This is a genomic window from Mangrovibacter sp. MFB070 (assembly GCF_000705335.1).
Classification (GTDB): domain Bacteria; phylum Pseudomonadota; class Gammaproteobacteria; order Enterobacterales; family Enterobacteriaceae; genus Mangrovibacter; species Mangrovibacter plantisponsor.
Window position 1 is genome coordinate 1 of record NZ_JJMI01000034.1, and the last position, 56,758, is coordinate 56,758.

Below are 56,758 nucleotides of genomic sequence, written 5' to 3' on the forward strand. Positions count from 1 at the left end.
AACTTACAAGTTATCTTGGGAAATACAAGCAAGCCCATGTTCTTTTGGATGACATGAATGTTCAGCAGATAAATTATCTCAGACGCGACCGTGGTGAATATGCATTGCTTCGTAATCAATTTAATAGTTCAGTCCGACCTAATTTTCTAAAGTCACTGTCCGAACATCCTGATGCATTGTCAACGTTTGATGCTGGTAGTCTGGAAAGGCTTGCAGGTGGTAAGACTCCCGCTGGGTGGCAGGTTCATCACAAGATCCCTCTTGATGATGGTGGAACCAACGATTTTGATAACCTCGTTCTCATCCAAAATTCACCCTATCATTCAGCACTAACAAAAACACAGGCGATCATAACTAAAGATCTTCCGTATAATTCAGGTACAGATGTTTTGTGGCCCTCGCCGAATGGCGTCATTTACCCAGTAGGGAAATAGGTGATCAATGTGAACGATACCAAACAGTGTATAAACCAATTTAAGAAGCTTATGGTTGCCGACAAGTATCACGTAACTAATCCTGTACCTGCTAAAGTTATGTCAGACTTGATGCAAAGCCTCCCCCCTGCCGATTGGGATGAGACCAAACAAAAAGTCTTCTACGATATTCAGAAACTTCTGTCAATTAGACCAGAATATGCGCAGCTATTTAATGAAATGGATGGACTGGAATACAATGGTCTAACGATTTATAGTCTTGCTCAGGCAGAAAATGGAATACCCTCATGGGACAACATATACATTCAAAATTTAGACAATCGAGATAATGATATTTATGCCTCACCACATCTTACTGATAAGATAATTATCGGCGAAGATGGCATGTCTGTGTTTTGCTACAACTTTACTGATAATGTTTTCGAAATCCGTGACAGAGTTGCGCCAGACTACGTGATAGAATCACATAAAGATTTTGCGGATTTTTTAACTGCTTTATATTCAACTGTATGTTGATTATCAAATCAATGCAGATACTTATTTTATATGCAGTAAGTATCTGTTTTTATTGTCTATTATAAACGCAATAAAATTATAGCAGGGGTGGTACAATGAAGTCTATTTTAGTACCAACCAGCCAAGAATCTATGTCCCGGCTCGATTTTGATAATGCGTAGCATGACATCAGCGCTCTTATATCTCAGCAAGCCGTAACACATGAGGCTTTAGCTGATTCACTATAGAAAATATCTGAAACTTATCAGTGAATCATCTTTTTTAAACACTAACATACAGTTTTCTTACCAGTAATGAAAAATAGAAATTAATACTTATGAATAATAAAAATACAATGAAAGTTGTTATCGTAAGTGACATCGGTTACGAAAAACTCATTGCTGAAATTTACTATGATGATGCATTTATTGGGCTCATACAGCAAGAAGAAGGAAAAAATAATTTAAAAGTGGAATTTTCAAACAGTAACACCCCAATCAGTCTTGAATCGTTACAAGAAGCATTACAGGTGGCTAAGGGAAAATTGCTTCAACAGCACCGAGATTCTTAAGTTAATTATAACAATGAATATTAAAAACTGAAAACCATATCATTCTCCCCAAGGCTGACTGTTGGGTCCGCTATGAGCGATCTGCGGATTGCTAACAGCCTTCTGTGTGAATTCTCAGGGAGCAGGTCAGAGGCTGTTACCCACTTGTTCACACCAACCCTAACTCCACAGGCTGATTCATAAATTAGTAATCTGCGTGTTTCACACTTTTCAAAAATGCTTTCATATTTTCATTAGGTTGCTCAATTTCGAAGTTACTTCCATATAACTCTTGTAATTTTGGCCATAACTTACTTAATAACCTTCCCCTGCGATAAAATGGATGTATCCAAACGGTAGATAGGTACGGGGAATTTGCATTTGAATTGTTTATTGTGACTAGCCCAACTAAACATTGTCGATAACCACTATTATCCATTGATTGTATTTCTTCGACGAATGGATACGCGATTACATCAGTCCAACCATGATCGGTTGTATCCCATTGCATTCCGTCATGACATTCCTTCGACTGATAGCGGCGTAAAGCTACACACGCGAGCTTTTGCCAATCTGGAGAATTAATTGTGATCTCTTCATCGTATGACGCGCCTATTGGAGCGGGTATTGGTCTGATTAATCCAGCATGGCATTCATCATAGAACTTCATGTCTCCGTCAGAAACGTTGTATACGTTGGTTTGCTCCATGTGTGCGCCATTCAAAAATAGCTCTGATAGTAGTGTATCTACGCTGTAATCTTTATTGATTATTGTCGGCTTAGAGTTTTTCTTATTAAGGCCGCGAGTAACGATTTTTTGATCAATGTTAACAACATGGAATAATCCGTCGGGGAGGCTAGCGAACCACGATAAGGCATCTGACCAGAATAGTATGCCTTTTGTACTTCTTAAGCGTTTAATTAAGTTAATACAGGCTTCTTCACTAGTCCCGCCGTTAATGTGAAGTATGCTAGGATTAAAGTAGTCTTTCTCTATGTCGGGGAATGCTGCTTCGCAAAATTCCTGTACATAATCTAGTACCTGGCACCGACAGAAATCATCATAGCTGGTAACAACTAAGGGGATATTCTCATTATTATTAAGATTATCAATCATGCAATCTATAGCGAGACTTACTGCTTTGCGTATCGCTTCAGTTGAATCTAACGACTCTAAGAAATTTGTCTTTCGTGTGCGAATATCCATGTATGACCTGCGCTATTAAAATTCATGAATGAGCGGTTTGTCATCTGGTTGTAACATAGATAACTTCACCCCCTTAAACTAGCGTACCATGTGTCAGCAATGTCCGCTATTGGCACTGAATGGCTTCACGCCGATGCAGCATATTCAGCATTTATCCGATTCTACTTATCTGCCCGATTAAAAATCGGGGGATTACCCCACGATGACCGGTGATTACAGTGTGGTTTTTAACCGGTTTTTCAGGAAATTGACAACGATCGTACCTTGCTTACCTTTAACAATAAAGTCACCAGCTCGAAAAAATGCATATAGCGCAGTAGTATCAAACAGCAATATAGATAACATACTGATTTAACTATATTAAATCCATTCTTTTACCTTATTTTTCACATCAAAACGACGAAGTATAGTTCATGATTTTTATGGGGAAAAATTGGTTTGCAGAAGTTTTTCACAAGATTTTGCAATGTAGTTCTTATAATTAACCTCGATTTATTCATACAAATGAAAGGTATTAATACGATTATCTAAAAACAATAGTTAACAAAATTTAAGATCACAATACTTTTAAAAAAACCATACCAATAAAAATAAAGAATAATGAATACAGATGCTATTATTTAATTATTAACTGATAAGACAGAAAGGCCATCAGCGAGAAGAAGACTGAGAGAGTAATTTTATATAAATCATTTGACAGAAGTATAACTTTACAACCCTTGAGTAATATATATCACAATAAAATTATTATATACTTGAATTTTGGCATTTATTAAAATTATTAACCTAGTTATTAACTTATACTATTCTTTCTGTATTTTTATAAAATCACAAAACTTCTCCTGTAATCTAGCACGCCGTAGCATATTAGTAGCTTTCTTACCAAGTGATGAAGAACATTGATTATGCTCGATCTGACATATGTCAGCATGGGATGGTACATCTGCTAAAGAGCTATCATAAACAGCAAAGATTCTTTTTTCTTTATCAGAATCCTCAAATTTATCTATAATACGTCTTATTTCATTGACATTTGATTTTGCAAACCCCAAATAAACGCGCTCAGAATTTCCTTTTCTCACATTGTCATTCTCAGCCTTAGTTATACCTAGCTGATGTATTCCAGCCTCATCCAAACAGGAAAGTCTATTAACTGAGAGCCCTTTATTAGTAACGTCATCAAATGCAGCTGATTTTATCTCACCAGTATCTGAATCATAATGTATTGGTGAGAAAACCTGCCGGCATACATACTCTTCATTACTTATTATTCCGGGGGAGTATTCACTAACTGTTTCCTTTTCCAAACTAAGGGATGAATCATACTCTTTTGATAGTTCTTTGCACTTATTATGGCATAATTCACTCTCTGGTGAAAACAACGCTCTTAGCTCACTGAGCTTCTCATCACTAACATCCATTAAGCTGCCACCATATCCATGTCTTCAATATACTTTGAGAAATTGCTATAACTTGAGTCGCAATCGTTTCCTAATGGAACCACTGTTTCACTTGTATCTACTGAAGTTAATAGTCCATAACTATCATTTTCCTTACTGAAGAAGGAACGTATATATTGAAGTAAAGAGTCATCAAATTTTTTCATGCGATAAGATAAATCCTCTCGCCCAATATAATTTTCGCCATCACAAATCAAAAATGAATACTCATCAACTTCGTCAAATTGAATCTCTATATACCTATTTTTTTTCTTATTTTTCCAGTAAAAGCTAATGGAACCAGAACCACTTAACATTATTTTTGGCAATGGAATAGATAAACTCAATAAATCACATAAACACAGACAAGCAAAATTAACAAGATCGAGTTCAGGACATACTCCACCAAATCCATCCCAATCAGGATGCAAATTAGAAAAATTATTTAACTCTTTATACAGTGATTCGAAATTGCCAAGAACTGGGCTACATTTTTTAAAAAAATACTCTTCAGAAAATTCAGGTGTTATAAATGGAGCATTTTCATCAATAACACTTAGAATCAAACTTGGTACTTCAAGATGAGTTTCTTCTAATTTATTAACACCATCTCCTTTTCTATCGAGTGAATGTTCAAGATACGAAACTAAGGAGTAGCTTTTAATTATAGAGTCACTTGCAAATAAGCCGTCAACAAAATCACTTTCCCACTCCGTTACATCAGAAACAGAAAAAGCTCCTTCACTGTATGAATTATCAAAATAGTTCATAATTATGCCATTCCTATATTTTTTTTCATCTCACTAGAAAGGATTTCTTTCATTATATCTTTTGTAATGCCATGTTTTTTATCAAAATACGTAGGTATTTGTGATGAAAAATCCAACTCCCCCATAAAAATAGGGGATTCAAAATCATATCGGTGATTAGAACGAATCACCAGTTGATTTCCTGAATTGGTATTTTTTAAATCAATATTTATGTTATTCAGACAATTACCAGGAAGATCTTGAATCGTTGAAAAGAAACCATGATGCACGTGCCATAAATAATCACACTCAAATACATGCCTAGGTAAGAAAGAACTCTCTCTATTGAATAGCTCAACTTTCCATTCTGCATCTTTTACATCAGAAACATTAAAGATATCAATATATTCAAGACCAGTTCTGGCAACCTTAACATTCGAAAGAGTAGTCTGTATTTGCTTAAAAATTTGGTAAGCTCTTACAGATATTTTATCCCAATTAGTATAGTTACTGCAGTGGTAAATAATTGCATCTTGTCTTACTATTAGGCGATGCTCCAGTTTTCCGTCAGGGAATACCCTATCAAAAGTTGCACCGCCCAAGGTGGCAACTTGGTTAGGTCCACCTTGTTGACCTATTTGTACAGAAACAACTGGAGTCGGTTTAACCCTAGGGAAGTCATTTTTAAGCTCTGGATTTTCCCTAAAAAGCTTAATAAGCGCTTCAATTTGGTGTGTACTTGCTGAATCCAGTACCTCTAATGCAAAAGCTACACTAGAAATAGAGTTATTTTCCTTTAGTGGGCTAACTATCTTCATACAAATCCTTTGAACATATATTGTTTTATTTTCATAATCATCAAACTGCCCGCCAGCAATCTAACATCCAAGAATCTATCCTTCTACTCTAGCACAATGTCAAGGTAAAAATAAAAAAATTGCTCATTTTTTATGTTCCATCTAATGTCACTCGAAATTTTTTGTACAGCGTTTGATACCCCTACATCAAAAATTAAGGCTACTTTCTTCCTGGATTCACCAGTAGCAATCAATCTACCGGCTTGAGTTCCTAGAACCACATTATTAAACAATAACATAGATTGTCATTACTGCGCTCACACTCCCCATAATGGCTAAGTTATAGAAAGGCATGTAAACCCGTAAAAATGCCTGCGTGTCCCAAATCTGTTCCACGTACACAAAGCCATGATGACCATGTCCTTGTGCTTTTACCTATCACACGCAACTACCAACAGGGGATTTATCCAGTATTATTGATATTGGCATTTTTCAAGACTGAAAATGTCAGTCAGGAGCAGTGTGCTGAAAACTAAGAAAAGATTTTTTAGGGGAGTTCTGGCCATTCAGGATTGGTGCAGTCTACGCGGTTCAGGAGTACGGTGTAGCGTTCCCATGCCTCCAGCTGTGATACCTCTTCTGCTGTGGCCATACCAAATTTTACGGCGCGGCTCAGCGGTGCGATTTGCCCTTCTGCCGCAAGCATCAGCCGCTGCTTTGTTGCTTCTGCCTGGGCAGTAAGTTTCTCCGCTGTTATCACTGGGGGAATGTACTCGGCAACATCTCCCCACGTTCCTGCAAGCAGCTCGTGATACAACTCCCGCCCGTGTGACTCGCAATCATCCTCTACAGCCGTGAAAGGAAGCCACCCCATTGAGGTCAGGACCTCGCAGTCGATGCCCCCGGCTGCTGTGAATTGTGGATTTTTTACGTTTAAAATTTCCATTTCTGCTTCCTTAGCATTAGAAGATTCGGATCCAAAGTGTTACCGGGTAGCTTTCCCCTTCTATCGGGGAGGCTGCATTCTCGGAAAGAGAACCATATCCTAGCTGCCGCCATGACCCTGGAACACCGGAGGCAGCCGCGTTAGTCTGAAGTTGCACGACGGCGGGGCTTTCACCAGCTGACTGATAAGGCGCGAGTATAGCGGCGGGCCGAAGATACAGACCAGGGTAAACCGCTGAATAGTTGGCTGGCCCACGGCCATTAACCCTGGCCGCCAGCATTGTGGAACCGACGCCGAACCCCGTATTATAGACAGTGGGGTTAATGTAACCCGCCTGCATATATGTAACGTTATCGGGATCAATCCCTAACGCCTCCCATATAACATCCGCATCGGGCAATCCTGCCTCCGCTTTGTTTGCCGCCTCTTCTGCCCTGTCTGCTTCGGTACTGGCGCGGGCGGCGGCTTCTGTGCCAGCGGCGGCGGCTATCTCGGCTTTAGCCGCGTGTTCTTGCGTGCTCAGAAGTGCTTTACTCGCACTGCTGGCGGCGTCTGTCGCGGTCGTGGCCTGCTTCCTTGCCTCGGTGGCGCTTTCACTGGCGGCGGCGGAGGCTACTTCTGCGGCGGCTGTGTCTGCCCTCACTTGCGCTACATCGTCGTGTATCTGCTGCACCAGGGGTTCCAGCGTTTCCAGATCTACGGCCTCCACAATCTCGACTATCTTCGGCCATGTCGGGCCGTAGAACTCCCCGCCGTTCTGCATGGTAATGGTAATGTACCCACTTTCCGTTAGCAGCCGCTGGTAGTTTGCATCGTTGGCGTTCGCACGGCGCAGTGCTTCGGTATTTTGCGCCACCAGTTCTGCGGTTATCTGGTTCTGCAACCGGCGAGGCACGGCATACCATGCCAGACCTGTTTCGTCTGGCCCTTCATGGGCTTTAACCAGGGTAACGTCTGTATCGCTGTCCACGCTCAGTATTGCCAGCGTATATAAAATTCCACCGGCTCGGGCACAGATAAAATCACCAGAAGTCAGATCATGAGAAAAAGCAGTGCCCTCACCGGACACAACGTTTTCACCGTTGTTCAGTGTTATTAATCCAGAAGACATATTTATTTATCCTGTAAATTTACCTGCTGGTGAGGCAATAATTGAAAAACTTAAAATACGTAACGTACCACTACCAGTGCTTTGACCTGATCCCGGTGCCCACTCGATAGTTATTGGCACATTGCTTGCGCCTGCGGCTACATCAACATAACCAGAGTTGTAAACCCAACCATGGAAATATGAATTTAATAGTGATGTATCTGGAAAATCAGAATTAATTGCGCCGTTAATCCATCCACTCGAATCAGATATAGGCGACACCAACGGCGAACCATTAATAGTAATCCGCCAACGTAACGCCCCCGCCGCGCTATACAGACGCACCGCTGCCATTGGAATGGAAATTCGCATAGCCATTTCTTGACCGCCAGTGTAGTAAACCGTCCGTCTTCCTGTGTGGGCGCTACTGGTCACACTGGTATAAAAACCAGGCACAGCATAGGTTGCTGAAATATCGCCTTCGACTTTTGAAGCTTTAACCGTGCCATAAAAATAGCCGTCAGTTGCCTGAACAGTGCCTTTAAATGTTCCTGAATCAGCATATACAGCACCTCTAAAAGTACCGCTCTGGAATTCTGCTGAACCATCTTTGGCGATGTTCCAGCCATTTTTCCCTGCCACATAATTATCCGAACGGATATACCCGCCGATTTTTTCGTTGGTAACACTCAGATCTTTGATAAAAGCATTGTTAATAAAAACCTGCCCGTTTTGGGCAAAAAACACCGCCTCATAATCACCGGGATTACTGCCGGTGTAGATACCAAACTGATCCGCATTAAAAACAGTCGTCGTAACATAAGCGTCTCCTGATGGCTCAATCGACATCCCCATAGCCATGTTTGCTGACCTGCTCATCATCCATAACCAGCTCTTTAGCTTCACCCCAGCCGTTATCCGGGTCTGTCCATGACACCACCACGGCGTTGTAGCGTTGAGTGCGCGGAATGGATGAATAGGCAAAGTCGCCACCGGCTACGCTGGCGTTGGTAATCGTTGCCACTTTGTCTGACGGGTTATCGATAATTACCGACAACTGCAGGCCATCCCACAGAGCAATACCCCGGCACATCCCCGCGATACTGTCGAGAATGTCTCTCGCGCTTTTTTGCTCAGTAATATAGGCATTGAGCGTTAACCGGGGCTCTTTACCACCATAACCGTCATCAACTTCCTGGTCACAGTATTGGGAAAGCACATACAGCGCCCCGTCATCAATATCGATATAGCCGGTATTTTTTGCCAGGCCAAAACGGGTGCTTTTGGCAAGGTAGCGAAATATCCACGCCGGGTTATTGGTCCAGGCGGATTTAAAGCCTCCTGTCCACAGGCCGCTATAGGTACGGGTAAACGGGTCGTAATTATCAGGGACATCCACAATCAGCCCACGCAGGTGATAATTACGGGTTGGGGTATCGGCGTACTGGTCACGGTCGATAATCGCCCCGGCAACTGCGGAATATGGGTAGGAGTAGGCATCATCCGTGATTTCGGTATAGCTGTGCCAGAGCGTTCCGTTTCTCAGCAGGTCACTGGTGCTGTCTTCCGTTACCCGCACAATCGCGGTTCACCTGAAAGCGGCAAAAGAAACCGCCGACAGTGAATACGCCAAATATCTTGAAGGCCGCCTTCGCCGCCTGGAAGAAGTTAAAGCCGAATGCCTCAGGGAACTGGAGGAAGCAGCATGAACAACAGCAACCGCACTATTGATTTAGCGAACGAAATCAGCAAAGTGCTGGCCCTGGCTGAAAGCGGAGAAATGGACCCTCAGACCATTGCCGACACACTGGAAGGCATTGAGGGCATGATGGAAGACAAGTTCGACGCCAGCATGTCTGTTATTCGCGACTTTGAAGCGAATAAGAAAAAATGCAAAGAAGAAGCCGCCCGGTTATCTGAACGTTCAAAACACTGGGATCGCCAGGCGTTCAACCTGAAAAAGTATCTTCTGGAATGCCTCCGGGCTTCTGGCCGCAAATCCTTTAAAACAGCGACCAATACATTTTCCGTTAAGAAAGGCAGTCTCAGCCTGGAAATTGTTGATGAAGACGCCCTGCCCGATGATTTTGTTAATTCGCAGACGCAGATAGTTAATGAAATCGATAAAGAGAAAATTAAAAAAATTCTCTCGGAGAACCTGAAAGCAATTGAAGCATTGCAGGAAAAAGGCGCAGACGTTCCGCCCGAATTACTGAATGCCATTCCAGGCGCGAAAGTTGTTCGCGGCGAAGAAACCTTATCAGTGCGCTAAGGAGTTTGGCGGTGCAAACCGCCACTCAACAATATGGATTTTGAAAAAGAGTCTCTTATATACCCACGGCGCTATAAACCGGACGACAGGCAGGACTGGACGGGCCGGATTATTCAGGGCATGCGCCGTAATCAAAAACTGGCTGAAGAACAACGAGCGAAAAAACGTAATGGCTAATTCATTCAAAAAAATGATTCAGGAAAAAGTCATCTCCCGCACGGACAGCGGTATGTTTATCGGTATTCACGATATTCACGTTAAACCCGGTTTTAATAAACGTGATGATGATGAACGCACCCGCACCGCCGATGAAGAGTTGTATTCCTTTTTACTGAATGGCGGGAAAGTCCCGCCTCTTGAAGTGGTTCCCCGCGATGAAGGTGGCGTGTGGATTGTTGAAGGCCATCGCCGGCAACGGTGTTTTCTGCGTTGCCTTGATGCCGGGAAACCCATTGAACGTATCCATATCACCCGGTTTGAAGGTAATGATGTCGAGCGCCTTGCCCGTATCATGACGTCCAACAACCAGCTGCCATTAACCGCGATGGAACAGGCGGCGGTGGTCAAAGAACTTGCCGCATTCAACCTGACAAAACAGGAAATTGCCAGGCTGGTGAACAAGTCACTGCCGACTATTGAAAACCTGCTGACACTCAGCAATGCAAACCATGACGTTCAGCAAAAAGTTAAAGCCGGAGAGGTTTCTACGGGTGTGGCCGTGGATCGCGTAAAGGCGTTCGGAGAGAAAGCTGGTGAAGTGCTGGAGAAAGACAAAGCCACTGCCGCAGCTGCAGGTAAAAAGAAAGTCACCCGCAGTGTTATTGCCCCGGAAATCAGCATGAAGAAAGCCCGCCGCCTGGTGGAACTAATCACCCTGGCTGGAGTGAATGAAAACGGCGCTATCACGCTTTCTGGCGAGCTACTAAATGAAGTTGTGGCAATCATTAACGAACAGCGTGATATCGAAGCACAGCGCAGCAAACTTGTAGCCTGAACCCACGCCAGCCAGTGTGAGTTTTGCAACTCAGTTTAACCGCCCGACCCGCGCTAATCTGCTGGTCGGCTAAAGGATCAAAGCATGTTTTTAAGTTTAACCGACTGGGCGAAGCTCTATTACAAAGACCCGCCTCCCCTTTGCACTTTACGCCGCTGGGCAAGGAACGGGAATATTTACCCCGCGCCTGAAAAACATGGAAAGTCATACCGGGTTCGTGAAGACGCTTTTTATATCAACCCAAACAAGGCCAGTGCAGTTTTGCTGCAACAGCATCCAAACGGCAGAACAGGGAAGAAAAGCGCATTACTGGAGAAGTTGATTAATGAGTCAGAGAAAGTACGATTCTAATCTGCCTAAAAACCTGACATACAGGAAACGAGACAAATCTTTTTTTTGGCGCAACCCACTTACCAAAAAAGAATTTGCTTTGGGGCAAATTTCCCGGCGTGATGCGATATCCCAGGCAATTGAAGCCAACAACTTTATCGAACAAAACTACACACCTGTAGCGCTGATTGAAAAACTGAAAGGGACTAACTCTTACACCGTGAACAAGTGGATTGAACGGTATTCAGTGATACTGCAGCGCCGTAATTTGTCGGTAAATACCCACAAAATACGCACTAACCAACTGGCCACTGTCCGCAGTGGCCTTGGTGAAATGATCCTTGCAGAAGTCACCACGCGACACATTGCAGGGTTTCTTGAGCCCTGGATAGCTGCGGGGAAAAATACGATGGCGGGAGCGATGCGTTCCGTTCTTTCTGATATGTTCCGTGAAGCAATTGTCGAAGGCCATATCACGCAGAACCCGGTAGAACCGACCAGAGCACCAAAGATTGAAGTTGCCAGGGAACGCCTGACACTGACAGCCTACACAGCAATCAGGGAAGCGGCAGAACAGATGCCTGCCTGGTTTCCCCTTGCACTGGATTTGGCGTTGATCACCGGCCAGCGCCGTGAAGATATTGCATCAATGAAGTTCTCACAGATCAAAGATGAAAGGTTGTATGTATGCCAGATAAAAACAGGAATGAGGATCGCACTGCCCTTATCTCTGTCACTGGCAAGTGTTGGCCTGCGACTAGGAACAGTGATTGACCGCTGCCGCCTGGTGAGCCGGACAGATTATCTCATCAGTGCCGGCAAACGTAAGAACAGTCCGGAAGGTGGTATTCATCCTGACGGGCTGACAAAGAAATTTGTCGCAGCCAGAAAACTGTCAGCAATCCGCTTCAGCAATAACCCGCCCACATTTCATGAGATCAGGAGTCTCTCCGGGCGCTTATATAAAGACGCCTATAATGATGAATTTGCGCAAAAACTCCTGGGCCACACATCAGAAAATACCACCCGCCTCTACCTTGATGAACGCGATAATAAAGCTTTCGTGATGCTGTGAATTTATACCGGTTGCGGTTACCTCTGTGTGAATGTTGTGGTATAACGGAAAAAGGCCGGAATACAGAAATTCGGGGAAATTTCGGGGGATTTCGGGATCGCTCTTGTAACTCTTTGATTTATAAGGCGATAAAAAAAGACCGAATACGATTCCTATATTCGGTCCAGGGAAATGGCTCTTGGGAGAGAGCCGTGCGCTAAAAGTTGGCATTAATGCAGGCTATTTGCCTTGCCTTTTAAGAATAGATTACCGCGTCAGCTTTTCCAGTGTTTGGCAAAACTGGAGCATAAAAAACATTAACTGACCGGTACTGGTCGCGAAAAAGCCGTAACAGAAGCAACTCTGTTATGGCTTTTCTTTTATTTATGGCATCAAAAAATCAACCAGTTAACCGCACAGGTGGCTTGCTCGTTCGATAAATGGCTGCAGTGACATTTTTTTACCCGGATTTTTGGGATCATCTATTTGAATGACCGAAATGGGCTGCCCCGATTCTTTCCCTTCGGCTACTTGCTGCTCTGCAACCGGGTTCAGAGGGTATTGCATCAGTGTGCTGGGATTAATGACATACAGTGCATTACCTGGCCTGCAAACCAGCATCACTTCTTCACGGTTGAATGCCCATTTATCCTTGCCCACCTGAAACCGGCTTACTGTCTGTATTTCAGAAGCCGCCTGTGCGGCAAATGCTGAGCCCAATAACACCAGTCCAATCGTTAACTTTCTCATTTAGCGTGCTGCTCTCTTCAAGCCCGGGAAGCTGAGGAACTCAGGAAGCCCGGTTTGTTACCCAACAGAAATTTCACCAAGACTATAACGATTATTCCCCTGCTGCGTCACCCTTCATGCGGTAAAGAATTTCTGCACAATGTATAACGCTTCGCGTGTTACTTCAGGGTTTATGATTCACCTATAACAGGGTACACTTCCCGCATTATCAGGAGGCGATATGAATACTAATCTTGCAAATATTCCTCAGGACGAGATGGACAAAATCAACGTAGACCTCGCCGCGGGTGCTGTTGCATTCAAAGAGCGCTACAACATGCCTGTTATTGCTGAACAAGTTGAGCGCGAACAACCTGAAGCCCTGCGCCCCTGGTTCCGTGAGCGCCTGGTTGCTCATCGTCTGGCGTCAGTAAATCTTTCTCGCCTGCCTTATGAACCAAAATCGAAATAACGATTACATCCAGTGACAGTTATTTACGTTCTGTCCGTTACTCTTCCTTATACAGATTTTCCTGATTGAAATATCTCACCCCGGTAGACCCGGGGTTAGCGCTGTATAAGGAATTCGTTATGCGCCAATGGAGTGTCGCCGCAGCACAATGCTGCTCACCACAGAGCAACCTACCTGAAACGGTTGCCCATCACGTGCGTTTCATTCGCCATGCAGGGCTGAATGATGTCGATGTGCTCATGTTCCCAGATAACTCATTGCCACTCAGTGAAATCCTCAATTCCGGGCAAGAATCACAAACCCCATGGCTGGCCAGCCTGCAGGATGCCGCGGCCCGGTATGGCGTGATTACTATTCTGAGTTCGGGTAATGAAGGGGGCGTGGCAATTACACCAGAAAATGGCGTGCAAAATTTATCCTGCGCCACACTGGTATGCCTGGCGGAAGATGTTTTTTGCCAGGTTGAAGGTACACCGGTAATCAATACATCAGGTGGTAAAGTGGCATTAGGGATAAACGGCCAGCCAGGAGAGGAAATTTGGCCGCGTGGCGCAGTGGATGAAGGCGCAGATATATACCTTACTGCGTCTGCAGTAAATGAACTTCAGTGGAACTGGGTCAGTTCTGCGCTGCAGCGCTGGGCTCTAAAATACCAACTGCCAATTTTAATGGCGAATAATACCAGCGCCACTTCGCCGGGGAAAAGCGCCTGTTGGGACGACCGTGGGCAATTACTTATTCGTGCGGAAAAAGAGGAAGTGCTGGTGATTTGCCGCCGAAATGCTGAAAAGTGGCAGGGAGAGATCCTGCCACTGGTTAACTGAAAACGAGCAGGCTAGCCCAGCCGTTGTTCTGCCAGGCCAATAAGGAAAGCACACTCCAGAGCAACGGTATCGTAATACTGATAGCGCCCTGATTTACCGCCATGGCCTGTATCCAGGTCTGTCCACAATAACAGCAGGTGGTCGTCTGTTTTCAGTTCCCTTAACCGGGCCACCCATTTCGCAGGTTCCCAATACTGAACCTGGGAATCGTGTAACCCGGTAGTGACCATCATATGTGGGTACACTTGTGGTGTGACCTGGTCATAAGGGCTCCATGCCTTGATGGCCCAGTAATCTTCGAGAATATGTGGATCCCCCCACTCCTCATACTCACCGGTCGTGAGTGGCAGGGACTCATCAAGCATTGTGGTCACAACATCAACAAACGGAACCTGTGCCAGCACACCACGGAACAGTTCAGGCCTCAGGTTAGCTACAGCCCCCACCAGCAAACCTCCGGCACTCCCGCCCATTGCGTACAACTGGTCAGGCGCTCCCAGCCCACGCGCCAGCAACGCTTCACACACATCAATAAAATCATTAAATGTATTGGGTTTGTGCGATAACTTGCCCTGTTCATACCACGATTGCCCCAGTTCACCACCGCCCCTGACATGAGCTATGGCGTATACAAAACCGCGGTCAAGCAAACTGAGCCGTGTAGTGCTGAAGTCAGCATCGATGCTCTCACCATAAGCACCGTAGCCGTATACTAATAGAGGGTTCTGCCCGGTTGTGAACTTATCTTTGCGCCAAACCAGGGAAACCGGTACCTTGACCCCGTCTCTGGCGTCAATCCAGATCCTGTCGCTCTGGTAGTGTTGAGAATCAAACCCGAACACTTCCTGTTGCTTTAATAACCGCCGTTCACCAGTGCGCATATTCATTTCGAATACGGTTTGTGGGCGGGTCATAGAGGTATACACATAGCGCAGCCATTCATTGTCTGGCTCATGATTATTACTGGTCCAGACTACCCAGGCTGGGTCATCAAACACCAGCCGCTGCTGGCGGCCATTTCTGCTGTCAACCAGGCGTAACTGGGCAAGCCCGTTTTCACGCTCCTCAATCACCACCCAGTGAGTAAAGAGCGTAAAATCCTCGACCATTACGGTATGACTTGCAGCCTGCACGACCGCCCATTTATCCTGGTTTGTTTCCGGGCTGCAGTACAAACCAAAATTTTTGCCATCCCGGTTGGAGCGCACCCAAAACTGCGCCTGAAAATGGTCCAGGTCATACTCATGCTGTGCTTCACGCTCAAGAAAACATTGCGGTACGGCAGATGCATCATTGGCATCCAGTAACCAGGCTTCACTGGTTGACGTGCTGTGCAGGGCAATAATCACAAACTCAGTTGAGCGTGACTTATAAATACCAACGTAAAAACGATTATCTTCTTCCTGATAGACCAGTTCGTCATTTTCTGCCGCGTCACCCAGCCTGTGGCGCCACACCTGGTAAGGCAACAAAGTCACTGAATGCTTTTTGACATAGTAAAACGTGGCGGAGTCATTCGCCCATACCACACTGCCGGAAAGATCAGTGACGGTATCATTCAGCCATATGTCATTGGCAAGATCTTTTACATGTAACTGATACTGGCGGCGAGAAACACGGTCTTCCGTCACTGCCATCAGGCGATTATCCGGAGAGATGCTCAGTGCACCTAAGTCGTAGTATGCACCGCCCTGAGCCCGGTTATTGCAATCGAGCAAAACTTGCCACTCATCACCATTATTCAGTTCTGCTGGCTGGCGTTGCCAAACCGGATACTCAGCATTTTCATCGAAACACTGGCGGTAGCGATACCCATTGCGCTGCCAGGGCACACTGCTTTCTTTTTTGGGCAGCCGGGCAACCATTTCATCGTAAAGGGCCTGCTGAAATTGCTCCAGCGGAGCCATAGTTTGCATGCAATAATCATTTTCAGCACGAAGGTACCCCAGTACCTCGGGTGACTGGCGTGAGTCATCACGCAGCCAGAAATAATCATCATTCCTGACATCGCCATGCTGAGTTAACAGATGTGGGCGCTTTGCTGCCCGGGGAGGGAAAACCGGCGAACGGGCCATAATAACTCCTGAAGATGGCACAACTGCCGCACAGGGTATCACGCTGAGTGCGCGTGGGAAGGAATTTGCCTGTCATTCTGAGGGCATACCAGCCAGAATCACAGGCAGCCGTACAATAACTTAGCTGCAATATTGAGTAAAACCGGGCCTCTACGCCCGGTTATTCAGCTTAACGCTGGTAATCTGCATTACCTGCTTTGCAATCCACCGTTACCTGGTAGTGCAAATCTTGCTTTTGCCCCCGAACAACCAGTGGGACAACCCAGGTATCGCCATTGTGGTGCATATCCTTGACGTTAACCCATGCGACGGGGTCATTTTGCCCCAACGCTTTCTGGTCGTCAGACCAACGCTGTAACCGGTTTTGCAGGTAATCATTTTTAACTGTTGCGGCAATATTTTCCGCTTTCATGTTCTCACAGGGGATGAGGCTTACTCTTTTAGTCACTGCATTAGCCGCAGCGGATACAGACATCAGAGCAAACGCCACCATACACCCTGTCAAAAAGCCTGTTTTATTCACATGCCACTCCGTGATTTCTCAAGTTGTGAGAAAAGCATGGTACAAAACAGGCAACCTGCAAGTCGATTCAGGCAGTTTTCACTTTCTTTTCAAGGGAAACAGGCTCATTTTCGGTAACATCTGGTAACTTACCGGAACGCAAAATACCGCTCAGTTCATCTTTATGCTCAGCAAGCCATAAGGCAAGTTCTTCGCGCAGCCCCCCTTCCATCACTACCGGAGAACTTTCCAGATAGTCAGTCAGGCATTCCGCCAGATCTAACATTTTGTCATAGGCATCGGCCTCTTTTTTGCTGACAAAAGACATTTTTTCCTCACCGTCTCTCACGACAACATATTTAACTACGACTGCCATCATGCTGCTCCAATCACTGTATTTATATCCAGCATACGTGAAAACAGGGTTACAATGCAAACCCGCTGTCAACGCAAACGTTTTCGTATATACTGCCGCTGTTTTTTTTCACATCAGGTACTGCGATATGGCTATTTTAGGAACTGCGCTGCGTCCGGCAGCAACACGCGTAATGCTTCTTGGCGCTGGGGAACTGGGTAAAGAAGTGGCGATTGAATGTCAGAGGCTGGGTCTGGAGGTTATCGCCGTTGACAGATATGCCGATGCCCCTGCTATGCACGTTGCTCACCGTAGCCATGTAATCAATATGCTCGACCCACAGGCACTGAAAAATCTGGTTGCAGAAGAAAAGCCTGATTACATCGTACCGGAAATTGAGGCGATCGCTACAGACATGCTGGTTGAGCTGGAAAGCCAGGGGCAAAAAGTTGTTCCCTGTGCCAAAGCAACACGCCTGACAATGAACCGTGAAGGGATCCGTCGGCTTGCTGCAGAAGAGTTAGCCCTTCCCACGTCCACATACCGTTTTGCAGATACGAAAGCAGACTTTGTTTCTGCAGCAGAAGAAATTGGTTTCCCGTGCATCATTAAACCGGTCATGAGTTCTTCAGGAAAGGGGCAAAGTTTTGTGCGTGATGCCAGCTACCTGGATAAAGCCTGGAGCTATGCACAGGAAGGCGGCCGCGCCGGTGCGGGCAAAGTGATTATTGAAGGAGTCGTTGCGTTTGATTTCGAAATTACACTTCTGACGGTAAGTGCGGCTGATGGTGTGCATTTCTGTGCCCCGGTAGGCCACCGCCAGGAAGATGGAGATTACCGCGAGTCATGGCAACCACAGGCAATGAGTGAGCTCGCGCTGAGCCGGGCACAGGCCATTGCAGAAAAAGTTGTTCTGGCGCTTGGTGGTTATGGCTTATTTGGTGTGGAACTGTTTGTTTGTGGTGATGATGTTGTGTTCAGTGAGGTATCACCTCGCCCGCATGACACCGGTATGGTCACCATGATCTCTCAGGATTTGTCAGAATTTGCACTGCATGTCCGCGCTTTTCTGGGGTTACCGGTTGGCGGTATTCGCCAGTACGGCCCTTGTGCTTCAGCAGTCATTCTGCCGAACCTGGTCAGCACAGATGTACGTTTTGGTGGTATGGAAAATGCGCTCAGCGCAGGCATACAAATCCGCCTGTTTGGCAAACCTGAAATTAACGGTACCCGCCGTATGGGCGTTGCGCTGGCAACGGGTGAAACAACAGAAGATGCAGTCGCCCGGGCAAAATCAGCAGCTGGGGAAATACAAGTTAACGGTTAATTCATCAGGCTCCAGTAGCATATGCAAAAACGGCACCCGCGGGTGCCGTTTGCATATGACTCAGGCAGTTAACTGGCCTGATTATTTCGCGCCTTCAACAGCTTCACGAGCCAGGCGGGTAATGCGGTCATAATCGCCAGCTTCCAGCGCATCGGCCGGAACCAGCCAGGAACCACCAATGCACAGCACGCTTTTCAGTGCCAGGTAGTCACGGTAGTTTGCCGGAGAGATACCACCTGTTGGGCAGAAACGCACCTGAGAGAACGGGCCAGCAATGGCGGATAAAGCTTTGGTGCCGCCGTTAGCTTCTGCCGGGAAGAATTTGAATTCACGCAAACCGTAATCCATACCCAGCATCAGTTCAGAAACAGTGCTGATCCCCGGGATCAGTGGAATGGTGCCTTCAGTTGCTGCTTTCAGCAGGGAGTCGGTCAGGCCCGGGCTGATAGCAAACTGAGCGCCAGCTTCAGTAACTTCTGCCAGTTGTTGTGGATTCAGCACGGTACCAGCCCCAACGATAGCATCCGGCACTTCTTTTGCAATCAGACGGATAGCATCAATAGCACAGGCAGTACGCAGTGTAACTTCCAGTACACGTACCCCACCAGCTACCAGTGCTTTTGCCATCGGTACTGCGTGCTCAAGTTTATTGACAACAATAACCGGCACGACAGGACCTGTTTTCAGGATCTGTTCCGCACTTGTTTTCCAGTTTTTCATCAGAAAATGTCTCCCGACAACGTTTAGTCAGCGTTACGGCGCAAATGCGCCGAGTGTTAGAATGAAATACAGGTTGCGCCCTGTTCCGCCCCGGATAAGTTTTCGCGCAATGCGCCAAATAACTCACGACCAGTCCCCACGCGCTGAGCGCTGAGGTCCGGGTGGAACGGTTCACGTTCTTGTAGTTCCGCGTCGTCAACCAGCAAGGTTAGCTCGCCAGTCTGCCCGTTTACACGGATCATGTCGCCATTACGGACTTTAGCCAAAAGCCCACCATCATAAGCTTCCGGTGTCACGTGAATTGCAGAAGGTACTTTACCTGAGGCACCAGACAAACGTCCATCCGTTACCAATGCAATTTTGAAACGACGGTCCAATAATACACCAAGTGGCGGCATGAGTTTATGTAATTCTGGCATCCCATTCGCTTTCGGACCTTGATGACGGACAACGACAACGCAATCTTTATCCAGTAAACCCGCTTCAAATGCCGGAACAACATCATGCTGACTTTCAAAAACAATGGCTGGAGCTTCAATGATCTGATTTTCCACAGGCACTGCAGAAGTTTTCATCACCGCGCGCCCGAGGTTACCGCTCAATACTTTGGTGCCACCATGTTGGGAGAATGGCTTGTCAATAGAGGCAATAATATCGCTATCCAGTGATTCAGTTGCCCCTTCACGCCAGTCGAGTTTGCCTTCATTCAGCCAGGGTTCCATGGTGTAATGTTGCAAACCGAAGCCCGCAACAGTGTTCACATCCTCATGCAACAAACCGCCTTTAATCAGTTCACGCATCAGAACAGGTACGCCACCTGCAGCCTGGAAGTGGTTGATGTCTGCCGGGCCATTGGGGTAAAGACGCGCCAGCAGCGGCACAACTGAAGAAATTTCAGAGAAGTCATCCCAGTTAATGATTATGCCAGCGGCACGCGCCATTGCGACCAGATGCATCGTGTGGTTTGTGGAACCACCGGTGGCCAGCAGGGCGACAATACCATTGACCACCACTTTCTCATCAACCATTTTGCCAAGTGGCATCCATTCGCTACCGTTACCCGTAAGCCGTGTTACCTGGCGTGCAGCGGCACATGTCAGTTCTTTACGCAAAGGTGCATCCGGATGAACAAATGACGACCCGGGTAACTGCATCCCCATAAACTCAATCACCATCTGGTTGGTGTTGGCTGTACCATAAAATGTGCAGGTACCCGGCGCATGGTAAGACGCCGCTTCAGATTCCAGTAACGCCGCACGGTCAACTTTCCCTTCTGCATACAACTGGCGAATACGCACTTTTTCTTTATTAGCCAGCCCGCTCGCCATAGGGCCCGATGGCACAAACACCGATGGCAGATGCCCGAATGACAACGCAGCCATCGCCAGCCCGGGAACAATTTTGTCGCACACCCCGAGGAACAACGCGCCATCAAACATATTATGAGACAGGCCAACCGCTGCTGACATAGCAATCACTTCACGGCTAAGCAGCGAGAGCTCCATTCCATCCTGGCCTTGTGTCACACCGTCGCACATAGCCGGAACGCCACCAGCGACCTGGCCTACTGCGCCCACAGAATGCAGCGCCTCGCGAATAATTTGTGGGTACGTTTCGTAAGGTTGATGCGCAGACAGCATGTCGTTATAGGCAGTGATGATGCCAATGTTGTTACGCAACATATTTTTTAACGAGGCTTTATCTTCTGCCTGGCAGGCAGCAAACCCATGAGCCAGATTGCCACACGCCAGTTCTGCACGGTGCACTGTTTTACTTTTCGCTTGTTCGACTCGGGCCAGATACGCTTCACGGGTTTCACGAGAGCGTTCAATAATTCGATTTGTTACGCGTAACAATACAGAGTTCATAAAAGGTCCTCATAGTTCTGTCTGCCATCGGCAGTTTTGTCGGACATATCAGTGAGACTTAAAACGGCTCTTATTCCTGATATACCGCACTCCAGGGGCAAAATCGCTTCAGCTAGTGTAAATAAAAAAGCCCCGCTGGTGAATCCAGTCAGGGCTTTAATTTAAAAAAAATTACCTGCTTTCTGTGTTAGATCATGTTACCGGTAAAGTTACAGCTAACTGATCCCCTGCCAGAACTTACTCGAACTCGTTCCAGGAACGGCCATCACGGGTGATCATGGCGACGGAGGCTACAGGCCCCCACGTCCCGGCCTGATAAGGTTTTGGTGCTTCATTATCAGCGGCCCAGGCTTCGGTGATGGAGTCAACCCATTTCCAGGCCTCTTCCACTTCATCACGGCGCACAAACAAGGCCTGAATGCCACGCATTGTTTCCAGTAACAGGCGCTCATAAGCGTCTGCCAGGTGGGTTTGGTTAAAGGTTTCAGAGTAGCTCAGATCCAGTTTGGTCGTTTGCAGGTTGTGCTTATGATCAAGACCTGGCACTTTATTCAGAATCTGAATATCAACGCCTTCATCCGGTTGCAGGCGAATAGTCAGCTTGTTCTGGGGCAATTCCTGCCAGGATTCCTTGAACAAGTTCAGTTCCGGATTCTTGAAGTAAACCACTACCTCAGAGCATTTAGCCGGCAAGCGTTTACCGGTACGCAGGTAGAATGGAACCCCTGCCCAGCGCCAGTTATCGATATCAACCCGGATAGCGACAAACGTTTCAGTACCACTGCTTTTGTTTGCCCCTTCCTCTTCCAGGTAACCTGGCACTTTTTTGCCTTGTGCAAAACCGGCGGTATATTGACCACGCACTGTTTTTTCACGCACATTTGAACGATCAATGCGGCGAAGCGATTTCAGTACCTGAACTTTGGCATCACGGATGCTGTCTGCCGTCAGGTCAGACGGTGGCGACATGGCAATCATGCACAAAATTTGCAACAGGTGGTTTTGAATCATATCGCGCATCTGACCGGCTTTATCAAAATAGCCCCAGCGCCCTTCAATACCCACTTCTTCTGCTACAGTAATTTCAACGTGGTCAATGGTCCGGTTGTCCCAGTTATTAACAAACAATGAGTTGGCAAAACGCAGTGCCAGCAGGTTCAGCACCGTTTCTTTCCCTAAATAGTGGTCAATACGGTACACCTGGCACTCTTCAAAATATTTCCCAACCTGGTTGTTAATCTCCTGAGAAGTTTCCAAAGACGTACCCAGCGGTTTTTCCATTACAACACGCGCAGGTTTGGCATTCAGTTTCGCCTCGCCCAACCCTTTGCAAATAGCGCCAAAAGTGCTGGGTGGCATAGCGAAGTAGTTAATGGTGGTACGGTTTTTCTGATCCAGCACTTTGCCCAACCGGGTAAATGCTTTGGTATCATTGACATCCAGGTTACAGAATTCCAGCCGCGCGCTGAGTTTATCCCACAACGCTTCGTTGATTTTCTCCTTCATGAAGGTTTCAAGCGCTTCACGAATAACTTTGGTGTATTCAGCTTTGTCCCAGTCGGCACGCCCGACACCAATGATGCGCGTGTCGTCATGGAGCTGGCCTGCTTTCTCCAATTGATACAGGGAAGGCAACAGTTTCCGGCGCGCCAGGTCCCCTTTCGCGCCGAAAATAACCAGGTCACACGCCTGAGCTGTTTGCGTTACCGCCATCTTTGTCTCCTCGTTATGTCTGGCCTGATACTCAGCCAGGCCCTTATCTGTAATTTTCTTTCATACTAATGTACTGTGTTTACATCTTTAACAACACTGTACAGATGCCAAAAGGCATTTTATTGACTAAGTTTTAAAGAATTGTCAGTTTTGCGCCTCGTCTGGCTTGTTTCTGAGGGCAAACAAGGCATGGTGAGGCAGATTTTGGTGTTATGAAAACAAGACTCTGATCATGTTATGAAAAAAAACAACAACATCCTGCCACAGGTTGTATCCAATATCTGCCGCAAAAGCGTATATTCATCACAAAATTGACACGGTATCACCAGATGGCGAAATCGTCCTTATCAATGAGTGTGCTGTAATCTATGAACATGCTGGACAAAATTCAGTCTCAACTGGAACATCTTAGCAAGTCGGAGCGAAAAGTTGCCGAAGTGATCCTGGCTTCGCCTTCCGGCGCCATGCACTCGAGTATTGCCACTCTTGCAAGCGAGGCGGGCGTAAGTGAACCGACCGTGAACCGCTTCTGCCGCCGCCTGGAAACACGCGGTTTTCCTGACTTCAAATTACACCTGGCTCAAAGCCTTGCCAGTGGAACGCCTTATGTCAACCGTAATGTCGACGAAGACGATACGGTTGAAGGGTATACCGCAAAAATTTTCGAATCTGCCATGGCAAGCCTTGACCATGTGCGCCAGCAACTTGATATGCAGGCCGTTAACCGTGCCGTAGACCTTCTTACTCAGGCAAAACGTATTGCCTTTTTCGGGTTGGGCTCATCGGCCGCTGTTGCGCACGATGCCATGAACAAGTTTTTCCGTTTTAATGTCCCGGTCATCTATTCCGACGATATTGTTGTTCAGCGTATGAGTTGCATGAATTGTAGCGAAAATGACGTTGTTGTGCTGATTTCTCATACTGGCCGCACCAAAAACCTGGTCGAACTTGCGCAACTGGCTCGTGAAAACGATGCCATCGTGTTGTCAATTACAACCAGCGGCTCTCCCCTTTCCTGGGAATCAACACTTGCAATTCTGTTGGATGTTCCTGAGGATACCGATATTTATATGCCAATGGTTTCACGGCTTGCGCAACTTACTGTGATTGATGTTCTGGCAACCGGTTTCATTTTACGCCGTGGTGCAAAATTCAGGGATAACTTGAAGAGAGTCAAAGAAGCCCTGAAAGAATCGCGGTTTGATAAAGGTTTGATGGTACCCGGTGATCAGCATTGAAATTTATAACTAAAGCTGTATCAGTCGGTTCGTTCGGTTAATGTTGTCTTTGCGTTACCAGGCGTGCAGAAATACCGGGTTTTATTCACGCAACACCAAGTTGTTTCAGTCAACGGAGTAATAAATGTCCAGACGGCTACGTAGAACCAAAATTGTCACCACGTTAGGCCCGGCAACTGACCGCGATAATAACCTTGAAAAAATTATCGCAGCAGGCGCTAACGTTGTGCGCATGAACTTCTCCCATGGCTCCCCCGAAGATCACCAAATGCGTGCAGATAAAGTACGCGAAATTGCGGCAAAACTCGGGCGCCATGTGGCTATTCTAGGCGACCTCCAGGGGCCAAAAATTCGTGTGTCCACCTTCAAAGAAGGCAAAGTCTTTCTGAACATCGGCGAGAAATTCCTGCTGGATGCAAACCTTGGTAAAGGCGAAGGCGACAAAGAACAGGTAGGCATTGATTATAAAGGCCTGCCTGCTGATGTTGTTCCCGGTGATATCCTGTTACTTGACGATGGCCGTGTGCAGCTAAAAGTGCTGGAAGTTCAGGGGATGAAAGTGTTTACCGAAGTAACTGTCGGTGGCCCGTTATCCAACAATAAAGGGATTAACAAACTCGGTGGGGGTTTGTCTGCTGAAGCGCTGACTGAGAAAGACAAAGCCGACATCATTACTGCCGCGAAAATTGGCGTTGATTATCTCGCAGTATCCTTCCCTCGTTGTGGTGAAGACCTGAACTATGCCCGCCGTCTGGCGCGTGACGCAGGCTGTGAAGCAAAAATTTGTGCCAAAGTTGAACGTGCAGAAGCTGTCGCAACTGAAGAAGCAATGGACGACATTATTATGGCGTCTGATGTAGTGATGGTTGCACGTGGTGACCTGGGTGTTGAAATTGGCGACCCTGAACTGGTCGGTATTCAGAAAACACTGATTCGTCGCGCCCGTAAGCTCAACCGTGCAGTGATTACTGCCACGCAGATGATGGAATCGATGATTACTAACCCGATGCCAACACGTGCGGAAGTTATGGACGTGGCTAACGCAGTGCTTGATGGTACTGATGCCGTTATGTTGTCAGCAGAAACTGCTGCCGGGCAGTATCCGGCAGAAACTGTGGCAGCAATGGCACGTGTGTGTGTCGGCGCGGAAAAAATCCCCAGCATTAACGTTTCCAAACATCGCCTTGATGTTCAGTTCGAAAATGTTGAAGAAGCCATCGCCATGTCTGCTATGTATGCAGCAAACCACCTTAAAGGTGTAACCGCGATTATTACCATGACAGAATCAGGCCGTACCGCGCTGATGACCTCACGTATCAGTTCCGGTTTACCGATTTTCGCGATGTCACGTCATGAACGCACACTGAACCTCACAGCGCTTTATCGTGGGGTGACGCCAGTGCACTTCGACAGCGAGCTCGATGGCGTTTCTGCTGCCAACGATGCCGTTAACCTGCTGCGCGATAAAGGCTACCTGATGTCAGGTGACCTGGTTATCGTTACCCAGGGTGATGTTATGAGTACTGTTGGCACTACAAATACCACGCGCATCCTTACTGTTGAGTAATATTTTCACTCTCAACTGATGCATAAAGGGGCCTGGTGGCCCCTTTACTATTTCTGCCAGGCTAAAAGCAGCCAGTCTGTTCTGTGCGCAGCAATAGAAACCTCAGTTATCACTTGCCCCGCGGGAACAATTCTTTACGCCTGTAGGGCTCTGTTTCACCGGGTTTACGAGTTTTCAGTAACTTCAGTATCCAGGTGTACTGTTCCGGATTTGGACCAACCAGTTGTTCCACCTCGTCGTTCATGCGCCGTGCAATCGTGGCATCGTCGGCCTCACGCAAATCGTCCATCGGTGGGCGCAGGTAAATATCCAGCTTATGGGTTTGTGCGTTGTATACCGGGAACATAGGAACTACGCGCGCACGGCAAACCTTCATCAACCGCCCAATGGCAGGCAAGGTTGCTTTGTAGGTAGCAAAGAAATCAACAAATTCACTTTGTTCCGGGCCGTGATCTTCATCGGGCAAGTAATAGCCCCAGTAGCCCTGCCGAACAGAACTGATAAAGGGCTTTATGCCATCATTACGGGCATGCAACCGGCCACCAAAACGCCGCCTTACGGTGTTCCATGCATAATCAAATACGGGGTTACCCTGGTTATGAAACATTGCAGCCATATTGTTACCCTGCGCCGCAAGTACCATAGCGGGTATATCGACAGCCCAGCCATGAGGCACCAGGAAAATCACATTTTCCTGCCTGGCACGCAGTTCTTCGATGATTTCCGCATGGTGCCACTGAACACGTTTTTTCACATGCTCAGGGCCACGTAGTGCTAATTCAGCCATCAAAACCATAGATTGTGGTGCGGTGGCAAACATCCGGTCAATGACAGCTTCACGCTCTGCTTCCGGCATATCCGGAAAACAATAGAACAAATTAATACGCGCCCGGCGGCGTGCCCCACCCGCTAACCTGCCTGCTTTGATCCCGATAAAGCCCAGTAAAGGATCACGTAATTTAGGCGGCACCAGCGCCAGAGCGGCAAATGCGCCCACACCTAACCATGCTCCCCAGTAACGTGGGTGCAGGAATGCGCGCTCAAACTCAGGGATGTATTCACTATTCGCTTTTTTGCTCATTTCCATGCCGTTATCAGCCAGTCCTCAGTATTACTTTTATTTTAGCGGGCTAAATCTACCAGATAAAAGAAAAGCCGGCACTTGATTAAGTACCGGCTTGCAGGCGGGTAAACGATTTAATTAAGCACTAATTGCGGTCTGATTTCACGAACCTGTGCCAGGTAAGCTCTGCGATCTGCCCCGGCCAGCCCTTCAGTCCGTGGCAGTTTAGCCGTCAGCGGGTTAACCGCCTGCTGGTTAATCCACACTTCAAAATGCAGATGAGGCCCGGTTGAACGCCCTGTATTACCGGAAAGTGCAATACGTTCACCACGTTTCACTTTATCACCCGGTTTCACCAGCAGTTTCTTCAGGTGCATGTAACGTGTTGTATATGTGCGCCCATGGCGAATAGCGACATAATTACCCGCAGCGCCATCATGTTTGGCTACAATCACCTCGCCATCGCCTACAGACAACACAGGCGTCCCCTGAGGCATGGCAAAATCAACACCACGGTGAGGGGCAATACGCCCGGTAACCGGGTTCAGACGGCGAGGATTAAAGTTCGATGACACGCGGAACTGACGGCTGGTTGGGAACCTCAGGAACCCTTTGGCCAGGCCATTACCGTTCTGGTCGTAGAATTTGCCATCATCAGCCCGGATAGCGAAGTAGTCTTTACCACCGGTTTTCAAACGCACACCAAGTAAATGGCTCTGGGCACGTTTGCCATCAAGTTGTTCGCGAGAAATTAACGCAGAAAACTCATCTCCTGCTTTCAGTTTGCGGAAATCCATTTGCCACTGGAGTGCTTTCACTACGTCGTTCACTTCATTGCTGCTAAGCCCTGCGGCTCTGGCACTGGCAACAAAACTCCCGGAAACCTTGCCCTTAACAACCCGATTAACCCATTCGCCCTGCTGTACTTCAACATCGCGTTTGAAACCGTTATCAGTGCGATCATAGACGCGGGTTTCACGCCGGGAAATGTCCCATGATAGTTGTTGCAAATTACCGTCAGGAGTAAGCGTCCAGGAGAGTTGCTGGCCGATTTTGAGGTTTTCCAGGTCTTTATCGGTGCTGGTTAACTGGCTGATTTCTCCCATATCAATACCGTATTGATTGAGAATACTGCTCAGTGTATCACCAGTAGATACCACGTAATCCTGGACACCATTGGTTGATGCCGTGTCATCGCTGCCATCCTGTGTCGCTGTATCATCAGGTGGTAACGCAACATCTACATCATCTGCTGATGTCTGGTCAATGGGCTCACTGGCCTCTGGCATCAGCGTATGAGCGGGCTTGCTATCATGAAGATCCAATGCCTTCACAACGGGTGTGGCATCGGGATGGTAAACATAGGGCCGCCATACGGCGACCGATAAAGTGAGTACTGTCAGGGACCCCAGCAAAACGCGATGGGGTCTGGGCAGGCTGTTAAAAGCCATAGCGACAGAGCGGGCTATCTGTTGCACGTACAAAAATCCTCGTTAATCTCCTTTCAGACAGCTCGTGTACTGATGAGACAAGTGGGTTAAAAACTGCATGTAGCTGTCTTTACCCAACGCGATACCACTTCCTAACGGGTCCAGGGTCCCAATGCGCACCCCTGTACCACGGGCAACGGCCTCGACAACGGCTGGTCTGAATTGTGGTTCAGCAAAGACACATACCGCCTTTTGCTCAACCAACTCTGTTCTGATGTTATGTAAACGCTGTGCACCCGGTTGAATTTCAGGGTTTACGGTAAAGTGCCCGAGAGATGTCAGACCGTACTGTTTTTCAAAATAGCCATACGCATCATGAAAAACGAAATACCCCTTCGTTTTCACCGGTGACAGCTCGTCTGCAATCTGCTTGTCCGTGCGGGCTAATTCTGCCTCAAATTGCTGCAGGTTTGCGTCTAGTTTGGCTTTATTTTTCGGCATAAGTTCCACTAATTTATCGTGAATTGCAACCGCTGCCAGTCTTGATATTTCAGGTGAAAGCCAGATATGCATGTTGTACTCACCATGATGGTGATCATCATCACCATTTTTGTCATGATGAGCCTCTTCACTATGTCCCTGCTCATGGTCATGATCGTCGTCGTCATCACCTTTCATGAGTAACGGTTTCACAGCTGCCAGGGTGGACAGAGCGATGTTTTTATCACCCGCCTGTTGAGCCACCGGTTTTTGCATGAAGGCCTCCATTTCTGGGCCAACCCACACTACTAACTCACTGTTTTTTAATTTTATTATATCGCCAGGTTTCAATGCATAATCGTGTGCAGATGCGCCATCCGGGAGTAATACTTCTGTCTTAGTCACCCCATCAGCAATGGCGGATGCGATAAAACCCAGTGGTTTAATTGAGGTGACAACATCGGCCTGAGCCACTACAGTAGTGCCAGCCCAAAGCGCTACTGTAAAGCTTGCGCAAAGAAATGTCTTTTTATGTAACATAATGCGTTATTCCATCATCATTTCAGCGAAGTTTGTGATATTATAACATTCGTTAACTTCTGCAACGTTTAAATCCATGAACAATCTTGTCTCACTGGAAAACGTGTCGGTGTCATTCGGGCAACGGCGTGTTTTATCAGATATTTCATTCTCCCTTAAGCCCGGGCGCATCCTTACGCTGTTGGGGCCCAATGGCGCCGGTAAATCCACTCTGGTGCGTGTAGTGCTGGGCCTGGTAGCGCCAGATGAAGGAAAAATCAACCGTGACCGTGGGTTGCGCATTGGCTATGTCCCACAAAAACTCCACCTGGACGCCACTCTGCCCCTTACCGTGAGCCGGTTTTTGCGCTTACGCCCGGGGGTAAAAAAAGCAGATTTACTCCCTGCCCTCAAACGGGTTAATGCTGCACATCTGCTTGAAGCGCCTATGCAAAAACTGTCTGGTGGGGAAAACCAGCGGGTTCTGCTGGCAAGGGCTTTGATGAATTCACCGCAGTTATTAGTGCTGGATGAACCCACCCAGGGTGTGGATGTGAACGGACAGTTGGCACTCTATAACCTGATTGACCAGTTGCGTAAAGAGCTGGATTGCGCAGTGCTGATGGTTTCTCATGACCTGCATTTGGTGATGGCGAAAACCGATGACGTGCTGTGCCTTAATCATCATATTTGTTGCTCCGGCACGCCAGAAAGCGTGTCTATGCACCCAGAGTTTATCGCGATGTTTGGCGCCACAGGTGCGGAACAACTCGCAGTCTACCGCCACCACCATAATCACCGCCATGATTTACGTGGCCGCATTGTATTACGCAAAGGGAATGGCGCTTCATGATAGAAATTCTTTTACCCGGCTGGATTGCGGGTGTGTTACTGGCCTGTGCTGCCGGGCCACTGGGGTCGTTTGTCGTCTGGCGGCGGATGTCTTATTTTGGTGACACACTGGCTCACGCATCCTTGCTTGGCGTGGCGTTCGGTTTATTGCTCAATGTCAGCCCATTCTATGCAGTTATCGCCGTAACACTGGTGCTTGCGGCAGGGTTAGTCTGGCTTGAGAAACGCCAGCATCTTGCTGTTGATACTTTACTCGGCATCCTTGCACACAGTGCCCTGTCGTTAGGCCTGGTTGTGGTCAGCCTGATGGCAAATGTCCGGGTCGATTTAATGGCCTACCTGTTTGGTGATTTATTGGCAGTCACCCCAACAGATTTAGTGACGATTGCACTTGGCGTGTGTGTCGTTATTGGACTACTTTGCTGGCAATGGCGCAGCTTGCTGGCTATGACTATCAGCCCTGAACTGGCATTTGTCGATGGTGTGCGTATCCAGCGGGTAAAACTGATGCTGATGCTGGTTACCGCGCTAACGATAGGTGTTTCCATGAAGTTCGTCGGCGCACTAATTATTACATCACTGCTGATTATTCCGGCTGCAACTGGCCGCCGCTTTGCACGCACTCCGGAGCAAATGGCAGGTTATGCCGTACTGGTGGGCATTCTGGCGGTGACTGGCGGCCTGGCTTTTTCTGCTTTCTATGACACCCCGGCCGGGCCTTCAGTAGTGTTAAGCGCTGCCTGCCTGTTCATGCTCAGCATGATGAAAAAGACTGCGGTGTAATTGCGGTTCCAGTGAATAATAAAGCCCCTGCACGGTTTTACCCGGCAGGGGCTTTATTGTACTGGCCAGTGGGTGCTGGTTTGTGAATACGCACCACTGATAATCAGCCGTTTTCCGGTGGAGTAATCCCGAAGTGCTGCCAGGCGCGGTTTGTCGCCATACGCCCGCGTGGTGTACGTTGAATAAACCCTTGCTGAATCAGATAGGGTTCAAGAACGTCTTCGATAGTTTCGCGCTCTTCACCAATCGCTGCGGCCAGGTTATCCAGACCAACCGGGCCACCCATAAATTTGTCGATAATTGCCAGCAGCAATTTACGGTCCATATAGTCAAAACCCTGGACATCGACATTCAGCATATCCAGCGCCTGGCTCGCGACATCAGCGCTGATCACTCCGTTATGGCGCACCTCCGCGTAATCTCTTACCCGGCGTAGTAACCGGTTAGCGATACGGGGTGTTCCTCGCGCCCTGCGTGCCAGCTCCAGTGCAGCATCTGCCGCCATATCCAGCCCCATAAACCCGGCGCTACGGGCGACGATATGTTGCAGGTCATTTACCTGATAAAATTCCAGGCGCTGCACTATCCCGAAACGGTCACGTAAAGGCGAAGTCAGCGACCCGGCCCGCGTGGTTGCCCCCACCAGTGTAAAGGGTGGCAAATCAATCTTGATTGAACGAGCAGCCGGCCCTTCACCTATCATGATATCGAGCTGGTAGTCTTCCATTGCCGGGTACAGTACTTCTTCCACCACCGGAGAAAGGCGGTGGATTTCATCGATAAACAACACATCGTTGGGTTCGAGATTAGTCAGCATCGCCGCTAGGTCGCCAGCTTTTTCAAGCACGGGCCCGGACGTGGTACGTAAATTCACGCCCATCTCGTTCGCCACGATATTTGCCAGCGTGGTTTTCCCAAGCCCCGGCGGGCCAAAAATCAGCAGATGGTCGAGCGCATCGCCACGCAAACGCGCCGCTTCAATAAAAATCTCCATCTGCTTGCGGACTTCAGGCTGACCAACATATTCCTGCAGCATTTTAGGGCGGATCGCCCTGTCGATGTTGTCTTCCGGGCCCTGGTTGTCTGGCGAAACCAGACGGTCGGCTTCAATCATTGTTTACCTCACAGCACTGCGCGCAACGCTTCACGAATCAGTGTTTCACTGTTCGCGCCAGATGTTGCCACTTTCGAAACCATACGGCTTGCTTCCTGAGGTTTATAACCCAAAGCCACCAGTGCGGCTACGGCTTCAGCTTCAGCGTCATCGGCCGAGGCACTCGCAGGCGCACTCAAGACCAAATCAGCCGCAGGGGTAAACAGGTCACCGTGCATGCCTTTAAAGCGGTCTTTCATTTCAACCACCAGGCGTTCTGCTGTTTTTTTACCGATACCGGGAAGCTTCACTAACGAAGCGGGTTCTTCCCGTTCAACAGCATTCACAAACTGCTGTGCCGACATCCCTGATAAAATAGCCAGCGCCAGTTTCGGCCCAACACCATTTACTTTGATTAGCTCACGAAACAGTGTGCGTTCCTGTTTATTATTAAACCCAAACAGTAGTTGCGCATCTTCTCGTACCACAAAGTGCGTAAACACCACCGCTTCTTTACCTACTTCAGGCAGCTCATAGAAGCAGGTCATTGGCATGTGGATTTCGTAACCCACGCCACCTGTCTCCAGCAATACCTGAGGCGGTTGCTTTTCCAGCACAATCCCTCTGAGTCGGCCTATCACACTTTGCTCCTGATCTTTATTGGACGGAATTAACGGTACCTATAATATAAAAAAGGCTGGATAAATATCCAGCCTGATTTACCGCAACCTGCCTCGCGCCAAATTTAGCCTCGCTGAACCAGCCTGAATCGCATTCTGGCTGATATGGCAATGCGTAATGGCAATCGCCAGGGCATCCGCGGCATCCGCCTGCGGGTTAGAAGGCAGGTTGAGTAACCTGCGCACCATGTGCTGAACCTGCGCTTTCTCGGCACTACCAATCCCTGTTACCGTTTGTTTAACCTGCCTTGCCGCATATTCAAACACCGGTAAGTCATGGTTAACAGCAGCAACAATTGCCACCCCGCGTGCCTGCCCCAGTTTTAAAGCTGAGTCGGCGTTTTTTGCCATAAAGACTTGCTCAATGGCGAAATAATCCGGGGCAAACTGGGTGATAATTTCGCTGACGCCAGCGTAAATCAGTTTCAGCCGTGACGGGAGGTCTGCCACCTGAGTGCGGATGCATCCGCTACCCAGGTAACTCAGTTGCCGCCCCGTCTGGCGTATTACGCCATAGCCAGTAATGCGGGAGCCAGGATCAATACCCAGAATAATGGACATCACCCGCCTCCGGCATATGGCGTGCTGGTGCAATAATCAAAGGGTCGCCGCGACTTCGTCAGAGATCTCACCGTTGTGGTAGACTTCCTGCACGTCATCGCAGTCTTCCAGCATATCGATAAGGCGCAGCAATTTCGGTGCTGTGTCTTCATCCATATCCGCTTTGGTCGACGGGATCATTGCAACTTCAGCAGCATCGGCTTTCAGGCCTGCCGCTTCCAGTGCATCACGCACAGCGCCCATTTCTTCCCAGGCAGTGTAAACATCGACAGCACCATCATCGTATGCGACAACATCTTCCGCACCTGCTTCTAACGCTGCTTCCATAATGGTGTCTTCGTCACCTGCTTCAAAAGAGATAACCCCTTTTTTGCTGAACAGGTAAGCAACCGAACCATCAGTACCCAGGTTACCACCGGTTTTAGTGAAAGCATGACGCACTTCGGCAACCGTACGGTTACGGTTGTCACTCAGGCATTCAACCATAACGGCTGTACCGCCAGGGCCGTAACCTTCATAAATGATGGTTTCCATGTTTGCGTCGTCATCGCCACCCACGCCACGCTGAATCGCGCGGTTTAAGGTGTCGCGCGTCATGTTGTTTGCCAGCGCTTTATCAACAGCAGCACGCAAACGCGGGTTAGACCCCGGATCGCCGCCACCCAAACGGGCAGCCGTAACCAGCTCGCGAATAATTTTGGTAAAAATTTTACCGCGTTTGGCATCCTGTGCCGCTTTGCGGTGCTTCGTGTTGGCCCATTTACTATGACCTGCCATAACTTTCTCCAAAAACGCCTTATTCAGGCGGCATCGATTACAAACTCTTCAATCGCCTGCCGGTTACTCCAGGACTTAGTGAGTACCGCTGCATCTGCCGCGCTCACCCATTTCCAGTCAAGATGTTCTGAAATCACAACAGACCGTTCTTGGGGCAGAGCCAGGCAGAACCATGACTCTACATTGCGCACAATGCCCGGGGCATAGCGATGACGTAAATGTGTAAATATTTCAAACTCCACACGCCGCTGGCAGTCGATCAAGGCCAGTTGCTCACTGGCAACATCAATGGCGACCTCTTCCTTTACTTCGCGAAGTGCGGCATCCACGGCGCTTTCCCCCTCTTCCAGGCTGCCTGTCACAGACTGCCAGAATGTGGGGTCATCACGCCGTTGTAACATTAACACCCGGCCAGTGTCCTGGGCATAGATCACCACCAGAACAGAGACAGGCCGTTTAAATGCCATGTTACTTATTCTCCTGAGCGTTCTTTTTCACCACTTGCAGGCTTAACTCTTCCAGGGCGGCCGGGTTAGCGAAGCTGGGTGCCTCAGTCATCAGGCATGCTGCGGCTGTCGTTTTCGGGAACGCGATAACATCACGAATATTTTCCGTCCCGGTCAGCAACATGGTCAGGCGATCAAGGCCAAATGCCAGGCCAGCATGAGGAGGCGTACCATATTTCAGTGCATCCAGCAGGAAGCCAAATTTTTCGCGCTGTTCATGCTCATTGATACCCAAAATGCCAAATACGGTTTGCTGCATTTCGCCATTATGAATACGCACTGAACCACCACCCACTTCATAGCCGTTGATAACCATATCGTAAGCATTGGCAATCGCGGTTTCTGGTGCGGTTTTCAGTTCAGCCGGAGACATATCACGCGGAGAGGTAAACGGATGGTGCATGGCAGCCAGACCACCTTCGCCATCCTCTTCAAACATGGGGAAGTCGATAACCCATAGCGGGGCCCAGGCTTTGTCGTCGGTGATTTGCAGGTCTTTACCTACTTTAAGGCGCAGCGCACCCATGGCGTCAGAAACGGTACGGGCTTTATCAGCACCGAAGAAAATCATGTCACCGTCCTGCGCCCCAGTGCGGGTAAGGATGGCTTCAATAATTTCTGCCGTTAAGAATTTAGCCACCGGGCTATTAATGCCTTCAGGACCGGCATCACGCTGGTTAACTTTGATATACGCCAGGCCTTTGGCACCGTAGATCTCAACAAATTTACCGTATTCATCAATTTGTTTACGGGTCAGATGTGCGCCGCCTGGAACACGCAATGCCGCAACACGGCCTTTGGCGTCATTGGCCGGGCCTGCGAACACTTTAAATTCAACAGATTTTACCAGGTCCGCAACATCAACCAGTTCCATTGGATTACGCAGGTCTGGCTTATCAGAGCCGTAGCGCCGGTCTGCCTCAGCAAATGTCATGACCGGGAAATCACCCAGGTCAACACCTTTGATTTCCAGCCATAACTTACGGATCATCGCTTCCATAGTTTCGCGCACTTGCTCTGCGGACAGGAAGGAGGTTTCCACATCAATTTGGGTAAACTCAGGCTGGCGGTCAGCACGCAGGTCTTCGTCGCGGAAGCATTTAACAATTTGATAGTAGCGATCGAAGCCAGACATCATCAGCAGCTGTTTGAACAACTGGGGAGATTGCGGCAACGCGTAAAACTTCCCTTTATGAACGCGGCTGGGAACCAGGTAGTCACGCGCACCTTCCGGGGTAGCTTTGGTCAGCATTGGCGTTTCGATATCCAAAAACCCGTGCTCATCCATAAACCGGCGCACAAAACTGGTGATTTTGGCACGCGTTTTCAGGCGTTGTGCCATTTCCGGACGGCGTAAGTCCAGATAGCGGTATTTCAGACGCGCTTCTTCAGTATTGACCTGATTGGAGTCCAGCGGAAGTGGTTCTGAGCGGTTGATGATATTGAGGTCAGTGGCAAATACTTCCACTTCGCCAGTTGCCATATCACGGTTTACGTTCTTTTCATCACGCGCGCGAACAACACCCGTAACCTGAATGCAGAACTCATTACGCAGTTCAGCCGCAGCACCAAAGGCCTGCTGGCGATCCGGGTCGAAGAAAACCTGCACGATGCCTTCACGGTCGCGCATATCAATAAAAATAAGACTACCGAGATCGCGACGGCGATTAACCCAACCACACAGTGTTACCTGCTGCCCAACATGGGACAGATTGAGCTGCCCACAATAATCTGTACGCATGAGATATCCCTTAACTTCGCTGCGCCGGTACTGCTTTTCAGTTAGAGAAAAACGCCCCGCAGCGTTGGCTGATAGCCACAACTGGATGAAAAAAGGCGGCTATTATACTGGAAATTCCGCCTGCCGATAAGCCCATCGCACCCTGGCTGATTGATTGCTGTGCGCGGGCTTGCATCTGTGGGCTAAATTTAACAAAAATAACTAGCCGGGTAACGGCATTAACACGTAAGGTGCCATTCTTTGTAACTTTTGCCACAACCGGTTACCCTGCGTAAATTCATACGCCCCATTGCAAGGCTGAGCAGGTGCTAAACAGTTATGTTGTATATTGGTTTACCCCAGTGGTCACACCCTAAGTGGCGGCAATGGGGTATTACATCACTGGAAGAGTATGCGCGTTATTTCAACTGTGTAGAAGGCAACACCACGCTGTATGCTGTTCCTTCTGCAGAAACCGTTATGCGCTGGCGGGCAATGAGCCACGATGACTTCCGCTTTTGTTTCAAATTCCCGGCCACTATCAGCCACCAGGCGGCACTACGCGATTGCGCAAGTTTGACGCAGGAATTTTTGCAACGAATGGAGCCACTGGCAGAGCGTGTCGCTCAATACTGGCTGCAACTCCCGGCGGCTTTTTCTCCCCGGGATTTACCTGCCTTATGGGCGTTTCTTGGCGCCTTACCGCAGGGGTTCAACTGGGGCGTTGAAGTACGCCACCCGGCGTTTTTCGAAAAAGGCGATGCGGAACGGGCATTAAACCAGGGGCTGCATGCCCGGGGCGTAAACCGGGTAATTCTCGACAGCAGACCAGTGCATTCAGCCACAGCCTCAACCCCTGCTATGGTGGAAGCGCAGCGCAAAAAACCACGGCTTCCGGTTCATGCGGTGCTAACCGGAACCATGCCTGTTGTGCGGTTCATCGCCAGTGATGATATGCCGCAAAGCGCTGGTTTGTTCAATAACTGGATTAACTGCCTGTCTGGCTGGTCTGCAGACCATAACCCATTCTTGTTTTTGCACACCCCGGATATTGGTGAAGTTCACCAAATTGTGACGACGTTATTACCCGAACTCCAGCGCCTGGCGCCCGGTTTCACACCACCACCCGCGCAACCGGAACAGTCCACCTTGTTTTGATAGCCTGGCGACAGACCAGCACGTTCAGGCTATTATTGTTTCAGCTCACGTAAGGTTGGGCAAAAAAATGGAGTTTTTATGGTCAGCGCACTGTATGCAGTTCTTGGCGCGTTATTGTTGCTTAAGTTGTCTGTTGATGTAGTCAGAATTCGCGTGCAGTACCATGTTGCCTATGGTGACGGGGGGTTTTCTGAACTGCAAAGCGCCATTCGCGTACATGGCAATGCAGTAGAGTACATTCCCGTCGGGCTTATCTTGTTGCTCTTTTTCGAAATGAATGGCGCTGCCTACTGGATGGTGCATGCATGCGGCAGCATTTTGCTTATTGGGCGAATCATGCATTACTACGGCTACCGGCACCGGCTTTTCCCCTGGCGCAGAGCTGGCATGGCCTGTACCTGGCTCTCTTTAGTGTTAATGGTGCTCGGTAATCTGTGGTTTATGCCATGGGAGTTGGTTTTCTCGTTCCGTTAACGCACAATACGGCACTTTGTAATTCTCGGATTCCTCGTTATGTCTAACCGCGACATGCTGTTCTCTGCGCCTATCGCCAGCCTTGGCGACTGGACCTTTGATGAACGGGTTGCTGAAGTTTTCCCGGATATGATCCAACGCTCGGTACCGGGCTACTCCAACATTATCTCTATGATAGGCATGCTGGCCGGGCGCTTCGTTACGCCAGCAAGCCAGGTTTACGACTTAGGTTGCTCGCTGGGCGCAGCCACACTTTCGGCGCGGCGTAATATCACGCATGAAGATTGCCGGATTATTGCTGTCGATAACTCAGCGCCAATGGTTGAACGTTGCCGCCGTCATCTGGACGCGTTCCGTGCAGCCACGCCTGTTGATGTATTAGAAGCCGATATTCGTGATGTGCCAATTGAGAATGCTTCACTGGTGATCCTTAATTTCACCTTGCAGTTTCTCGCACCGGATGACCGACTGGCACTGCTCAGCAAAATTTACCAGGGCCTGAACCCGGGTGGCGCGCTGGTGTTATCGGAAAAGTTCAGCTTTCCGGATCAGCAAATGGGTGAACTGTTGTTTGATATGCACCTGGATTTTAAACGCGCCAATGGCTACAGCGAACTGGAAATCAGCCAGAAACGCAGCATGCTGGAAAACGTGATGCTGACTGACTCCGTCGATACCCATAAAGCAAGGTTACAGGCCGCCGGGTTCACGCATTGCGAACTCTGGTTCCAGTGTTTTAACTTTGGTTCTCTGGTTGCCATTAAATCAGGAGAATCAGCGTGACTGACTTTGGGCAATTTTACAGCCAGATTGCAACCGGCCCACTGGCACACTGGCTGGAGACTTTACCCGCGCAAATAGCACAATGGCAGCGCGAAGGGCAACATGGCCAGCTCAAACACTGGCAAAATGCCGTTTCTTTTCTGCCAGAGCGCACGCCTGACCATGTTGATTTAGTCAACAGCGTAAGTACACGCAGCGCAACCCCACTCAGTGAAGGGCAAATTACCGGGTTAACCCGCCTGCTCCAGCAACTCATGCCGTGGCGCAAGGGCCCTTATGATTTTTATGGTGTCCATATCGATACTGAGTGGCGCTCTGACTGGAAATGGGACCGTGTCGCTCCGCATATTTCACCACTGGCAGACCGGCTGGTGCTTGATGTCGGCTGTGGCAGCGGTTACCACATGTGGCGCATGGTGGGCGCTGGCGCAAAACTCGCAGTGGGGATTGACCCCACTCAGCTATTTCTCTGCCAGTTTGAAGCGGTACGTAAATTACTGGGCAATGACCAGCGCGCGCATTTGCTCCCGCTGGGAATCGAACAGTTACCGGCGCTCGAAGCGTTCGACACTGTGTTCTCAATGGGCGTGCTGTACCACCGCCGCTCGCCGCTCGACCATCTGTGGCAGTTGAAGAACCAGTTGGTCAGTGGCGGGGAACTGGTGCTGGAAACGCTGGTAATTGAAGGTGATGAGCAGGATGTTCTGGTACCAGGTGCGCGTTATGCACAGATGCGCAATGTGTACTTTATTCCGTCTGCTCTGGCGCTGAAAAACTGGCTTGAAAAATGCGGTTTTGTCGATGTACGTATTGTTGACCATAACTACACCACGGTAGATGAACAACGCCGGACAGCCTGGATGGAAACCGAATCTTTGGCTGACTTTCTCGACCCGCAAAACCCGCATCTGACCTGCGAGGGTTACCCGGCACCATTACGTGCGGTACTAATTGCCCGTAAACCCTGACATCCAGCAGCGATTTTATCCGTCCATAAAAAAACGCGCCCGGTGGTTACTCCGAAGCGCGTTTTCTTTTTTATTGCAAGGCGGTCAGTCAGATAGCGATATCCGCCACCAGTTCATCTTCTACCAGTTCACCTTCTGGCGATGGAGCTGCCTGGTTAACCGGGGTGGTGTTATGCACCAGCTCCAGCACATCACTGGTGTAATCCAGAATGTGCTCCGCCATCGCACTGTCTTCATCCAGTTGGTGGCCAAGAGAAGGCAACATGGCTTTCAGTTTTACCTGCCAGTCTGCACTCAGCATTTTGTCGGCAAACAAGCTACGCATTACATCAAGCATAATAGGTGCAGAAGTTGAAGCGCCAGGAGAAGCGCCCAATAAAGCCGCAACCGTACCCTGTTTGTCGCTCACCACTTCCGTTCCCAGCCGTAATACACCGCCTTTTTTCGTGTCCCGCTCAATAACCTGAACACGCTGGCCTGCCTGCCACAAGCGCCAGTCTTCTTTCTGTGCTTGTGGGTAATATTCACGTAACGCTGCCAGGCGATCTTTATCAGACTGCACTACCTGCCCGACCAGGTATTTCACAAGACTGAAATTATCAAGCCCAACATGCACCATCGGCATCAGGTTGGATGGCCGGGTTGATGACGGCAAATCCCACAGCGAGCCATTTTTCAGGAAACGCGTGGAGAAAGTGGCGAATGGGCCGAACAACAGAACCCGTTTACCATCCAGTACACGGGTATCAATATGCGGAACAGACATAGGTGGAGCACCAACAGAGGCTTTCCCATAGACCTTCGCCAGGTGTTTGTTGACCACTTCAGGCTTGTCGCACACTAAAAATTGCCCGCCTACCGGGAAGCCCGCATATGCTTTCGCTTCAGGAATACCCGATTTTTGCAGCAGTTTGAGTGCCGCGCCACCAGCGCCAATGAACACAGCTTTTGCTTTTACCCGGTGCGATGTTTTGCTGGCTTTATCAAGCAGGGTCACCGTCCAGCTATTATCAGGGTTACGGTGTAAATCCCGTACTTCAGTTCCCAGGCGTAAATGGAAATTGGCTTTTTTCTTCAGTGAAGCAACCAGTTGGCGGGTAATTTCGCCGAAGTTGACATCAGTGCCACCTTCCGTACAGGTTGCGGCAACTGGCTGAGCAGCATCGCGCCCTTCCATGACCAGCGGTGCCCAGGTTTTAATTTGTTCGTGATTTTCTGAATAAGACATTCCACGAAACAGAACGCGGTCCTTCAGTGCTGCATAACGGGCCCGCAGGAAATTAACGTTATCCTGCCCCCAAACAAAACTGACGTGAGGGACACTGCGAATAAAGGAACGCGGGTTTTGCAACACACCCTGCCGAACCTGCCAGGCCCAGAACTGGCGTGAAATCTGAAACGCTTCGTTGATGTCAACAGCTTTTTTGGTGCTGATTGCGCCGTTTTTATCAACCGGCGTGTAGTTCAGTTCCATTAGCGCGGAGTGCCCTGTACCGGCATTATTCCAGCCATTGGAGCTTTCCTGAGCCACATTATCCAGGCGTTCTACCATGGTGATAGACCAGTCTGGCTCAAGCTCCTGCAAATAGGTGCCCAGCGTGGCGCTCATAATGCCGCCACCAATAAGCAAAACATCTATTTCCTGCATTTTTGTTGCAGTGGCAGAGGAAGCCAATCCGTTGTTCCCTGTCCCCGGCTCATATTGCCCGGCAGCGATTTTTTTCATAACTTCATAGCCTTATAACTTTATTATCGCAATTGAAAGCGTTTTCAGAGATTCGGTATGCCATCGAGAGTGATGATGCGCAGGGTTTTATAGAGGTTAAACGTTTCACGTATCATCACCTATGCTGATACGTTAACACCAGGCAATGAAATTTTAAATAATTTTTAAATTATAAATTTTTTTGTTTTATTAATGTTTCTTAATTGTAAAACGAAGCATCCCTGTAAAAACAGACGATTGCATAGTTTTCAAACAACCATTCCCGAGCAATCGACAATAGCATTACCTTATCATTTAGCGCAACACCCCCTGCAACCTTTGATTTTCAGTGCTATTGCGGGATCCTGACAGGCACCGAGTTCTCTTTCTTGTTCCATAACCAGATAAATCTGTGAGTGGAATCGCATTCATCCTCAGCGCATGGTTATGCAGTAAATAAAATTATTTATATAACAATGAACTGGAAAGTGAGCCTGATTACCAGCAATAAAAAAATGCCCGCTGAATGCAGGCGTATCTATAATTTTTGGTTATTTATCGCGTTAACAGAAATTCAGGCATAAAAAAAGCCCCGACAAAAGATCGGGGCCTGGTACATGCAAACATCATATTGGGCGACATGATGTGCGGCAAAAATCAGTTTTCCGTGTGACCGGACAGAATCGCTTTCATCTCTGCTACCGCAGAGGCACTTACCCGGTAACGGCGAAACTCATCTGCATCCGGGTCTGCTGACATGGATACACCCTGATGCTGGTAACGCATAACCGATGGCACATATTCTCCGGCCGAGCTGTGAAGTTCCTGAATACCGTTTTCAACCAACAACCGGATGTTGGACGGGCGCACCCCCGCTCCTGCCATAATAATTGGAGTTCCGGCAATCCCAATAAGTTCCCTCAACAATGCAATTCCTTTCTCTGCACTGGCTGCCTGCCCGGATGTCAGTACCCGGGCAACACCCAAATCAGCTAACTGGCACAGCGCTTCCCGGGGGGAGCGGCATACATCGAAGGCGCGGTGAAAAGTCACTGCCATATTCCCTGCTGCTGCCATCACTCGCGACATTCTCGGCAAATCCACCTCACCATCTTCCCCCAGCACACCAGTTACAATGCCCGGGAACCCGGTATCGCGCATTCGGGAAATATCATCCAGCATGATTTCAAAGGAGTGTTCGTCGTAACAAAAGTCGCCACCACGTGGGCGAACAATTGGGTGAACGGGCAGCGTAACCATACGGCGAACCGCCTGTAACAGGCCCGCTGACGGGGTCAGGCCGCCTTCGGCAGGTGCCGAACATAACTCAATTCGGTCAGCGCCGGACTGCTGCGCAACCAGGGCGCAATCCAGGCTATAACAACAGATCTCCAGCAACGCCATTGACATTCTCCTTTTTACACTTAACCTGGTAGGTGTCCGTTTCGTCATTAGTCTGATTTATCTTTTCAAGCAGGGCAATCATGACATTCAATTTCGATGAGCATACCGACCGCTATCACAGCGACAGCATTAAATGGAATCACTGGCCGCCCTCCGTACTGCCAATGTGGGTAGCGGATACCGATTTTCGCTCCCCGCCTTGCGTAATTGAGGCGCTGCAGGCCCGTGTTGCACAAGGTGTGTTTGGATACGGTAAACATCCGGATGGCCTGGCTGAGGCCGTAGTTAACTGGCTGGCTAACCGTTACGACTGGCATATTGAGCCGGAGTGGCTGGTCTTTATTCCTGGTGTGGCAACCGGGTTAAATCTTGCCGTGCGCGCTTATTGCGGCCCGGACCAGGGAACGCTCGCACCGGAACCCATCTATCCACCATTTCGTAAAGCGGCACGCCTGGCGGGGCACACCCAGCTAAATGCACCGTTGTATCTGCAGGATGAACGGTGGGTGATGAATCTTGAGGAAGTCGAACCTCAGTTGTTGGGTAACGAGCGGTTACTGATGTTATGTAACCCACAAAACCCTGGCGGGACGGTGTATCGCCGTGATGAGTTGTTAGAACAACTGGCCTTTGCGCAACGCAATAACCTGATAGTCTGCTCTGATGAAATCCATTGTGACTTGTTGTTGGATGAAGGCACGCGCCATATTCCCTTCGCCAGCCTGAGTGACGACGCAGCACAGCGTACAGTCACCCTGATGGCACCGTCCAAAACCTGGAACATCGCCGGGCTGGGTGCTTCCTTTGCAATTATCGCCAACCCAGTATTGCGCCAGCGTTTTGTTGCCACGCGGGCAGGTATTGTCCCTGAAGTGGATATACTGGCGATTACGGCCGCAGAGGCAGCATTGCGAGAAGGCGGGCCATGGCTGGACGCACAATTGCAGGTGTTGCGTAACAACCGCGATACGCTATGTGCAGCCATAAACGCCCTGCCCGGTTTATCAGTCATCCCTCCTGAAGGCACCTACCTTGCCTGGGTAGACTGTTCAGGGCTGCCTGTTGATAACCCGGCGAAATTCTTCCTGGACGCCGGGTTAGGTTTTTCACCAGGGCGCGATTTTGGTAACAGCAGTTTTGTGCGCATTAATTTTGGCTGCACCCAGGAAACGCTCAACGAAGCTATCCTGCGTATCCAGCGCGCGGTTAATGCGCTGTAGGGTAAATGCGAATTATTGAGTGCCCGCATCCTGTTCACTGTTAATAATGGCATCCAGTGGCCATGGGTGGAATTTAATAGTCACCGTGCCATCAGTGACAGCGAGCGTGGGGTTAGGTAAGCGCTCTCCATCCCCTGCCGGGGAGCTGGTTTTAATGCTGATGCCAGGTTTTGCCAGCCCGGCATCAGACAGCAACGCCACCGCACGGGCGTTTAACGTTGCCGGGTCGCCAGGAAGCACAATTTCAATATGTTCCCAGCCCTCGTGGGGGTAACGCTTCGCACCGGGCCAGGGCAATTCAATCAATGTGAAGGACCAGCCCGCGGCTTCCACAGGCTGTTTCAACCGGAACAGGCATACAGGCCGCCCATTAATCAGCTTTTCTGAAAGTAATTCTCCACAACGCAGGAATCCCGTTTTCCAGCGCTCAGCTGTCGTGTTCTGGTGGCAGCGCAGCGAAATATGGTCTGCCTCCCGCTTGCCCAGATCCAGGCCCAGTTGGCCCGCCAGTTGCGCCAGAGCCTGCTCAAAACGCGGTAAATCGGCTTTAATATCTGCAAGTTCTTCAATGATCTGCCAGTCGTTCATCGCCCACTCCTGTAAAAAAACGCTACTCTACCCGTTTCCCCGCTCCAGGCCAACGCTACTCAGGTGCATTTTTAGGCAAACAATGCCCCCAGAGGCAGGCACACCAGGGAATGGCGGCTCGCTTACTGACGCCTTCGGACAAATGCAGTATAATCGCGCCCTTATTTCTGTATGTACACGCTTCCTGTCAGGGAATCGCGCAGCTAAAAAAGGTATTCAGGTGAATATTCAGGCACTTCTTTCAGATAAAGTCAGTCAGGCACTGATTGCAGCAGGCGCAAGCACAGATTGCGAACCACAGGTTCGCCAGTCTGCCAAAGTTCAGTTCGGTGATTATCAGGCAAACGGTGTGATGGCTCAGGCCAAAAAACTGGGAATGCCTCCCCGTCAGTTGGCTGAGAAAGTGCTCGAAAACCTGGATTTAACCGGAATTGCCAGCAAAGTTGAAATTGCCGGGCCTGGCTTTATTAATATTTTTCTCGACCCGGTATTTCTGGCAGCCCAGGTTGAGCAGGCAGTGGTTTCTGAGCGTGCTGGTGTCAGCGCCATTGCAACACCTGAAACCATCGTCATTGACTACTCCGCCCCGAACGTTGCCAAAGAAATGCACGTTGGCCACCTGCGCTCAACCATCATTGGTGATGCAGCCGCCCGTACTTTGAGCTTCCTTGGGCACAAAGTCATCCGTGCCAACCATGTTGGCGACTGGGGTACTCAGTTCGGGATGCTGATTGCATTTCTGGAAAAACAGCAGCAAGAAAACGCCGGTGAAATGGCACTTGCCGACCTGGAAGGGTTCTACCGCGAAGCCAAAAAACATTACGACGAAGATGAAGCCTTCGCTGAACGTGCCCGTGGGTATGTGGTTAAGCTGCAAGGCGGTGATGAATACTGCCGGGAAATGTGGCGTAAGCTGGTTGATATTACCATGACCCAGAACCAAATCACTTATGACCGGCTGAACGTAACATTAACCCGCGACGACGTGATGGGTGAAAGCCTGTACAACGCCATGCTACCGGGTATTGTCGCTGATCTGAAAGCCAAAGGCCTTGCAGTAGAAAGTGAAGGCGCTACTGTCGTGTTCCTTGATGAGTTCAAGAACAAGGAAGGCGAACCGATGGGCGTTATTATTCAGAAGAAAGATGGCGGCTATCTGTATACCACTACTGACATTGCCTGTGCCAAATACCGCTATGAAACACTGCATGCAGACCGTGTGCTCTACTATATTGATTCCCGCCAGCACCAGCACCTGATGCAGGCATGGACCATTGTGCGTAAAGCCGGTTATGTACCTGAATCGGTACCTCTGGAGCACCACATGTTCGGCATGATGCTGGGCAAAGATGGCAAACCGTTTAAAACCCGTGCGGGTGGTACAGTTAAACTTGCCGATCTGCTGGACGAAGCACTGGAGCGCGCCCGTAAACTGGTCAGTGAGAAAAACCCGGACATGCCTGCCGATGAACTGAACGCACTGGCAAATGCAGTAGGGATTGGCGCAGTCAAATATGCTGACCTGTCTAAAAACCGCACCACCGACTACGTTTTTGACTGGGACAACATGCTGGCGTTTGAGGGCAATACCGCACCCTATATGCAGTATGCCTACACTCGTGTGCTGTCTGTTTTCCGCAAAGCCGGAATTGATGAGCAGTCAATTACTGCACCAGTCGTGATCGGTAACGAGCGCGAATCTGTGCTGGCAGCCCGCCTGTTGCAGTTAGAAGAAACGCTTGCTGTAGTGGTTCGCGATGGCACCCCACATGTTATGTGCGCCTACTTATATGATGTTGCCGGGTTGTTCTCCGCATTTTATGAGCACTGCCCTATTCTCAGTGCAGAACAACCCGTGCGTGACAGCCGCCTGCAGTTAGCGCGCCTGACAGCCAAAGTGCTGAAAATCGGCCTGGATACCCTGGGTATTGAAACTGTAGAGCGGATGTAATACTGCAGTTTTTCATTTACCTGAAACAGTGAGCGGGGCCATAAGCCCCGCTCACTGTATTTAACCACCCGTTGTTAAAAATAACGCCGCAGGTATTCCGTCAGGCACAAAATCGCCATGGCCTGGCCATAAGGCATTGAAGTAAGCGGAATATCACGGTAAAAATCCAGGCTGCTGCTCATCCCGGTACCAAAAGACACCTGCAACAATTCCCCTTCTGGCGAGATATTTTCGACAATTGCTTTGACTGCGCGCTCAGCAACTGGCAGGTATTCAGCAGCTAAATAACGTTTTCGCACGCCTTTTAAAATGCCGTAGGCAAACCCGGCTGATGCAGATGCCTCCAGGTAGGAATGTGGGTCATCCAGTAAGGTATGCCACAACCCGGAATCATGCTGGCAGTCTGCCAGAGCCTTCACCTGGCTTTCCAGTACCTGGATAAGCCAGCGGCGCACCGGGTCATGTTCTGGTAAATCGAGCAACTCAAGAAAATCAGGGATTACCATGGTCAGCCAGCTGTTGCCCCGCGCCCAACGCGCATTGGCAAAGTTATGGTTCCCTTCAAAGCTCCAGCCATGGAACCACAGCCCTGTCGTTTTATCCTGTAAATACTGGGTGTGAACCATAAACTGGTAAACCGCTTCATTCACCCATTCTGGTTTATGCAACAACTGGCCAATTTTCGCCAGCGGCAGCACCGTCATCATTAGTGTGTCATCCCACATTTGCTGATGGTTTTCTTCCGCCAGCGTAATGTGCTGCATGCCCCCTTTTTGGGTGCGCGGCATTTCATGCATTGCCCACTCTCCCCAGGTTTCCAGCCAGGGTAACAAACGGCTGTCGCCATTTTCCTGGTAACGCAATGCCAGGGTGAGAAACGGCGCCATGGTATTGACGTTTTTCGTTGTCGCGCCTTCTGTGAAACGGTCAGCAAACCAGTTATCAATGATATCGCGCATCCGGGTATCACCGGTCTGTTGGTAATACTGCCAGATACCATAAAGCCCCACACCGTGCGTCCATTCCCAGCCAGCCCAGCCTTTGGTGTCAATCACCCGGCCATCATCCAGCCGCAGTAAAAACTCACCCGTTTCATCGTGGATATTGACCAGGTTGTCCGTCACTTTATTGATGAGCTGGCACAATGTTGTGCGATCAATAAAGCGTTCTGGCTGGCGTAACAATGGGCTGTGTTTTACAGGGTAGACTTTCATATGCGACCTCAGATGTGTGAATTCCATATCAACCTGTGCCGACAAAACCTGGCACCCGGTTACTGAAGGTAACGCTACCGAATATTCCCTGAGCCAACCTTGCGATTTTTGCCAGCAAAGTTAATCCCGTGACAGTGAGAAAAAGAGTGACGTCACCTTCATCACTCTTTTTATAAAATTATGTTTCTTTTTATTCAAACCGGGATGGTTAAAATGAGATCCACCAGCAAAAACGGAGGGATAACAGCAGAAAATCAGCGGTAGTTGACTATCACCTGGTTGGCGCGCACACGCATGACCGGGTAGAGACTCCCACGGCCATAAACGCCCCACACAAAGTGAAACGGCTGGTTAGCAGGCTGGCCGGCAAAAGCGCTTGTCACCCCTTGCTGCCCGTCAACAATAACGCACTGAGTCTGGGTACAGAGTTTTACTTCCAGCCGGTCTGGTGGCAGCGAAAACAGGCTGTAGCGCCAGTATACCTGGGTAATCACCCCACTGACTTTGTGCGGTGGAGCCAGCGGTTTTGATGAAGCCACCACGCCCCGGTGGCTTAATGCCGCCCCCATAGCCTCTGCCTGCCAGGTGCTTTCTCCCGCGGCCTGAGCCAGCAGCGGGAGACACACTACAGCCATCAGTGCACCACGCACTTGCATCATTTGCCCCCAATAGTTGCGGTCATGCGGATCTGGCGGTTGTCTGACAACTCAAGGTTCGACAACACAACCAGGTCCGGCAGACTGCGGCGCAGGAAGCGAGCCAGCAGTGGCCGCAAGGCGTGGTTAACCAACAGAACCGGTGGTGCGCCGAGCATTTCCTGGCGTTGCAGCGCCTCACTGGATTGCTCCAGCAACCGGTCAGCCAGGCCCGGTTCCAGACCGCCGCCACCCTGTAGTGCCTGGAGTAACAACCGCTCAAGCCCGGCATCAAGGCCTATAACCTTCACTTCGTCGGTTCCCGGGAACCATTGCTGAGTGATTGCGCGCCCCAGAGCCACACGCAGTACGGTAGTCAGTTCTGCAGGATCAGTTTGAATCGGCGCATGCTCTGCCAGTGTTTCCAGGATGGTACGCATGTCGCGGATAGGTACTTTTTCTGCCAGCAAGTTTTGCAACACTTTGTGCAGTGTTGTCAGCGTTACCACACCAGGCACCAGGTCTTCTGTCAGCTTCGGCATTTCCTGGTTGACGCGGTCAAGTAACTGTTGCGCTTCCTGGCGGCCGAACAATTCTGGCGCATAGAGGTTTATCAGGTGATTCAGGTGGGTGGCAACTACGGTACTGGCTTCCACCACGGTAAAGCCCTGAATTTGCGCCTGCTCTTTAAGCGCACTTTCAATCCAGACAGCTTCCAGCCCAAATGCCGGGTCAATGGTTTTCTCACCAGGCAGGTTGCCCGCCGCTGTTCCTGGGTTAATGGCAAGCCAGCGCCCCGGGTAGGCATCGCCGTTGCCGATCTCCACCCCTTTCAGCAAAATACGGTAACGGGCAGGAGGTAAATCCATGTTGTCACGGATATGAACCACAGGTGGCAAAAAGCCCATTTCTTGTGCGAATTTTTTACGGATGCTGCGAATACGCCCGAGCAATTCGCCATCCTGCTGTGAATCCACCATGGGTATCAGGCGGTAGCCCACTTCCATCCCCAGAGTGTCTTCCAGTTGAACATCACGCCATGATGCTTCCACCGCCTGGGGGTTTTCTGGTACTACTACCGGTTGCGGTGTTTGCGGCTCCGCCATTTGGCGGCCACGCATCCACCAGGCAAGCCCTAACAAAGCTGCGGTAAATAACAGGAAGACGAAGTTAGGCATCCCAGGAACCATGCCCAGCAAGCCAAGAACCCCGGCACACAACAGCATAACGCGTGGGTTGGCAAACAGTTGGGTCACCATTTGTTCGCCAACATCCTGGTCGGTGCTTACCCGGGTAACAATAACACCTGCGGCAGTTGAGATTACCAGAGACGGAATTTGAGCAACCAGACCATCACCGATGGTCAACAGGGTATAACTTTCTGCTGCATTGCCAACCGGCATGCCATGCTGAACCACACCAACCAGCAAACCACCAATAATGTTGATAGCCATGATAAGCAGGCCGGCAACCGCATCGCCACGCACAAATTTACTGGCACCGTCCATTGAACCGTAAAAGTCGGCTTCCTGAGTAACTTCAGAACGGCGGCGCTTGGCTTCATCTTCACCAATTAACCCGGCATTGAGGTCGGCATCGATTGCCATTTGTTTACCTGGCATACCATCCAGAACAAAGCGTGCCCCCACTTCTGCAATACGTCCTGCACCTTTGGTGATAACCATAAAGTTGATGATCACCAAAATGATAAACACCACGATACCAATCGCGAAATTACCGCCGACCAGGAAGTGGCCAAACGCTTCAACAACCTTACCCGCTGCGGCCGCGCCCGTGTGACCTTCCATCAGGATAATACGTGTTGATGCCACGTTCAGCGCCAGGCGCAACAACGTGGTAAATAACAGAATGGTCGGGAATGCGGCAAAATCCAGAGTCCGCTGGGTAAACATCGCCACCAGCAACACCATCACAGACAGAGCAATGTTAAAAGTAAACAGTAAATCCAGCACAAACGCAGGCAACGGCAGTACCATCATGGACAAAATCAGCATGATAAGTACTGGCCCGGCGAGGATTTGCCATTGCCCGGCTTTCATATTTGTGGGCAGACGCAGCATTGCGACCAAATTAGCCATCAGTGTCGTTCTCGTTCAAAAAGTCCAGTGACGCTGGCACAGGGAGGTTGTCAGGTTTCTTCGGCGCAACGCCGCCAGCCAGACGCCAGCGACGGAGCTGCCATACCCAGGCCAGCACTTCTGCCACTGCAGCATAAAGCTGGCCCGGAATTTGTTGCCCAATTTCGGCATGGCGGTATAACGCACGTGCCAGTGGTGGGGCTTCCAGCACCGGAATACGGTTTTCAGCCCCGATTTCACGAATACGCAGTGCAACCAGGCCAGAGCCTTTGGCAAGCACTTTGGGCGCACTCATGGTGGATTCGTTGTATTGCAGCGCAACTGAATAGTGGGTCGGGTTGGTGACGATAACGTCTGCTTTTGGAACATCCGCCATCATGCGCCGCCGGGCCATGGCCCGCTGTTGCTGGCGAATACGGCTTTTTACGTGCGGGTCACCTTCCTGCTGTTTAAATTCATCACGAATATCCTGGCGGGTCATACGCAGCTTTTTAAAGTAGCTGTATAACTGGAAGAAAATATCGAACCCAACCATTGGAATAAGCCCGAGAATAACCAACAGGCAGCAGGTTGCGACCATATTCATTGCCGTCGCCATGGCATTAACCGGTGACTCACTAATTAAATGGAGCATTTCCGGCCAGTTGTGCCACAGGTAAACCCCGGTAACGATGGCAACACAGCCGACTTTCAGCATTGCTTTCGCCAGTTCTGACAGCGCCTGCATCGAAAACATCCGCCCAAAACCGCTTATCGGATTGAGCTTGCTGAATTTGAATTCCAAAGATTTACCACTGAAGACCAGGCCGCCGAGAAACATGGGGGCGGCGATCGCCACCACAATCAGGCCACCAATCAATGGCAAAATTGCCCACATAGCGGTTTCGAGTAGCCGGCCAACCTGGCGTACCAGTGCTGCGGGGTCATTGATCATGCGGTGGTCAAAACGCAGCCCGTCAGACAGCATCCCGCCTAACTGGTGCGCCAGAGGGACACCACCTAACCAAATGATGCTCATGCCAGCGAGCACCATCAACACCGAGGTCAGTTCACGGGAACGGGGGATTTGCCCCTCTTCGCGCGCTTTCTGGAGTCGGTGGGGTGTGGGGGCCTCTGTTTTTTCCTGGTCGCTATCTTCAGCCACAGGGAAACCTCTATGAACATAATGACCATTGCATCATGACAGAGGCACGCACAGCTAATCCTGTAAGTAGCGCGTTAAAATAGGGTTTGTTTTGACGATTCAGACAGGTGGATTCACTGTTGCCAGAAAGGCCTCAGCATGGTGAGTGTGAATATAGCGCCCGGCACAGGCCGGGCCAGTGTTGCCAGATGGCCCCTCTGCTACCAGAGAGACCGGTCTGTTAAAAGCCTAAGCTGTCCAGCAGATCGTCCACCTGGTCCTGGCTGGCAACCACACCTGCCGCAGTCGCATCCATTTGAGGGCCATTGAGCAGGCCTTCATTTTCACGCTTCTTACGGGCAGCAGGTTCTGGCATGTTTTCCAGCAATACCATCAGCAACTGGCGTTCAATCTCCTGTACCACATCCATCATGCGCTTAATCACCTGCCCAGTCAGGTCCTGGAAGTCCTGGGCCATCATGATTTCAAGCAATTGCGCATTGGTGAACCCGGTATGCTCAGGTACATCAGACAAAAACTTACGTGTATCAGTAACCAGCTCTTTTGCATCGCCAAGTTCAATGGGATTTTCGAACCATGCATCCCAGCGTTTGGTCAAATCTTTGGCTTCAGACTCCATCTGCATTTGGTGAGGCTGTGATGCTTCAACACAGTTTAACGCACGTTCAGCCGCCTGGGCCGTCATAGTGACGACATAGTCGAGGCGATCACGCGCATCTGGAATAGCTTCTGCAGCCTCAGCAATGGCCTGATCCAGCCCCAGTTCTCGCAGGCTGTCACGCAACATACGTGTCAGGCTACCTATCCGGGAGATGATGTCCGTTGCTTGTTGGTCATTTGAAGATGTCATCATCTCCTCCTTACATACCCAGTTTTTCGAAGATCTTGCTCAGTTTTTCTTCCAGAGTGGCTGCTGTAAAGGGTTTCACAACATAGCCACTTGCCCCTGCCTGGGCTGCAGCAATAATATTTTCCTTTTTCGCTTCTGCCGTTACCATCAATACGGGCATGTTTGCCATTCCCGCATCAGCACGGATAGTTTTCAGCAACTCCAGTCCATCCATATTCGGCATGTTCCAGTCAGAGATGACAAAACCAAATCCACCTGCCTGCAGTTTATTCAGTGCGTCAACACCGTCTTCAGCTTCTTCAACGTTGTTAAAGCCAAGCTCTTTCAGCAAGTTGCGCACAATTCGACGCATGGTGGAAAAGTCATCCACGACAAGAAATCTAAGATCTTTATCGGCCATAAACTCTGAACTCCTCAATTAAATGCGTATTGCCTGTCCGGCACTGATTTTTGCCAGCATCTGCTGGCTGATTTGGCTTAAATCGACCACTTCGCTGACACCACCAGAATTGATGGCCTCACGCGGCATGCCGAACACCACACAACTTGCTTCATTCTGTGCAATGGTCCAGGCACCAGCCTGGTTCATTGCCAGCATCCCTGCTGCACCATCATTCCCCATGCCTGTCAGGATAACTCCCACAGCATTACGTCCAGCATATTTCGCCACCGAGTGGAATAATACGTCCACTGACGGGCGATGACGGTTTACAGGCGGGCCGTCATGAAGTCGAATCTGGTAGTTAGCACCACTTCTGGAGAGCTCCATATGTTTGTCGCCCGGTGCGATATACGCATGCCCCGGCAGAACCCGCTCTCCGTCTTCTGCTTCTTTCACACTAATCTGGCAAATCTTATTCAGCCGCTCCGCGAAAGAACGGGTAAAACCGGGTGGCATATGCTGTGTTATCAGTACAGCCGGGCTGGTCAGTGGCAGTGGTTGCAGCACATGGCGAATGGCCTCTGTGCCCCCGGTAGAGGCCCCGATCACCAGTAATTTTTCTGAACTGAGTAACGGCCCCGATTTCAATACAGCAGGCGGTGCTGCAGTTGGCGAACGGGCAGATAACTTTGCACGCGCCGCAGTACGAATTTTGTCGGCAATCATTTCGCTGTATGCCAGCATGCCTTCACGAATACCCAGTTGCGGCTTAGTGACAAAATCTACCGCGCCCAGTTCTAATGCCCGCAGCGTCACCTCAGAGCCTCTGCTGGTCAGAGATGAGACCATCACTACTGGCATCGGCCGCAGCCGCATTAATTTTTCCAGGAAATCAAGGCCATCCATGCGTGGCATTTCGACGTCCAGTGTCAGTACGTCCGGATTGAATTTTTTAATCAAATCGCGGGCGACTAAAGGATCGGGTGCCGTTGCAACCATTTCCATATCACTATGACGGTTGATTATCTCTGTCATGATTTGGCGCATAAGCGCAGAATCATCTACTGACAGTACTTTGATTTTCGTCATACTTTATCCTTACTTAGCCCATATACAGTCTGACCACGCAGCCAAAACTCCCGGCTGATGTTACTGAAGTTTTCAGAATGTCCGGCAAACAACAGTCCTTGTGGTTTTAACAGTGGTACAAAGCGATGCAAAATATCCTGCTGTGTGTTTTTATCGAAATAAATCATTACATTACGGCAGAATATGGCATCAAATGGCCCCGGAACCTGGTATTGCTTATCCAGCAGGTTCACAACATTAAACTCAATATAATTCGCCAGTTCCTGGCGTACCCTCACCAGCCCTTGATGTGGGCCAGTACCACGCATGAAATAGCGCTGTAACTGCTGTGGTGACAGTGTCTTGAGTTCGTCCAGGCGGTAGATGCCTTTACGCGCTTTTTGCAACACTTCGGTATCAATATCACTGGCAAACACTTTCCAGCGCCCTGGGGTCTGGCCCAGCACATCAGCAAGTGTAATGGCAATAGAATAGGGTTCCTCACCTGTGGATGCCGCAGCACACCAAATTCGGTATTCACCGGTGCGTTTTTTCGCATGATCCGCCAGTATCGGGAAGTGGTGCCCTTCGCGGAAAAATGCAGTCAGGTTCGTGGTGAGCGAGTTAATAAACGCCTGCCATTCGGAGGTGTTCTGGTCTGCCTCAAGCATCCCCAGGTACCGGCCGAAATCATCAAGGCCCAAATCACGCAGGCGCCGAACCAGGCGGTTATAAACCATGTCACGTTTGTGTTCCGCCAGCACGATGCCTGCCCGCTGATAAATAAGCTGGCATATACGACGAAAATGCGCATCTGACAACGTCAGGCGTTGAGCCATCTGTATCAAGGGCGATGGTTGCCCCTTCGGCACAGGTGAGGTCATAGGGCCTTCTTCTATTATTATCAGGGTGAAACCGGCACCACAGTGAGTGCTAAGGTTGCTGACGGTTGCTCCGGTTCTACAGCCGCCAGTTGGAACACAGCCATCAGCGTATCCAGGCTCTCCGCCTGCTGACCCAGACTACTGGTCAGCGATGAGGAGCTCTGCACTAACGCGGCGTTTTGCTGTGTCACTTTATCCATTTCGGTGACTGCCTGCGCCACCTGTTCAATACCACGCCGTTGTTCATCGGATGCAGAAGCGATTTCCCCCATGATGTCATTCACTTGTTGCACAGAGTGAACGATATCGGTCATGGTGCCCGCCGCTGTATCCACCAGAGTGGAGCCGTACTGCACTCGCGCCACTGATTCTTCAATTAATAGCTTAATCTCTTTTGCCGCCTGAGCACTGCGTTGCGCCAGATTACGTACTTCACCCGCCACAACTGCGAACCCCCGCCCTTGCTCACCCGCTCTTGCTGCTTCAACTGCGGCATTCAGCGCCAGAATGTTTGTCTGAAACGCAATACCATCAATCACACTGGTGATATCGCCAATCTTGCGCGAGCTGTCAGCAATATCCTGCATAGTTTTGGCAACATGGGTTGCCTGATCTCCACCACGGCGCGCCGTTTCTGCAGCCTGGTTTGCCAGCCCGGAAGCCTGCCGGGCATTGTCCGCGTTTTGCCCGACCGTCGCAGTCAATTGCTCCATGCTCGCAGCCGTTTGCGCCAGTGCAGAAGCCTGCTGCTCAGTACGTGACGACAAATCATTATTCCCTGCGGCCATATCACCAATGGCACCACGCATATTCTGGCTGCCAGAAACCACCTGGCTCATGGTGTTACGCAACGCCTGCCTCATGGCATCCAGGCTGGAGAAAATTTGCCCAATTTCATTACGGCCTGCGGTTGCAATGTCTTCACACAACTTACCACTGGCAATAGCATCAAAATGGCCACGCAATACAACCAGTGGTGTCACTAACTGGCTGCGCAACCAGTACAATGCCCCAACAACCAACAACACTGCCAACAATGTCACGCAGCTAAATACCAGTGCAGACAAGTGGTAGTTTTTTAATCCTGCGGCCTGTGTGGCAGAGAGGTTTTTGTTAATCTCCTGCTGCCAGGCCATAAATTGTTTATCAAACGAAGCCTGAGCTTCACCTACTGGCGCGGTCAAAAAATCTGACAACTGGTTATTCTCAAGCCAGGTTGCCTGGTGTGCCAGAGCATCACGCCAGGTGACATAGCTCTCTTTGGTCTGTTTTGTCAGACCGGCGATATCGCCAGCAGACTTCACAGCCAGGAACCCTGTAAACAAGGTGTCAGCTTTTTTTAACTGTTCACGAGCTGACACCATCAGGCCTTTGATATCTTCTGGCGGATAACTCAACGCCGTTAGTGTGCCTGCTTTACCTAATTCTGAACTGGCCTGCAGCAATGCTGCCCGGGTTTGCGCAAGGGAGTCGCGTTGTCGGTTGTTATTTTCAACCGTCGTAAAATTCTGGTAATCCCCACGAAACGCCCAAAATGACAAACCATTACTGCCAATCTGTAACACGCCACAGAGAATCAAAATCAAAAAAAGCGTGGTCGATATACGAATATTACTTAACATCCACTCTCCCTTATCCGGCGAAAAGCGCCGGTATTAAACGCTAATTAATCGATCAAAAAGTTTCCCAGTTTTCATTGTTGACACTATGTTCTTGCTTTTGTGGTAATAATGCCGCTGCCTTCCCGGCCGCAACGACTGACTTGCTGGCAATACTTTGGGTGCTTTTATTGGTGATTGTGCTGGCTGCGAGGCGAAATGCCGCCACCGCCTGAGCCAACACACTCGCCTGCTCTTCGAGCGCACCGGCCGCCGCTGCCGATTCCTGTACCAGTGACGCGTTCTGTTGCGTCACCCGGTCCATCTCTGATACCGCCAGAGCAACCTGGTCGATGCCACGGCTTTGTTCATCTGACGCAGAGGCAATTTCGCCCATAATGTCAGTGACTCGCGTGACCGCA

The 56,758-nt window shown here is 49.4% G+C and carries 59 protein-coding genes and 2 pseudogenes (1 of these 61 cut by a window edge); 22 read left to right on the forward strand and 39 right to left on the reverse strand.

The window, feature by feature from the left end:
• The 3 genes from DT73_RS16290 to DT73_RS16300 form a co-directional block, all read left to right on the forward strand.
• Positions 1–434, forward strand: a 434-nt coding sequence (locus DT73_RS16290) for an HNH endonuclease signature motif containing protein (RefSeq protein ID WP_036111665.1), incomplete at its 5' end; no start/stop codon positions are given.
• Positions 435–443: 9 nt separating this feature from the next.
• Positions 444–950, forward strand: coding sequence for a YrhA family protein (locus DT73_RS16295; protein ID WP_036111983.1), 507 nt, complete (start codon positions 444–446; stop codon positions 948–950).
• Between the two features lie 316 nt (positions 951–1,266).
• Entirely contained in the window at positions 1,267–1,500 is a 234-nt protein-coding gene (locus DT73_RS16300) for a hypothetical protein (protein ID WP_036111669.1), read from the forward strand.
• A gap of 184 nt (positions 1,501–1,684) precedes the next feature.
• Here the strand turns inward: DT73_RS16300 and DT73_RS16305 are convergent, their stop codons facing one another.
• The 9 genes and pseudogenes from DT73_RS16305 to DT73_RS26245 form a co-directional block, all read right to left on the reverse strand.
• On the reverse strand, positions 1,685–2,686 hold the full coding sequence (locus tag DT73_RS16305) for a hypothetical protein (protein WP_036111672.1): 1,002 nt from the start codon (positions 2,684–2,686) through the stop codon (positions 1,685–1,687).
• 803 nt (positions 2,687–3,489) lie between these two features.
• The gene (locus DT73_RS16310) at positions 3,490–4,107 is read right to left on the reverse strand and encodes a hypothetical protein (RefSeq protein WP_036111674.1); all 618 of its coding nucleotides are present in this window, start codon (positions 4,105–4,107) and stop codon (positions 3,490–3,492) included.
• Positions 4,107–4,895 carry a hypothetical protein gene (locus DT73_RS16315; RefSeq protein ID WP_036111676.1) on the reverse strand — a complete coding sequence of 263 codons (789 nt, stop codon included), beginning with the start codon at positions 4,893–4,895 and terminating at the stop codon, positions 4,107–4,109. The genes DT73_RS16310 and DT73_RS16315 overlap by 1 nt, the downstream gene beginning before the upstream one ends.
• Before the next feature lie 2 nt (positions 4,896–4,897).
• Entirely contained in the window at positions 4,898–5,692 is a 795-nt protein-coding gene (locus DT73_RS16320; RefSeq protein WP_036111680.1) for a TIGR04255 family protein, read from the reverse strand.
• Positions 5,693–5,822: 130 nt separating this feature from the next.
• Positions 5,823–5,937: pseudogene (locus DT73_RS27090) on the reverse strand (helix-turn-helix domain-containing protein); the annotation flags it as partial.
• A 281-nt stretch (positions 5,938–6,218) separates the two neighbouring features.
• Positions 6,219–6,617, reverse strand: a complete 399-nt coding sequence (locus tag DT73_RS25185; protein ID WP_051691423.1) for a tail fiber assembly protein — start codon at positions 6,615–6,617, stop codon at positions 6,219–6,221.
• Positions 6,618–6,633: 16 nt separating this feature from the next.
• Positions 6,634–7,728: a hypothetical protein gene (locus DT73_RS25190; RefSeq protein WP_051691424.1), complete on the reverse strand. Its 1,095-nt coding sequence runs from the start codon at positions 7,726–7,728 to the stop codon at positions 6,634–6,636.
• Between the two features lie 6 nt (positions 7,729–7,734).
• Complete coding sequence (locus DT73_RS26240) at positions 7,735–8,589, reverse strand: DUF1983 domain-containing protein (RefSeq protein WP_152552538.1); 855 nt, start codon at positions 8,587–8,589, stop codon at positions 7,735–7,737.
• Positions 8,555–9,283 (reverse strand): annotated as a pseudogene (locus tag DT73_RS26245) (phage tail protein); the annotation flags it as partial. The gene DT73_RS26240 and the pseudogene DT73_RS26245, both read right to left, overlap by 35 nt.
• Between DT73_RS26245 and DT73_RS26495 the strand changes: the two are divergent.
• The 6 genes from DT73_RS26495 to DT73_RS16365 all read left to right on the forward strand — a co-directional run bounded on the left by DT73_RS26495 (position 9,264) and on the right by DT73_RS16365 (position 12,378).
• Entirely contained in the window at positions 9,264–9,416 is a 153-nt protein-coding gene (locus tag DT73_RS26495; RefSeq protein ID WP_160173975.1) for a hypothetical protein, read from the forward strand. The pseudogene DT73_RS26245 and the gene DT73_RS26495 sit on opposite strands and share 20 nt — an antisense overlap.
• On the forward strand, positions 9,413–9,979 hold the full coding sequence (locus DT73_RS16350) for a siphovirus Gp157 family protein (RefSeq protein ID WP_036111690.1): 567 nt from the start codon (positions 9,413–9,415) through the stop codon (positions 9,977–9,979). The genes DT73_RS26495 and DT73_RS16350 overlap by 4 nt, the downstream gene beginning before the upstream one ends.
• Positions 9,980–10,012: 33 nt before the next feature.
• Positions 10,013–10,156 carry a hypothetical protein gene (locus DT73_RS26500; RefSeq protein ID WP_160173976.1) on the forward strand — a complete coding sequence of 48 codons (144 nt, stop codon included), beginning with the start codon at positions 10,013–10,015 and terminating at the stop codon, positions 10,154–10,156.
• On the forward strand, positions 10,149–10,973 hold the full coding sequence (locus DT73_RS16355; RefSeq protein WP_051691425.1) for a ParB/RepB/Spo0J family partition protein: 825 nt from the start codon (positions 10,149–10,151) through the stop codon (positions 10,971–10,973). The genes DT73_RS26500 and DT73_RS16355 overlap by 8 nt, the downstream gene beginning before the upstream one ends.
• An 84-nt stretch (positions 10,974–11,057) precedes the next feature.
• Entirely contained in the window at positions 11,058–11,324 is a 267-nt protein-coding gene (locus tag DT73_RS16360; protein ID WP_036111693.1) for an excisionase, read from the forward strand.
• Complete coding sequence (locus tag DT73_RS16365; RefSeq protein WP_036111696.1) at positions 11,299–12,378, forward strand: tyrosine-type recombinase/integrase; 1,080 nt, start codon at positions 11,299–11,301, stop codon at positions 12,376–12,378. Before DT73_RS16360 ends, DT73_RS16365 begins: the two co-directional genes overlap by 26 nt.
• 387 nt (positions 12,379–12,765) lie before the next feature.
• On the opposite strand, the gene DT73_RS16370 is transcribed toward DT73_RS16365, so the two are convergent.
• The gene (locus DT73_RS16370) at positions 12,766–13,107 is read right to left on the reverse strand and encodes a YebY family protein (RefSeq protein ID WP_036111699.1); all 342 of its coding nucleotides are present in this window, start codon (positions 13,105–13,107) and stop codon (positions 12,766–12,768) included.
• A 220-nt stretch (positions 13,108–13,327) separates the two neighbouring features.
• Between DT73_RS16370 and DT73_RS16375 the strand changes: the two genes are divergently transcribed.
• Both DT73_RS16375 and DT73_RS16380 read left to right on the forward strand, forming a co-directional pair.
• Positions 13,328–13,558, forward strand: a complete 231-nt coding sequence (locus DT73_RS16375) for a DNA polymerase III subunit theta (protein WP_036111705.1) — start codon at positions 13,328–13,330, stop codon at positions 13,556–13,558.
• A 119-nt stretch (positions 13,559–13,677) separates the two neighbouring features.
• Positions 13,678–14,382: a carbon-nitrogen hydrolase family protein gene (locus DT73_RS16380; protein ID WP_036111708.1), complete on the forward strand. Its 705-nt coding sequence runs from the start codon at positions 13,678–13,680 to the stop codon at positions 14,380–14,382.
• An 11-nt stretch (positions 14,383–14,393) separates the two neighbouring features.
• On the opposite strand, the gene DT73_RS16385 is transcribed toward DT73_RS16380, so the two are convergent.
• The 3 genes from DT73_RS16385 to DT73_RS16395 form a co-directional block, all read right to left on the reverse strand.
• Positions 14,394–16,457, reverse strand: coding sequence for a S9 family peptidase (locus tag DT73_RS16385; protein WP_036111714.1), 2,064 nt, complete (start codon positions 16,455–16,457; stop codon positions 14,394–14,396).
• A 169-nt stretch (positions 16,458–16,626) separates the two neighbouring features.
• Positions 16,627–16,980 carry a protein YebF gene (yebF, locus tag DT73_RS16390; RefSeq protein ID WP_072006983.1) on the reverse strand — a complete coding sequence of 118 codons (354 nt, stop codon included), beginning with the start codon at positions 16,978–16,980 and terminating at the stop codon, positions 16,627–16,629.
• Between the two features lie 67 nt (positions 16,981–17,047).
• Complete coding sequence (locus tag DT73_RS16395; protein ID WP_036111997.1) at positions 17,048–17,335, reverse strand: YebG family protein; 288 nt, start codon at positions 17,333–17,335, stop codon at positions 17,048–17,050.
• Between the two features lie 127 nt (positions 17,336–17,462).
• Between DT73_RS16395 and purT the strand changes: the two genes are divergently transcribed.
• Positions 17,463–18,641 carry a formate-dependent phosphoribosylglycinamide formyltransferase gene (purT, locus tag DT73_RS16400; protein WP_036111716.1) on the forward strand — a complete coding sequence of 393 codons (1,179 nt, stop codon included), beginning with the start codon at positions 17,463–17,465 and terminating at the stop codon, positions 18,639–18,641.
• Positions 18,642–18,722: 81 nt separating this feature from the next.
• Here purT and DT73_RS16405 read toward each other — a convergent pair whose 3' ends face one another.
• The 3 genes from DT73_RS16405 to zwf form a co-directional block, all read right to left on the reverse strand.
• Positions 18,723–19,361 carry a bifunctional 4-hydroxy-2-oxoglutarate aldolase/2-dehydro-3-deoxy-phosphogluconate aldolase gene (locus tag DT73_RS16405; protein ID WP_036111720.1) on the reverse strand — a complete coding sequence of 213 codons (639 nt, stop codon included), beginning with the start codon at positions 19,359–19,361 and terminating at the stop codon, positions 18,723–18,725.
• Between the two features lie 56 nt (positions 19,362–19,417).
• Positions 19,418–21,229 carry a phosphogluconate dehydratase gene (gene edd / locus DT73_RS16410; protein WP_036111722.1) on the reverse strand — a complete coding sequence of 604 codons (1,812 nt, stop codon included), beginning with the start codon at positions 21,227–21,229 and terminating at the stop codon, positions 19,418–19,420.
• 237 nt (positions 21,230–21,466) lie between these two features.
• Positions 21,467–22,942, reverse strand: a complete 1,476-nt coding sequence (zwf, locus tag DT73_RS16415) for a glucose-6-phosphate dehydrogenase (protein ID WP_036111725.1) — start codon at positions 22,940–22,942, stop codon at positions 21,467–21,469.
• 368 nt (positions 22,943–23,310) lie between these two features.
• On the opposite strand from zwf, the gene DT73_RS16420 reads away from it, so the two are divergent.
• Together DT73_RS16420 and pyk are read left to right on the forward strand one after the other, a co-directional pair.
• Complete coding sequence (locus DT73_RS16420; RefSeq protein ID WP_036111727.1) at positions 23,311–24,180, forward strand: MurR/RpiR family transcriptional regulator; 870 nt, start codon at positions 23,311–23,313, stop codon at positions 24,178–24,180.
• A gap of 124 nt (positions 24,181–24,304) precedes the next feature.
• Positions 24,305–25,747 carry a pyruvate kinase gene (pyk, locus tag DT73_RS16425; RefSeq protein ID WP_036111729.1) on the forward strand — a complete coding sequence of 481 codons (1,443 nt, stop codon included), beginning with the start codon at positions 24,305–24,307 and terminating at the stop codon, positions 25,745–25,747.
• A 109-nt stretch (positions 25,748–25,856) separates the two neighbouring features.
• Here pyk and lpxM read toward each other — a convergent pair whose 3' ends face one another.
• The 3 genes from lpxM to znuA form a co-directional block, all read right to left on the reverse strand.
• Positions 25,857–26,828, reverse strand: a complete 972-nt coding sequence (lpxM, locus tag DT73_RS16430) for a lauroyl-Kdo(2)-lipid IV(A) myristoyltransferase (RefSeq protein WP_369792630.1) — start codon at positions 26,826–26,828, stop codon at positions 25,857–25,859.
• 116 nt (positions 26,829–26,944) lie between these two features.
• On the reverse strand, positions 26,945–28,288 hold the full coding sequence (mepM, locus tag DT73_RS16435) for a murein DD-endopeptidase MepM (protein ID WP_036111732.1): 1,344 nt from the start codon (positions 28,286–28,288) through the stop codon (positions 26,945–26,947).
• Between the two features lie 15 nt (positions 28,289–28,303).
• Complete coding sequence (znuA, locus tag DT73_RS16440) at positions 28,304–29,260, reverse strand: zinc ABC transporter substrate-binding protein ZnuA (protein WP_036111734.1); 957 nt, start codon at positions 29,258–29,260, stop codon at positions 28,304–28,306.
• A 76-nt stretch (positions 29,261–29,336) separates the two neighbouring features.
• Between znuA and znuC the strand changes: the two genes are divergently transcribed.
• Entirely contained in the window at positions 29,337–30,092 is a 756-nt protein-coding gene (gene znuC, locus DT73_RS16445; protein ID WP_036111736.1) for a zinc ABC transporter ATP-binding protein ZnuC, read from the forward strand.
• Positions 30,089–30,874: a zinc ABC transporter permease subunit ZnuB gene (gene znuB / locus DT73_RS16450; RefSeq protein ID WP_036111739.1), complete on the forward strand. Its 786-nt coding sequence runs from the start codon at positions 30,089–30,091 to the stop codon at positions 30,872–30,874. Before znuC ends, znuB begins: the two co-directional genes overlap by 4 nt.
• Before the next feature lie 103 nt (positions 30,875–30,977).
• On the opposite strand, the gene ruvB is transcribed toward znuB, so the two are convergent.
• The 7 genes from ruvB to DT73_RS16485 all read right to left on the reverse strand — a co-directional run bounded on the left by ruvB (position 30,978) and on the right by DT73_RS16485 (position 36,488).
• On the reverse strand, positions 30,978–31,988 hold the full coding sequence (ruvB, locus tag DT73_RS16455; protein WP_036111741.1) for a Holliday junction branch migration DNA helicase RuvB: 1,011 nt from the start codon (positions 31,986–31,988) through the stop codon (positions 30,978–30,980).
• An 8-nt stretch (positions 31,989–31,996) separates the two neighbouring features.
• Entirely contained in the window at positions 31,997–32,608 is a 612-nt protein-coding gene (ruvA, locus tag DT73_RS16460; protein ID WP_036111744.1) for a Holliday junction branch migration protein RuvA, read from the reverse strand.
• Between the two features lie 78 nt (positions 32,609–32,686).
• Positions 32,687–33,208, reverse strand: coding sequence for a crossover junction endodeoxyribonuclease RuvC (gene ruvC, locus DT73_RS16465; RefSeq protein WP_036111746.1), 522 nt, complete (start codon positions 33,206–33,208; stop codon positions 32,687–32,689).
• Between the two features lie 36 nt (positions 33,209–33,244).
• Entirely contained in the window at positions 33,245–33,985 is a 741-nt protein-coding gene (locus DT73_RS16470; RefSeq protein ID WP_036111749.1) for a YebC/PmpR family DNA-binding transcriptional regulator, read from the reverse strand.
• A gap of 23 nt (positions 33,986–34,008) precedes the next feature.
• Positions 34,009–34,452, reverse strand: a complete 444-nt coding sequence (gene nudB / locus DT73_RS16475) for a dihydroneopterin triphosphate diphosphatase (protein ID WP_036111751.1) — start codon at positions 34,450–34,452, stop codon at positions 34,009–34,011.
• A gap of 1 nt (position 34,453) precedes the next feature.
• Positions 34,454–36,232 (reverse strand): aspartate--tRNA ligase, encoded by a 1,779-nt coding sequence (gene aspS, locus DT73_RS16480; RefSeq protein ID WP_036111753.1) that lies wholly within the window; start codon positions 36,230–36,232, stop codon positions 34,454–34,456.
• A 37-nt stretch (positions 36,233–36,269) separates the two neighbouring features.
• Positions 36,270–36,488, reverse strand: a complete 219-nt coding sequence (locus DT73_RS16485) for a hypothetical protein (RefSeq protein ID WP_036111757.1) — start codon at positions 36,486–36,488, stop codon at positions 36,270–36,272.
• A 62-nt stretch (positions 36,489–36,550) separates the two neighbouring features.
• Between DT73_RS16485 and DT73_RS16490 the strand changes: the two genes are divergently transcribed.
• From DT73_RS16490 to cmoB, 4 genes are all read left to right on the forward strand, one after another.
• Positions 36,551–37,369: a DUF72 domain-containing protein gene (locus DT73_RS16490; protein WP_036111760.1), complete on the forward strand. Its 819-nt coding sequence runs from the start codon at positions 36,551–36,553 to the stop codon at positions 37,367–37,369.
• A gap of 78 nt (positions 37,370–37,447) precedes the next feature.
• A complete protein-coding gene (locus DT73_RS16495; protein ID WP_036111761.1) occupies positions 37,448–37,843 on the forward strand; it encodes an MAPEG family protein in 396 nt (131 codons plus the stop codon).
• 39 nt (positions 37,844–37,882) lie between these two features.
• Entirely contained in the window at positions 37,883–38,626 is a 744-nt protein-coding gene (gene cmoA, locus DT73_RS16500; RefSeq protein ID WP_036111764.1) for a carboxy-S-adenosyl-L-methionine synthase CmoA, read from the forward strand.
• Positions 38,623–39,594 carry a tRNA 5-methoxyuridine(34)/uridine 5-oxyacetic acid(34) synthase CmoB gene (gene cmoB / locus DT73_RS16505; RefSeq protein WP_036111767.1) on the forward strand — a complete coding sequence of 324 codons (972 nt, stop codon included), beginning with the start codon at positions 38,623–38,625 and terminating at the stop codon, positions 39,592–39,594. Before cmoA ends, cmoB begins: the two co-directional genes overlap by 4 nt.
• A gap of 88 nt (positions 39,595–39,682) precedes the next feature.
• Here the strand turns inward: cmoB and mqo are convergent, their stop codons facing one another.
• Positions 39,683–41,320 carry a malate dehydrogenase (quinone) gene (gene mqo, locus DT73_RS16510; protein ID WP_036111771.1) on the reverse strand — a complete coding sequence of 546 codons (1,638 nt, stop codon included), beginning with the start codon at positions 41,318–41,320 and terminating at the stop codon, positions 39,683–39,685.
• Positions 41,321–41,956: 636 nt separating this feature from the next.
• A complete protein-coding gene (gene cutC, locus DT73_RS16515) occupies positions 41,957–42,703 on the reverse strand; it encodes a copper homeostasis protein CutC (protein ID WP_036111774.1) in 747 nt (248 codons plus the stop codon).
• 80 nt (positions 42,704–42,783) lie between these two features.
• Between cutC and DT73_RS16520 the strand changes: the two genes are divergently transcribed.
• The gene (locus tag DT73_RS16520) at positions 42,784–43,923 is read left to right on the forward strand and encodes a MalY/PatB family protein (RefSeq protein WP_036111777.1); all 1,140 of its coding nucleotides are present in this window, start codon (positions 42,784–42,786) and stop codon (positions 43,921–43,923) included.
• A gap of 12 nt (positions 43,924–43,935) precedes the next feature.
• On the opposite strand, the gene DT73_RS16525 is transcribed toward DT73_RS16520, so the two are convergent.
• The gene (locus DT73_RS16525; RefSeq protein ID WP_036111779.1) at positions 43,936–44,511 is read right to left on the reverse strand and encodes a VOC family protein; all 576 of its coding nucleotides are present in this window, start codon (positions 44,509–44,511) and stop codon (positions 43,936–43,938) included.
• A gap of 220 nt (positions 44,512–44,731) precedes the next feature.
• On the opposite strand from DT73_RS16525, the gene argS reads away from it, so the two are divergent.
• A complete protein-coding gene (argS, locus tag DT73_RS16530; RefSeq protein WP_036111999.1) occupies positions 44,732–46,462 on the forward strand; it encodes an arginine--tRNA ligase in 1,731 nt (576 codons plus the stop codon).
• A gap of 74 nt (positions 46,463–46,536) precedes the next feature.
• Here the strand turns inward: argS and DT73_RS16535 are convergent, their stop codons facing one another.
• The 10 genes from DT73_RS16535 to DT73_RS16580 form a co-directional block, all read right to left on the reverse strand.
• Positions 46,537–47,676: a glycoside hydrolase family 105 protein gene (locus DT73_RS16535; RefSeq protein WP_036111785.1), complete on the reverse strand. Its 1,140-nt coding sequence runs from the start codon at positions 47,674–47,676 to the stop codon at positions 46,537–46,539.
• 254 nt (positions 47,677–47,930) lie between these two features.
• Positions 47,931–48,335 carry a flagellar protein FlhE gene (locus tag DT73_RS16540; RefSeq protein ID WP_072006984.1) on the reverse strand — a complete coding sequence of 135 codons (405 nt, stop codon included), beginning with the start codon at positions 48,333–48,335 and terminating at the stop codon, positions 47,931–47,933.
• Complete coding sequence (gene flhA / locus DT73_RS16545) at positions 48,332–50,410, reverse strand: flagellar biosynthesis protein FlhA (RefSeq protein WP_036111790.1); 2,079 nt, start codon at positions 50,408–50,410, stop codon at positions 48,332–48,334. The genes DT73_RS16540 and flhA overlap by 4 nt, the downstream gene beginning before the upstream one ends.
• A complete protein-coding gene (gene flhB, locus DT73_RS16550; protein WP_036111793.1) occupies positions 50,403–51,554 on the reverse strand; it encodes a flagellar biosynthesis protein FlhB in 1,152 nt (383 codons plus the stop codon). The genes flhA and flhB overlap by 8 nt, the downstream gene beginning before the upstream one ends.
• 220 nt (positions 51,555–51,774) lie before the next feature.
• Entirely contained in the window at positions 51,775–52,407 is a 633-nt protein-coding gene (cheZ, locus tag DT73_RS16555) for a protein phosphatase CheZ (RefSeq protein ID WP_369792632.1), read from the reverse strand.
• 7 nt (positions 52,408–52,414) lie between these two features.
• Positions 52,415–52,804 (reverse strand): chemotaxis response regulator CheY, encoded by a 390-nt coding sequence (cheY, locus tag DT73_RS16560; protein ID WP_036111798.1) that lies wholly within the window; start codon positions 52,802–52,804, stop codon positions 52,415–52,417.
• Between the two features lie 18 nt (positions 52,805–52,822).
• Positions 52,823–53,875, reverse strand: coding sequence for a chemotaxis response regulator protein-glutamate methylesterase (locus tag DT73_RS16565; protein WP_036111802.1), 1,053 nt, complete (start codon positions 53,873–53,875; stop codon positions 52,823–52,825).
• Complete coding sequence (gene cheR, locus DT73_RS16570) at positions 53,872–54,738, reverse strand: protein-glutamate O-methyltransferase CheR (RefSeq protein ID WP_036111805.1); 867 nt, start codon at positions 54,736–54,738, stop codon at positions 53,872–53,874. Before cheR ends, DT73_RS16565 begins: the two co-directional genes overlap by 4 nt.
• A 20-nt stretch (positions 54,739–54,758) precedes the next feature.
• Positions 54,759–56,360 carry a methyl-accepting chemotaxis protein gene (locus tag DT73_RS16575; protein WP_036111809.1) on the reverse strand — a complete coding sequence of 534 codons (1,602 nt, stop codon included), beginning with the start codon at positions 56,358–56,360 and terminating at the stop codon, positions 54,759–54,761.
• Positions 56,361–56,412: 52 nt separating this feature from the next.
• Positions 56,413–56,758 carry the 3' portion of a methyl-accepting chemotaxis protein gene (locus DT73_RS16580; RefSeq protein ID WP_036111812.1) on the reverse strand. 1,337 nt of this gene lie beyond the right edge of the window, so 346 of the gene's 1,683 nt are visible here — the last part of the coding sequence; its start codon lies beyond the right edge, outside the window; the stop codon is at positions 56,413–56,415.

Excerpts from the sequence above, each read along its gene's own strand:
- DT73_RS16300 (WP_036111669.1), top strand. The coding sequence starts at position 1,267 with ATGAATAATAAAAATACAATGAAAGTTGTTATCGTAAGTGACATCGGT.
- DT73_RS16305 (WP_036111672.1), bottom strand. The coding sequence starts at position 2,686 with ATGGATATTCGCACACGAAAGACAAATTTCTTAGAGTCGTTAGATTCA.
- DT73_RS16310 (WP_036111674.1), bottom strand. The coding sequence starts at position 4,107 with ATGGATGTTAGTGATGAGAAGCTCAGTGAGCTAAGAGCGTTGTTTTCA.
- DT73_RS16315 (WP_036111676.1), bottom strand. The coding sequence starts at position 4,895 with ATGAACTATTTTGATAATTCATACAGTGAAGGAGCTTTTTCTGTTTCT.
- DT73_RS16320 (WP_036111680.1), bottom strand. The coding sequence starts at position 5,692 with ATGAAGATAGTTAGCCCACTAAAGGAAAATAACTCTATTTCTAGTGTA.
- DT73_RS25185 (WP_051691423.1), bottom strand. The coding sequence starts at position 6,617 with ATGGAAATTTTAAACGTAAAAAATCCACAATTCACAGCAGCCGGGGGC.
- DT73_RS25190 (WP_051691424.1), bottom strand. The coding sequence starts at position 7,728 with ATGTCTTCTGGATTAATAACACTGAACAACGGTGAAAACGTTGTGTCC.
- DT73_RS26240 (WP_152552538.1), bottom strand. The coding sequence starts at position 8,589 with ATGATGAGCAGGTCAGCAAACATGGCTATGGGGATGTCGATTGAGCCA.
- DT73_RS16350 (WP_036111690.1), top strand. The coding sequence starts at position 9,413 with ATGAACAACAGCAACCGCACTATTGATTTAGCGAACGAAATCAGCAAA.
- DT73_RS26500 (WP_160173976.1), top strand. The coding sequence starts at position 10,013 with ATGGATTTTGAAAAAGAGTCTCTTATATACCCACGGCGCTATAAACCG.
- DT73_RS16355 (WP_051691425.1), top strand. The coding sequence starts at position 10,149 with ATGGCTAATTCATTCAAAAAAATGATTCAGGAAAAAGTCATCTCCCGC.
- DT73_RS16360 (WP_036111693.1), top strand. The coding sequence starts at position 11,058 with ATGTTTTTAAGTTTAACCGACTGGGCGAAGCTCTATTACAAAGACCCG.
- DT73_RS16365 (WP_036111696.1), top strand. The coding sequence starts at position 11,299 with ATGAGTCAGAGAAAGTACGATTCTAATCTGCCTAAAAACCTGACATAC.
- DT73_RS16370 (WP_036111699.1), bottom strand. The coding sequence starts at position 13,107 with ATGAGAAAGTTAACGATTGGACTGGTGTTATTGGGCTCAGCATTTGCC.
- DT73_RS16375 (WP_036111705.1), top strand. The coding sequence starts at position 13,328 with ATGAATACTAATCTTGCAAATATTCCTCAGGACGAGATGGACAAAATC.
- DT73_RS16380 (WP_036111708.1), top strand. The coding sequence starts at position 13,678 with ATGCGCCAATGGAGTGTCGCCGCAGCACAATGCTGCTCACCACAGAGC.
- DT73_RS16385 (WP_036111714.1), bottom strand. The coding sequence starts at position 16,457 with ATGGCCCGTTCGCCGGTTTTCCCTCCCCGGGCAGCAAAGCGCCCACAT.
- DT73_RS16395 (WP_036111997.1), bottom strand. The coding sequence starts at position 17,335 with ATGGCAGTCGTAGTTAAATATGTTGTCGTGAGAGACGGTGAGGAAAAA.
- purT (WP_036111716.1), top strand. The coding sequence starts at position 17,463 with ATGGCTATTTTAGGAACTGCGCTGCGTCCGGCAGCAACACGCGTAATG.
- DT73_RS16405 (WP_036111720.1), bottom strand. The coding sequence starts at position 19,361 with ATGAAAAACTGGAAAACAAGTGCGGAACAGATCCTGAAAACAGGTCCT.
- edd (WP_036111722.1), bottom strand. The coding sequence starts at position 21,229 with ATGAACTCTGTATTGTTACGCGTAACAAATCGAATTATTGAACGCTCT.
- zwf (WP_036111725.1), bottom strand. The coding sequence starts at position 22,942 with ATGGCGGTAACGCAAACAGCTCAGGCGTGTGACCTGGTTATTTTCGGC.
- DT73_RS16420 (WP_036111727.1), top strand. The coding sequence starts at position 23,311 with ATGAACATGCTGGACAAAATTCAGTCTCAACTGGAACATCTTAGCAAG.
- pyk (WP_036111729.1), top strand. The coding sequence starts at position 24,305 with ATGTCCAGACGGCTACGTAGAACCAAAATTGTCACCACGTTAGGCCCG.
- lpxM (WP_369792630.1), bottom strand. The coding sequence starts at position 26,828 with ATGAGCAAAAAAGCGAATAGTGAATACATCCCTGAGTTTGAGCGCGCA.
- znuA (WP_036111734.1), bottom strand. The coding sequence starts at position 29,260 with ATGTTACATAAAAAGACATTTCTTTGCGCAAGCTTTACAGTAGCGCTT.
- znuC (WP_036111736.1), top strand. The coding sequence starts at position 29,337 with ATGAACAATCTTGTCTCACTGGAAAACGTGTCGGTGTCATTCGGGCAA.
- znuB (WP_036111739.1), top strand. The coding sequence starts at position 30,089 with ATGATAGAAATTCTTTTACCCGGCTGGATTGCGGGTGTGTTACTGGCC.
- ruvB (WP_036111741.1), bottom strand. The coding sequence starts at position 31,988 with ATGATTGAAGCCGACCGTCTGGTTTCGCCAGACAACCAGGGCCCGGAA.
- ruvC (WP_036111746.1), bottom strand. The coding sequence starts at position 33,208 with ATGTCCATTATTCTGGGTATTGATCCTGGCTCCCGCATTACTGGCTAT.
- DT73_RS16470 (WP_036111749.1), bottom strand. The coding sequence starts at position 33,985 with ATGGCAGGTCATAGTAAATGGGCCAACACGAAGCACCGCAAAGCGGCA.
- nudB (WP_036111751.1), bottom strand. The coding sequence starts at position 34,452 with ATGGCATTTAAACGGCCTGTCTCTGTTCTGGTGGTGATCTATGCCCAG.
- aspS (WP_036111753.1), bottom strand. The coding sequence starts at position 36,232 with ATGCGTACAGATTATTGTGGGCAGCTCAATCTGTCCCATGTTGGGCAG.
- DT73_RS16490 (WP_036111760.1), top strand. The coding sequence starts at position 36,551 with ATGTTGTATATTGGTTTACCCCAGTGGTCACACCCTAAGTGGCGGCAA.
- DT73_RS16495 (WP_036111761.1), top strand. The coding sequence starts at position 37,448 with ATGGTCAGCGCACTGTATGCAGTTCTTGGCGCGTTATTGTTGCTTAAG.
- cmoA (WP_036111764.1), top strand. The coding sequence starts at position 37,883 with ATGTCTAACCGCGACATGCTGTTCTCTGCGCCTATCGCCAGCCTTGGC.
- mqo (WP_036111771.1), bottom strand. The coding sequence starts at position 41,320 with ATGAAAAAAATCGCTGCCGGGCAATATGAGCCGGGGACAGGGAACAAC.
- cutC (WP_036111774.1), bottom strand. The coding sequence starts at position 42,703 with ATGGCGTTGCTGGAGATCTGTTGTTATAGCCTGGATTGCGCCCTGGTT.
- DT73_RS16520 (WP_036111777.1), top strand. The coding sequence starts at position 42,784 with ATGACATTCAATTTCGATGAGCATACCGACCGCTATCACAGCGACAGC.
- DT73_RS16525 (WP_036111779.1), bottom strand. The coding sequence starts at position 44,511 with ATGAACGACTGGCAGATCATTGAAGAACTTGCAGATATTAAAGCCGAT.
- DT73_RS16535 (WP_036111785.1), bottom strand. The coding sequence starts at position 47,676 with ATGAAAGTCTACCCTGTAAAACACAGCCCATTGTTACGCCAGCCAGAA.
- DT73_RS16540 (WP_072006984.1), bottom strand. The coding sequence starts at position 48,335 with ATGATGCAAGTGCGTGGTGCACTGATGGCTGTAGTGTGTCTCCCGCTG.
- flhA (WP_036111790.1), bottom strand. The coding sequence starts at position 50,410 with ATGGCTAATTTGGTCGCAATGCTGCGTCTGCCCACAAATATGAAAGCC.
- cheZ (WP_369792632.1), bottom strand. The coding sequence starts at position 52,407 with ATGATGACATCTTCAAATGACCAACAAGCAACGGACATCATCTCCCGG.
- cheY (WP_036111798.1), bottom strand. The coding sequence starts at position 52,804 with ATGGCCGATAAAGATCTTAGATTTCTTGTCGTGGATGACTTTTCCACC.
- DT73_RS16565 (WP_036111802.1), bottom strand. The coding sequence starts at position 53,875 with ATGACGAAAATCAAAGTACTGTCAGTAGATGATTCTGCGCTTATGCGC.
- cheR (WP_036111805.1), bottom strand. The coding sequence starts at position 54,738 with ATGACCTCACCTGTGCCGAAGGGGCAACCATCGCCCTTGATACAGATG.
- DT73_RS16575 (WP_036111809.1), bottom strand. The coding sequence starts at position 56,360 with ATGTTAAGTAATATTCGTATATCGACCACGCTTTTTTTGATTTTGATT.